Raw genomic sequence first — 40,683 nt, forward strand, 5'->3', positions numbered from 1 at the left:
ATATGCCGTTGTAGCTCAACTGGTAGAGCAACTGACTTGTAATCAGTAGGTTGGGGGTTCAAGTCCTCTCGACGGCACCACAAAACCCAAAAAAGTGAAGCTAAGCTTTGTAAGCAGCGCCGATTACTTTTTCGGGGCCCAGCAACACTCGTTATCATGGAGGCTTAGTGAAGTGGCTAAACACGGCAGACTGTAAATCTGCTCTCTCCGAGTTCGGTGGTTCGAATCCATCAGCCTCCATTTCCTTGCTTTAGGGGCATAGTTTAAAGGTAGAACAAAGGTCTCCAAAACCTTTGGTGTGGGTTCGATTCCTGCTGCCCCTGCCAACAAAGTAACAAATTAATATTGTGGCGGTCGTGGCGAAGGGGTTAACGCACCGGTTTGTGGATCCGGCATTCGCGGGTTCAAGTCCCGTCGTCCGCCCATTACGACCAAATCATAATAATGGGGATTAGCCAAGCGGTAAGGCAACGGACTTTGACTCCGTCATGCCAAGGTTCAAATCCTTGATCCCCAGTTTCTTATATGAGTCATTAGCTCAGTTGGTAGAGCACCTGACTTTTAATCAGGGTGTCGTAGGTTCGAATCCTACATGACTCACCACATATGCGGAAGTGGCTCAGGGGTAGAGCATCGCCTTGCCAAGGCGAGGGTCGCGGGTTCGAATCCCGTCTTCCGCTTCATAATCTTCCTACAAAAAAGCCTTGCGAACCAAGGTTTTTTTGTCATTTGTACGATCTAGAGATCTCCCGCATTTTCATATGCCGATTCCAACATGTTATAATGAACCGGATTAAATCAGGAGATGATGGCCCAATGGAATTCGTGAAAATGTATTTGACGTATTTGAAAAAAAACTTGTTCATGAGACTGCTGCTCCTGTTCTCTCTGATTACGGTTATCACGATTATTTCTTTTTCTTATTTCATGTATCGTTCGATGTCGCAAGCTGCGATTAATCGAGAGTTGGATATACAGAAGAAAGCAATGACGAACGTAAACAATTATTTGGGGGAGAAATACGAGTCGACGCAGTCCATTTTATTCGGATTGTATCGGGATAGCTCGCTGGCTGCGGGTGTCTCATTCATGCTGCAGCACCCCTTCCAGGAATATGTACAGCATAGTCTTGAACAGTACAAGTACAGTCTTGGGGGAACCAGCACATGGAATGACGGCTTGCAGTATTTCAAAAATCATCTGGACGACGACGAGGATATCCAGAATCTGATGCTGTACAGCGTGGATCAACAGGTGCTGTATGTGCTGGGCCGCAATCGCCAATTGCGAATGGTCTCGGCGAATGCAACGCATTCTTATATTCCGGAGGCGATGGCGCTTGATAGCAAAAGCGTTTCCCTGCCCAATGTATGGCTTCGCGAAGCCGCGGAGCAATGGGATAACCATTTATACGCCGTTCGATCGCCAATCAATGATAAGCAGACGCTGAAAAATATCGGCCAACAGATCGTATTCTTCAGTTCGGATGGGATCTGGAAAGTTTTATCGAGTGAGAAGGAAGAGCTGAAGGGAACCCTTCTCGTTGTAACGCCGGATGGCGGCGTCGTGTTCGACTCCTCGGACAAGTTTTACGGCCAGCCCTATCCCTACATGGATCAGGTAGGCTCGCTTTATGAGAACAGCGATGTGAATCAAACGGCCTATGTGACGAAGCTGACGCAAAGCAAAGGAGATTTCATCGTTGTCGGCTTGATGCCTAAGGATGAGCTGGCGGCGTCGTCGCGGCGAATTGGGACTACGATTTTTACGATTAGCGCAATCTGCATATTTTTTACGATTCTGCTTCCGTCCCTGGTTGTATGGAATGTGGCCAAGCGAACGAAGCAGATTATTCGATTCACGCGTAAAGTCAGACAGGGCGATCTCAGCGCAAGGATTCCGGATAACCGGGAGGACGAGCTGGGCCAAATTTCCCGCAGTTTTAACGAGATGATCGAGGAATTGAATCAATATATCGATCGTGTGTACAAGGCGGATATTAAGCAAAAGCATACGGAACTATCGGCTTTACAGGCTCGCGTCAATCCTCACTTTCTATACAATACGCTGGAAGTGATTCGCATGCGGGCGATTACTCAAGGCGCACATGACGTCAGCGAGATGATCTACAGCTTGTCGATGCTTTTCCGAAGTTTTGTTCAGCAGAAGAAAACGTACACGCTGAAGGATGAACTGGAAGCATGCCGGCTATATTTGGAGCTGTTCCAGATTCGCTATAAGGATAAATTTACGTACGCGATCGAATGTGATCGGAAGCTGGCGTCCAACCCTGTTATGAAAATGTCGCTGCAGCCTGTTATTGAGAATTACATTGTCCACGGCTTGCGCAGTGAAAGCAGCGACAACAAGCTTCAAATCCGAGTGACTCAGGTCGAGGAGTTCATTCATGTGCAAGTAGTGGACAACGGCAACGGCATTACGCCCGAGCGATTGAGCGAGCTGGAGACTTTCTTGGAAACGGAAGAAAAGGAAGGGGAGTCTTTCGGCCTGCGCAGCATCCATCAGAGGCTCAAGCTTCTCTACGGCGGCGAATACGGCTTAGGGCTGCGAAGCGAGGCAGGGAAAGGCACGACGGTAGACATATGGCTGCCTATGGACGTGGGGAAGGAGGGTTACCATGTTTAGGGTGTTTATTGTGGACGACGAGCCGTTCATCATCGAAGGCTTGTACGACATTATCGATTGGGCCGAGGCCGGGCTTGAAATTGTAGGGCATGCGAGCAACGGGCAGAAGGCTTTGGAAGCTCTACAGGAAACATCGGTCGATATTCTGTTAACGGACATCTCCATGCCCGTGATGAACGGTTTGGAGTTGATTCGTGAGGCTAGAACGGTTCACCCGGGTTTGCTGTTTATTGTGCTCAGCGGTTTCGATGATTTCTCTTATTTAAAAGAAGGCATGATGCTCGGCATCGAGAATTATTTGCTGAAGCCGATCAACATCAAAGAATTGAAGGCGACGCTGAACAATGCGGTGGAGAAGCTGAACACCTTCAAGGAGACTCGTTTGGTGCAGGCATACAGCAAGCAAGTTTTAAAAGATAACACGCTGCATCGCTGGTTAACGCATCAGATCGCCCCGCTGGAATTTTATGAACGGGCAGAACTTCTAGGCATCAATCTCGATCGCGCCTATATGGCAGCCTCTGTGCTTAGAACGGAATCGGAGGCTTCGGAAACGTTCGAATCCATCTCTTCGCGGGTGGAATCGTGCGACTGGCTGACCTCGTTCTTCGATTTGGATGGAGATATCGTGCTGCTTGCGGCTATGGATGACGCCGATCGAGGCCGGCAAGAGCTCATCCAACTGCTTAAGCAGCTTCAAGCCGGGATGCCCCATCGTCCGCTCCGTATCACAATAGGCAGCGTAGAGCATCTGCCTGAGCAAGCGGGGCAAAGCTACGCGGCGGCTAAAAAGGCGCAGGAGTATTTCTGGATCTATCCTGAGCTTCAACTGATCGATGATCATGACCTTGCGGTTCGTGAAGGGAATCCGAAAGCAAATTTCTCCCTGATTGATTGGCCGGCTTATGCCAAGCTGATCGTCGCCAAGGATGGAGCGAGTCTTTGCCAGCTCATCCAGAGCGATTTGAAGCGGATTCAGTCGCTGCCGGGAATCACGCCCCAAGATTTTCAGGATATTGCGTTCGAGATGGTCATTCATTTCAAAATGGAGCTGAAAGCGATCCGGCATGCCGAGGAACCGGAGGTCTACAATCAAGCTTTTCACCAAATCAGGAACGCTGTCACCCTGGAAGATCTGGAAAAGGCGATTTTGGATATTGCTGAAACGACCGTCGGTCTCCTGATTTCAGACGTTCGCAGCCCGATTGTGCAGCAAGTGTTGAAATATATTCAACAATCGTATGCGGAAGAGCTGTCGCTCAAAATGCTGGGGGCGCTCTACAATATTCATCCGGTCTACTTAGGCCAGCTTTTTCACAAAGAGATCAACGAGTCGTTCACGGAATATATTAACCGGTACCGGATTGAGAAAGCGAAAGAACTGTTGAAAACGACGAATGCCAAAGTTCTGGTCATCGCCAAAGATGTGGGCTATTGGGAAGTGGGCTATTTTTATAAACAGTTTAAAAAGTATGTCGGGATATCGCCGACGGATTATCGAGGACTGCTCTAGGGAAAACTGGAGGTCAGTCCTCTTTGTTATTTTCTTTGATTTTTACATGGATCATTTAATTTATCGTCTATTTGTAAATGCTTTCATGGGTTACTGTAAATATAGCCCCTCGGGCTTATACATTAGAGCACTTCACAGGGAGGATATACAATGAGCAAGATGAAGAAACGCCTAGCTACTACACTTGGACTAACCCTTGCAGTTTCTATGACACTTAGTGCGTGTGGAAGCAAAGATGCCACCGACTCGAAATCGACGGGAACTCCAAATAAACCGGTTGAGTTAATTTGGTACACCATTGGTACGCCGCAAAAAGACGTTAATCGCGTAATGACGGAAGTTAGCAAATACACAGCCGAGAAAATTGGCGTAACCGTTAAAATGAACATGCTCGACTGGGGCGATTATGCCCAAAAAATGCAAGTGATGACTGCTTCCGGAACGCCGATGGATATTATGTTCACGTCTTCGTGGGCCTTCGATTATGTACAAAACGCGCGTAAAGGCGCATTCGCACCGATTGACGAGCTTCTCCAGAAAAGTGGCCAAGGTATCGTCAAAGCTTTGGACCCGGCATTTCTAAGCGGTTCCAAAGTGGACGGGCATAACTATGGCGTGCCGGCCAATAAAGAGCTTCCGGCGCAGGACGTATGGCGCTTCAACAAAAATCTGGTCGACAAATACAATTTGAGCCTGGATAAAGTCAACACGCTCGAAAGCGTAGAGCCGCTACTCAAAGCGATCAAAGAAAAAGAACCGAATGTCTACCCGTTTGCAGTGGACAAAACGTTCATGCCGTATGTCCCTTATGACTATGTGATTGAGAAAATGCCGATGGCTGTGAAGCTCGAGAACACGGACTATAAGGTAGTTAACATTCTGGATACTCCGGAAATGAAGCAAGCTCTTAAAACGATGAACAGCTACTACAAAGCAGGCTACATTCCTACGGAAGCTGCCACGCTTAGCTCGCTGAATGATGTGCAAGTTACAGGAAAATGGTTCATGGATAAAGCAACGAACCAACCTTTTGCGGACAACCTATGGTCTGCGAGCTATGGCTACCCGGTTGTTTCGAAGCAAGCTAGCCCTGCAATGATTTACAACTGGTCTGTTATGGGTTCCATGCAGGCAATCTCGGCGAATTCCAAATATCCTGAAAAAGCGATGGAGTTCCTGAACCTGCTGAACACGGATCCGGTGCTTCGCAACATGGTCGATTCCGGTATCGAAGGCGTTCACTACAAAAAAATCGGCGAAGACAAGATGGAGAACTTGCCGGAATCCAAAAACTATGACATGCCGACGTTCTCCCTAGGCAACGTTCTGCTTACGTATAAAGATCCAAAAGACCCTGATAACAAATGGGACGAGTTCAAGAAGTTCAACGATACGGGCATCCCTTCACCGCTTCTTGGATTCAACTTCGATCCAACGAAAGTAACGGCGGAAATCGCCGCGGTGCAAAACGTGAAAGAAGAGTTCTGGGCAACATTGATGACAGGCACAGTTGATCCTGACAAATTCATCCCGCTGGCTAACGAGAAATTCAAAGCGGCCGGATTGGATAAAATCATGGCAGAAGCGCAAAGTCAAATCGATGCTTGGAAAACAGCGAACAAGAAATAAGTGGTTTGGAGATGAGGCGAATGGTGAACATTCGCCTGATCTTTTTCCAATCTGATCATGAGGGGTGATTGTATGACAAGAATAGGAGCATTCTTTAAAGATGTTAAACAAAGCAAAGTGCTGCTGCTCATGGCATTGCCAGCGACGATCTGGTTCCTGTTCTTCTCTTATTTACCCATGGCCGGCATGGTGATTGCTTTTAAGCAGTACCGCTATAGCCGAGACGGCTTTTGGGCAAGTATTGTGGAAAGCAAATGGGTAGGACTGCAAAACTTCAAGTTTCTTTTCAGCACGCATGACGCGTATATCATTACACGTAATACACTGCTGTACAATATCGTATTTATTGTTGTAGGACTGGTACTTTCCGTAGGGTTAGCTATTGTCTTATCGGAAATTGCCAACAAGAAGCTGGCGAAGCTGTACCAAACGGGGATGTTCCTGCCCTACTTTTTATCCTGGGTTATTGTAGGCTACTTCGTGTTCAGTTTCCTGAACTTTGACAAAGGGATGCTGAATCATATTCTCTCCTCTTTCGGAGTGGATCCGATCCAATGGTATAACGACAAGACATACTGGCCTCTTATTATCATCTTGGTTTACTTATGGAAGTCCGTAGGCTATAGCAGCGTTGTTTATTTGGCAGCAATTATGGGCATTGACAAGTCGCTTTATGAGGCTGCGATGATTGACGGGGCAAGCAAGTGGCAGCAAATTAAGCACATCACTTTCCCGATGTTGAAACCGCTGATGACGATTCTGACTTTGCTCGCGATCGGCCGTATTTTCTATGCCGATTTCGGTTTATTTTTACAGGTGCCAAGAGATTCAGGAACGCTGTATTCGGTAACGAACGTTATCGACACTTATGTATACCGCGGCCTCAAATCAACCGGGGAAATCGGGATGAGTACAGCGGCAGGTCTGTATCAATCAGTCATTGGCTTCATTCTTGTCATGACATCGAACTATGTGGTTAGAAAATTCGATAAAGATAACGCACTGTTCTAATAAGCTTTCGGAAAGGAGGACGTTCAAGTGATTGCCAAACCGGTGAAGAGTCGCGATTTTCATAAATTGCCGCCTGTTTTGAATATATTGTTTAACCTCGTCGCGGGGATTTTTGCATTTGCCTGTGTGTTTCCCTTTATTTTTGTAACGATTATCTCGTTTACGGATGAGAAGACGCTAAGCAGCAACGGGTATCGGATTTTTCCTGAGAAGTGGAGTTTGGAAGCGTACCGGTATTTGTTTAAAGCCGGGGATCAGCTGCTTCTTTCTTATGGTGTAACGATTCTAGTAACGGTAGTTGGAACGATAGTAAGCTTGCTGTTGACGGCGACGTTTGCCTATGCGATTTCACGCAAAAGTTTTAAATTCCGCAATTTTTTCGGATTTTTTGCTTTTTTCACAATGCTGTTTAACGGTGGACTCGTACCGACTTATATTGTTGTCACGCAATTAATGGGGCTTAAAGATTCCTTATGGGCTTTGATTTTACCGCTGGCGGGCAATGCGTTCTACATTATGATCATGCGGACTTTCTTCAGCACGTCCGTGCCTGATGCGATTATTGAATCCGGGAAAATCGACGGGGCCGGCGAATTCGGCATTTTCGTCAGATTGGTGCTGCCGCTTTCGCTTCCGGGACTGGCCACGATCGGCTTGTTCAGTACGCTGGGGTACTGGAACGATTGGTTTAATGCGCTGCTTTACATCGATACGCCTAATCTTGTACCGCTGCAATCGATGCTGATGCGCATCGAGAACAGCATGCAGTTCTTGCTGCAGAATACGAGCAATCCTTCGATTGGCGTAGGCTTGCTGCAATCGCTGCCGCAGGATACGTCGCGGATGGCAATGGTTGTTCTTGCAACGGGACCGATTATTTTTGCGTATCCGTTTTTCCAACGTTACTTTATTCAAGGCTTGACGGTCGGCGCCGTGAAAGAGTAATTCATTCGAATTCCTATGAACGATTCATAATCAAATTAATGTGGAGGACTGACCATGGAACAATTCAGACTGCCGAAAATTGCGATGCCGAAGCTGGAACTGCCAAAGTCGATTCAAGACGTATTGGCCGAAGCCGAAGAGAAGCTGGCGCATCGTCCGAAGCTTTTGCAATTATTTAAAAACTGCTTCCCTAACACGCTCGAGACAACGACGAAGCTGATGGACGACGGAACGACATTCGTTATTACGGGGGATATCCCGGCATCCTGGCTGCGCGATTCGGTCGAACAGGTGATGCACTATGTGCCGTTCGCGAAGAATGATCCGGAGCTGGCGCGCATCCTAAGCGGATTGATTAAACGCCATATTCAATATATTCACATCGACCCTTACGCGAACGCTTTTAACGAGTCGGCGAACGACTGGCACTGGAACAAAGCGGACCAAACCGAGATGTCGCCATGGGTATGGGAGCGGAAATTCGAGCTCGATTCCTTGTGCTTCTCGATGCGTCTGGCTTACACGTATTGGAAGGAAACGGAGCTAACGGATATTTTCGATGCCGGATTCAAAGCGGCGATGGTCAAAATCTACGAGCTCTTCAAGACGGAACAGCACCACTTCGAGCAGTCTCCTTATCGTTTTACCCGCAATAATGGAATTCCTACCGACTCGCTGCGCAATAACGGGCTGGGGATGCCGGTAAACTATACAGGCATGGTTTGGTCGGGTTTCCGTTCAAGCGACGATGCTTGCGATTTTCATTACAACATCCCTGCGAATATGTTTGCGGTTGTAGCCCTTCGCCATATGCAAGAATTCGCGGAGTGGGTATTCCGGGATGCCGACTTCTTGGATGATCTGAAAGCGCTGGAAGCGGACATTGATCACGGCATCCAACTGTACGGCATCTATCGCCATCCGGTGTTCGGACCGATCTATGCCTATGAGACAGACGGCTTCGGCAACTACTGCCTGATGGATGACGCGGGTACGCCTGGACTTATGTCCATTCCGTATCTGGGTTATGTTTCCGCTGACGATCCGATCTATCAGAACACAAGACGGTTCGCGCTCAGCAAAGAAAATCCGTTCTATTTCGAAGGCAAAATAGCGAAAGGAATCGGCAGCCCGCACACGCCGGACAATTATATTTGGCATATGGCTTTATCCATGCAGGGAATAACGGCTTCGACGGCGGAAGAGAAGCTGGCGATGATCGACATGCTCGAAGCGACGGACGCTGGCACCGGATTCATGCATGAAGGCTTTCATGCCGACGATCCATCCATTTTTACGCGAAAATGGTTCGCCTGGTCGAACAGCTTGTTCTCCCAGCTCGTGTACAAAGCGATGAAGGAAGGGTTGCTATGAGTCGTCCTGTTATCATTTTTGCCGATGCTGCTTTTCCGGGCGTTTCATCGCTTGAAGTTCGGGCCGAAGAGCTGGCGGCGCAGGGCGCGCTTGTTGTCGGTGCAGACGGGCTCGGCGAAGCGCTTCGCCAAGCGGACGGGGGATGCTTCGTCAATCTGCATGCCCCTTATTTCCCCAAGTCTGCCTGGCCGGACATTCTCGCGTTCTTAAAGCGCGGCGGAGGTCTTCTCAGCGTAGGCGGAGCAGCCTTCAAGCGGCCGGTTCGCCGGCAGGGGGGCTCTTGGCATGTGGAAGAGGAGCAAACGGCTTATCATCAGCAGTTGTTCATCCATGAAATGCTTCGTGTCGATGACGCTCCGATTAGCAGCTATAAGGCTTTAGAAGCCGTGCCGCTGCTGAAAGGGCAGGAATCGCTGTTCGCGGTGGCGGGTACGTGGAACATGGTGCCGCATACGACGCGGAACAGTGATTTGCCTCATCAAATGGGGGCTGCGGGTACGATGAGTACGCAGATTTATCCCCTTTTGAAAGGCATTAGCAAGGAAGGCCGCGAAGTCGCTGCGCCTGTCGTGTTATGGGAAAACTCGCGCGGCGAGTTCGTCGGCTCGCGCTGGATATTCGTCAACGTTCCACTCAGCGCTTCGTTCTTCCGCGATGGCGGAGCCAAGACTCTGCTGGCTTGGGCGGCATATTGCGCCAAAGGCGTGACCGAGCTGTGGATCAAACCGAATTATGCGAGCTATGAGCAAGGGGAGCGTGCGGTGCTGACGCTTCAAACCCAGTTCATGGGGAGGCATAGCGCTTCGGCCAAAGTATGGACATTCGACATTCAGGTAGAACGTGAAGACGGCGCACAAGCCGGTTGGACCTATCAAATGACGGCTGACGTGAACAAGGAATTTAATCTTGTGCGTATCCCTGTGCCTTTGACGATTGAGCCTGGCTTGTACCGGGTGACATGCAAAGCGGTGGCAGAGGACGGCGAGATGCGCGTGCTGCGCCAGGGGTTCTGGGGCTATGATGCCAACCTCCTTCAGGAAGGTACGCCGATCGTCTGCGACAGAGACTATTTCATCAAAGACGGACGTCCGCTGCCGGTCGTCGGCATGACGTACATGACTTCCGATGTCGCACGCAAATTCCTGTTCCTGCCGAACGCCGATGTGTGGGACCGGGATATGGCCCAGATGGCCAAAGCGGGCATTAACTGGATTCGCACAGGCATATGGACAGCGTACCGCAATATTATGCAGGTGGACGGCCATGCTTCCGAAGAAGTGCTGCGATCGATCGACGCTTTCTTCTTGACGGCGAAGAAACATAACTTGCAGGTGACGTTCACCTTCTTCTCCTTCACACCGGAGACGTGGGAAGGCGTCAACCCGTACTTGGACCCGCAAAGCGTGGAAGCGCAGAAGCGGTTTATCCGCTCAATCGTGTCACGTCACACGGCTTCGACGTATGTGGATTGGGACCTGATCAACGAGCCTTCGATGTTTGATCCGGCGCAAATTTTCTCCGACGGCCCCCGCACGAGCCGCGACGCATTCGAGCAGGCAGCATTTATAGATTGGCTTAAAGCTAGGCACGGCAGCATTGAGCTGCTTCAAGAGCGATGGAATATGTCGCCCGAACAGCTCCCGAATTTCGAAGCCGCCGCGATTCCAGAGGCGGACAGCATTAACTTCGACGTGCAGGATATGCACCGGGCGAAGAAGGGAACGCGCTGGCTGGACTACTGCTTGTTCTCCATGGATATGCATAATCGCTGGGCGAAGGAGCTTTACGATACGATCAAGGAACTCTGTCCGAACCATCTCGTCGTGGTCGGTCAGGATGAAGCGCTGGGCGCGCAGCGGCCTTCTCCGTTGTTTTATGAGGAAGCTGTGGATTATACAACCGTGCATTCGTGGTGGCTGAACGATCAGCTTGTGTGGGATGGTATTTTTGCAAAAACGCACAATAAACCGAATGTCATCCAAGAAACAGGCATCATGTACGTGGAGACGCCGGATGGCCGCGCCAAACGTTCGGAGAACGAGCTGCGCAGCATATTGGAGCGCAAATACGCCTATGCCTTTGCAACAGGGGGCGCCGGAGCCATTCATTGGATATGGAATACCAATTTCTATATGGATAATGCCAACGAGTCGCATATCGGAGCGCTGCGCGCCGACGGTACGGAGAAACCGGAGGCCGACGTTTCTTACGATTTCGGGCGGTTCATGGCGGAGATCCGGGATTTATTCGAGGAGCGGGCGCTGGAAGACATTGTGGCGATCTTCCCGTATTCGAATGACTTTTCCAACCGGAAAATGGCATTCGATGCCACGACGCAGATGACGCGCGTGTTTTCCTATCAGCTGAACATGCCGCTGCGCGCGGCTTCGGAATATCATTTGGACATGTTAGCGGAGCAGCCTGCGAAACTGATTGTGCTGCCGAGCGCGCATAATATCGACGAACAAGCGTGGAACAAGCTGATGGATATCGTCAAAAGTACGGGCGCAACGCTCCTTGCAACGGGTCCGATCAGCCTTGATGCTTATTGGAAGCCAGCGCTTCGCCTCACCGATGTGTTAGGCGAAGGGGAGCTGCACAATGTGCGCCGGGAAGAAATGCTTCGACTGCAAGGCGCAGAGCTGCCGGTATCCTTCGGGCGGCGCCGCATCGCCGAAGCGGTGAAAGAAGTGCGTGCTGCAAGTACCGGCCGCATGGGGGATGAGGTGGTTGATATCCCGCTGGGCAAAGGCCGGCTCATCTGGAGTCCGCTGCCGGTGGAATTGAACGAACGGACGGACACGCTGGTTGCCTTGTACCAATACGCCATCGAGGCGGCAGGCTGCGAAAGCGGCTTGCAATGGAAGCAAGGCGGCGATATCGCAGGTGTATACGGAAGGAAGCTGCGTTACAAGAACGGCTTCTTGTACGTATTCGTATCCGAGTTTGCCTGGGATGCCAAAGTTGAAGTTCGAGATACGGACAGCGGAGCGGCCTATGCATTTACGTTGGAGAAAGAGCGTTCGGTGCTCTTTGCAGCGGATTCCGCAGGCAACATCCTCTCCGTCTACCGGCCGGACGAAGTCCATATTGAAAGGAGTTAGGCTATGAGTACGAAACGAACAGCCCATATCATTTCCCACACGCATTGGGACCGGGAATGGTATTTGCCCTATGAGAAGCATCATGTCCGCTTGGTTAAGCTAGTGGACACTTTATTGGATAAACTGGATAACGATCCGCATTACCGCAGCTTTTATTTGGACGGTCAAACGATTATTTTGGAAGATTACTTGCAGGTCAGACCCGATCAGAAAGGGAAGCTGGAAAAATATATCCAAGATGGCCGGATTATTATCGGTCCTTGGTATATTTTGCAGGACGCTTTCCTTACAAGCGGGGAAGCGAATGTCCGCAATATGCAAATCGGGCATCAGGATGCAAGGAAATATGGCGCCGTCGCGAAGGTCGGCTATTTTCCCGATACGTTCGGTCTCGTAGGCCAAACGCCGCAGCTGATGCGGCAATCCGGCATTACGAACGCGGTATTCGGCCGCGGCGTGAAGCCGACAGGCTTTAACAATACCGTCTCGGACGGCGATTATGAATCCTCGTTCTCCGAGCTGATGTGGGAAGGGCCGGACGGTTCCAAAGTGCTCGGCATTCTGTTTGCCAATTGGTACTCGAACGGCAATGAAATTCCTTTGGATCGCGACGAAGCGAAGGCATACTGGGAGCGGAAGCTGACGGATGCGGAAAAATATGCCTCGACAGGCGAGCTGCTCTTCATGAACGGCTGCGATCATCAACCGGTGCAGCTTGATTTGCCGGAAGCGATTCAAACGGCGCGGGAATTGTACCCGGATACCGTTTTCATTCATTCGAATTTTATCGATTATTTGCAGTCCGTGGAGCGTTCCATGAAGCATGAGCTTTCTACGGTAAAAGGCGAGCTTCGCAGCCAGCGCACAGACGGCTGGTCAACGCTGGTGAACACCGCTTCCGCACGCGTCTATTTGAAGCAGATGAATCAGGTGGGGCAAGCGATGCTGGAAAAAGTCGCCGAGCCGCTCGCTGCCATCGCGCACACACTCGAAGCAGGTGAAAAGTATCCGCACCACCTGTTCACGTACGCGTGGAAAACACTGATGCAGAACCATCCGCATGACAGCATTTGCGGCTGCAGCGTGGATGAGGTGCACCGGGAAATGGTCACCCGCTTTGAAAAAAGCCGTCATGTGGCAGAAGCCATTACGGCTGACAGTTCCCGTGCGATTGCTGAAGCAGTCGACACGTCAAGCTTTGAAGGAACAGGCAAGGATGCGCTGCCTGTGGTCGTTTTTAATACGTCCGGCTGGGCGCGCACAGGCGTTGTCCACATCGAAATAGATGCGCTGCGCCTCTATTTCCGTGACGGATACACGCTGGAAGAAGCAAGCCGCCTTGCGAAAGCGGCGGATGTTTCGGGGCGTGTGCTGGTGGACGAGCAGGGCCATGCGATTCCGTGCTCGGTGGAAGATCTCGGCTTGCAATTCGGCTACGATTTGCCCGACGACAAATTCCGTCAGCCGTATATGTGCCGCAAAGTGAAGCTGACTTTCGAGGCGGAGAAGGTTCCTGCCTTGGGGCTGAAAACTTACGCTTGGGTGAAAAGAGAGTCGGCGGTCGCGCAGTCCTCGCTCCTCACCGGGGATCGCGTGCTGGAAAATGCAGCGCTGAAAATTACAATAGCGGAGGACGGCTCCTTCACGCTCACGGATAAGAAGAGCGGCCGTACGTACCGCGATTTGGGCATTTACGAGAATACCGGAGATATCGGCAACGAGTATATGTACAAACAGCCGGATGGCGAAACGGCATTAACGACCCGCGGTGCAGCCGCGCAAATTCGTGTGCTGCAAGACACGCCCTATCAGGCTGCGTTTGAAATCGTTCACGATTGGGAAATTCCTGCTTCGGCGGATGAGAAGCTGGAGGAAGAGCAGCGCGATTTGGTCTACTTCCCGCATCGCAAAGCGCAGCGTTCCACGCGCATGGTGCCGATGACCATCCGCACGGTTGTCACCTTGAGCCGCAGCGGCAAATGGGTCGAGATTGCGTCGACTTTCAACAATCAGGCGAAAGACCATCGTCTTCGGATGCTGTTCCCGACGGATTTGAATACGAGCGTTCATCGCGTGGATTCGATGTTTGAAATCCCGCAGCGGGATAACGTACCGGCAGCGGAATGGGAGAATCCAAGCAACACGCAGCACCAACAAGCATTTGTTGATGTGAGTGAAGCGGGAGCAGGTCTTGTTGTGGCCAATCTCGGTTTGAACGAATACGAAATTGTGCAGGACGGACGCAATACAATTGCGGTGACCTTGCTCCGTGCGGTTGGCGAGCTTGGCGACTGGGGCTTGTTCCCTACGCCGGAAGCGCAGTGTTTAGGCGCGCACACGGTTCGGATGGCCATCATCCCATACAGCGATGACGACATGCAGGCCGGCGCTTATGCGGAGGCTTATCAATTCCAAATCCCGTGGACGCTATGCCAAACGGGTGTTCACGCCGGAAGGATCGCGCCAACGTACGCGCCATTCCAGTGGGAAGGCGGCGACTTGGCTTTCTCTTCGCTGAAGTTGAATGAAGGAACAGGCGATCTGCTCTTGCGTTGGTACAACATGAGACCGCAATCAGCCGAGCTGCAGCTCAGTTCCAACATTCCGTATTACTATTTCTACAAGAGCACGATCATGGAAGAGCACGGCGAGCGCGTCGATACGGACGCTGCGGGCCGGTTGTCTCTGCCGGTAGGGGCTTGTGAAATCGTGACGATCGGGATAAAGTAAGGTTGGAAAAAGGCTGTCCCCAATAAGAACCAAGGAGCTATGCGATCTGTCTTCGCTTAGCTCCTTGGTTTTTTGACGTGCCTGAGTTAGTGTAGATTTCTAATAGAATCGGCAGAATTTTTATATTTCATAAACTTGGAAAAAGGCTTACTATAAATTTAATATAGGGTATAAGGTGGGTGAATTTATGGGATTAAAACACTTCGTTCTGCCATACCGGTAAAAAGCAAGCTTCTGCTGTTCTTTATTTTTATTGCCTTAATACCGATCAGCATTTTGAGTATACACCAGTATGTATCTGCCAAAAGTTTCGTCCTACAAAATGTCGGTGACAACAATTACAAAGTTATCTCAAACATTCTAGACAGTATCGACAAGCAAATCGAGCAGGCAAATAACTTGGCTGAATCGCTGTATATTGATGTGAATGTGGTCAATCAGCTGCGGCGGGAACCTTCAACAGTGAATGATTTTGATATTCAAAAAAGGCAGGCTATCCAAAGCATTGGCAGAAAGTTCGAAGCTATGCCCGTCACAAATTATATACTCTCATTATTCGTTCTCGGAGAAAACGGTTTGGATCTTCGGAACGGAGCGGAAGGAGCGATGATTAATCCCGAAGATTTTCGTGCGGCGGATTGGTTTAAAAAGGGAATGGAAGCCAATGGGAAAATGTATTGGGGAGGGATATCGCGAAATTTTACGAAGATTACGAAACAGGATTATGTCATTCCCCAACACACAGTTATTAAGGATCTGGCAAGCGGGAACAAGCTGGGAACTTTATTAGTTCTCTATAGTCCGAGCATGTTCAGTGACAGCTTCAAGGAAATGATGCTAAACCAGGAAGAAAGAATGTATTTAGTGGATGATCAGGGGAATATCCTGGCCACGAACCAACCGGAGGGATTGGGAGACAGCATCGGCAGCAAACAATATTTTAAACAATTGTTAAATGGGGCAGCTCCCTTTTATTTTGAAACGAAGATTGAAGACAGCAGCAGCTTGGTGGTTTACAAAAAATCGTTAAAAACCGGCTGGACTTTGCTCTTACGTGTTCCTGTGACTCAGGTTGAGGAGCAGAAGGCAGCTGCTATCAAACCAATGATTAGTATCGTCATTATCGTGGTTTTGCTGTGTATATTGTTCTCTTACTATTTCTTTAGAAATCTGCTGGAGGAAAGCGTTCAAAAGGAGAAGGAGAAGCGGATTGCAGAAATACGAATGCTGCAAAGCCAAATCAATCCGCATTTTTTATATAATACGTTAAATTCTATAAAGGTAATGGCTTCCATGCAAGGGTCAAAGGGCATCGAGCATATGGTCAGTGCCTTGGGACGCTTGCTTAAAGATACGTTAAGCGGTGTTAACGATAAGATTACGCTGCGGGAAGAGCTGAGCATCCTTGAAGATTATATGTACATCCAGAAAATCCGCTATAAAGGAAAGGTGCAATTTACAAAGCATGTGTCGGATGAACATCTTTTGCAGTGCAAAATTCTTAAATTTATGTTTCAACCGATCATAGAAAACGCAATATTTCACGGGATTGAGCCTAAAGACGAGGCAGGGGAGATTGTGCTGACCGCCTATCGGCAGGGTGACAGACTGGTCATTGAAGTGTGGGATAACGGAATCGGCATGACGCAAGAAAAAATGGCGAGTATTCGTAAACATGTGGGGAGTCCGGGTGCTGTAGAACAGGAAAATGGTATCGGGTTCCATAACATCAATCAGCGGATCAAGCTGGTATATGGCGAGGAATATGGATTGCATTTCGAAAGTTTAGCGGGAGAGTTTACAAAAGTAACCGTTCAGTTGCCTCTAGAAATGACTTGATACCAATCGAATGGGGGTAATTTAAGATGAAGGTTTTGATTGTGGATGATGATTCCTTGGTCAGAATCGGCCTAAAGTCCGTCATTGACTGGAAGGGGAACGGGTTTGAACTCATTGGTGAAGCCAGTGATGGAAGCAACGCGCTGGCATTCATCTCTGCTCATCAGCCCGATATCATCATTACGGATATTAAAATGCCTGTTATGAACGGCTTAGAGATGATGAAGCAGCTGGTTGAAATGAATAACAGCGCAAAGATACTCATACTAAGCAGCCATGACGAGTTTCATTTTGTAAAAGAAGCCATGAAGCTGGGGGCAGAGGATTATTTGCTTAAGCTCGAAATAGAACCGGAATCCTTGATAAGCATCCTGAAGAAGACTGCTCGCAAAATCGAAGAACGCCGGATGTGTGAGAGTAAAAAAGCAGGCGTTGAGCGTCAGATGATAAAAAATATAAATGTCATGCGAAAAAATTTCTTAAAGGATCTTATCCATCAATTTTATACGAATGAAAATGAGATGAAAGAATGCATGAATAGTTTAAACATTCGGCTTCATGCGGAGTATATTTATTGTTTTATGATAAAAGCAGGTGAGTTTTTTCTCTTTGAAGAGGCTTCTGATCAAAAGCTGCATATTTTAAGCTATTCTCTAATGAACATCGCAGAAGAGATCGTAGGCGACCTGTTCAATGGGTACTGTTTTGAAGGGAAATCAGGTGAATTCTATCTTCTGGCTTCCAGTAAAAAGGAGCTCAACGGGGTAGTCAGGGATCATAAGCTGTTGGATTTGGGCAAAAGACTGCGGGATATGCTGGAACAATACCTGAATATTACGGCGACCGTCGGGATTGGTGTTGGGAAAGGCGATCTAAAGGGAATTCAGGAGGCCTGCGCACAGGCTGTAAATGCAGTAAAAAGCCGCTTTTTTGATGGGAATGAAGGCGTAATTCTATGGAAGGAAGGGAACTTGAATACTTTCTTGATGGATAGCTTTTCAATCCTCCATATCAAGGAGAGGCTGCATCATGCCTTGTCTTTTCAGCAAAAAGAGGAATTGGAAGCTGTATTTAAGGTTATCCAGGAGGAAATATTGGGATTGCCTCTGAGTAAGAGAGCTGTTTGCAATGCTACGCTGGAGTTATTTTATATGATCAGCGAATATTGTGAGTTCTACCAGATCAAGATGGAGAAAATGCTGCTGCGCAGCAACCGGTCTTATCAACAGCTGATCCATATGGAAAGTCTTGTGTTAACGAAAAAATGGATACAAGAAGTGTTGGAAGATCTGATGAATTTTATTGATCAAGAGGAGAAAACGAGTTATTCGAGATGTATTTCGCGCGCCAAGAAGTATTTGGAAGATCACTTTTATGAAGATATTTCCCTTCAAGAATTAGCGGATGAAGTTAACCTGAATCCGTCTTATTTCAGTACATTACTGAAGAGATATACGGGTTTAAGCTTTTCGGAGTGTTTGATGCAGGTTCGAGTCGAGAAGGCAAAAGAACTTTTGGCAAAATCGGAGTATAAGGTGTATGAGGTTGGAGAAAAGGTTGGCTATCAGAACAAGTATTATTTTAACCGGATTTTTAAAAAAATAGTAGGAATCAGCCCGGGGGAGTACAAAAGAAAGATGGCCCGTCCTGTGAAAGTTTCCATATATGTATGAATTAAGTTATATGGGAGGGGAGAGTGCCTTGCGAACATTCATTGTCATCATGGTTTCTGTCATTTTATCTTTGACAACGCTTACATTCAGCGGGGTGACAAGCCGATTTCTGAATAACTCAGTTTCCAATAAAACAGAGCCTGCTCCTGCGGTGAAGAAAATAAAGGTGGCTTTGTGGGACTATGATGTAACGGAATATGATCAAAAAATGATCGATGCTTATCAGAAGCGAAACCCTCATACGCAAATTGAAGTGGTCAGCATTCCAAGCATGAATTACAGCAGTAAATTATCGATTATGCTGGCTGTTGGAGAGAACATTGACGTATTCTATACGATGAATATTAATGAATGCAGGAGATTTGCAAGCAGAAACAACATAGCGCCCATCGATGATTGGATGGAACGGGACCATATCGACTTAAAACCTTATGGCGACGCTACAGGCGAGTCTTTGAAAGCAGGGAATAACATTTGCGGCCTTCCTTATCGAAGAGATTTTTATACGTTGTTTTATAATAAAAATATATTTGATCGAAATCATATCCCTTACCCTACTAACGATATGACGTGGAGTGAGTTTAGAGAAATCGGCAAAAAATTAACGAACGGCGAGGGTGATCGCAAGACGTACGGCATATTTATGGATCCGTTCATATTGAATTATTCTGTACCGATCATGCAAAAACTAACGAATGCCGATTTGATGAAATATGACTTTTACGAGCTTAAACCAGCCATTGAGTTATTTATGAATGTAGAATTGCTAGATAAGTCTGCCGTTGACTATATCACGAATAAATCTTTACAAGCCAATCAGCGCACTTTCGAAAAAGGCAATTCGGCCATGTATGTGAATGGCACTTGGTTTATGAATTACTTGGCAAGCGATCGGAAAGCGGGAAAGATCGACTTTGATTGGGGCATGGTCAGATTGCCTCACTGGGAGGGGATGGAGACTCCTTCGAGCTTTGGACACACGTTCGTGTCTATTAACAGCACAACAAGCAAACCTGAAGAAGCATGGGATTTTGTCAAATTTATTACGGGCAAGGCTGGCGCCCAAATACTTGCAAATGAGCTGATGCTGCCTGCGTATATCGATGAGGACATCTTAACCCAGTTTGATCGGAATTCGCAATTTCCGAACGGTGTGGTGGAAGTCATAAAAGCCGAAATGGCGAATACCCCCATCGAACCGGGGAGGGGGATGGACTGGTTACAAGGCATCGTGATCTTTGAGTTGGAAATGATTTTGACTAGAAGCAAGACCGTCGATCAAGGCATTGCCGATATGATAAAAAGAAGAAATGAAATCATCGGATACAACAATTCTAAGAAGAATTGATTTTCCATATGGATCATTTGCGTCTTATTGCACCTTCAAAGCTGGGGGTGCTTTTTTATGTAAACAAACGGAGTAACAAAACAGCAATAGATCTAGGGATCGTACAAATAAATGTTCAGATTGGAGATTAGGAAAAAAATACCGGATAGCTCCTTCAGTTATTGCTATAAAGAGTGCAATGAAACTAGATATCCTGCATTTTAGTACTTTGTAGTCAAAGTTATAATCTTACTGTGATTGATTGATACACTATGTATCTATTTTGTGGTTGAGGGGGTGATAGGAGAAGTTAGCAGCGCTGCAAGAGAGGAAAGGGGTGATATCACTGGCATACGCCCATATGACTGATAGTTTGAATTCATTTTTGGAATAGCATGTAGCGTTTAGAAAATTGTAGGAGGATCAAAAATGAAAATAGTGATAAGAAAAATAGTCTTATGCCTAGCCATTTTTACTTTGTTGATTGGTTCGGGAATGGGGAATTTAGCGGGAATAGCGAAAGCGAATGAAACACCTGCACCGGCCGTCACTTTGTCGGGTGAGGAGAACGTTGCCCCGGGGCAATCATTCGACTTAACTTACGGTTTAAGTAATGTTGCAAACGTTTACGCACAGGATCTAACGATATCCTATGATCCGGGTCAACTCGAATTTGTCTCAGCGGAATCGACGAAAAATGGCTTGCTGCTTGTAGACAAAATAGAAAAGCCAGGACAAGTCCGAATTCTCGCGGCGGATGTAAAGGATGCGAATGCGAACGGAAACTTGATGGCGCTGCATTGGAAAGCTAAGCAATTAACCCAGTCGGCAACGACGAACGTAACGGTATTGGGCGTCACCATCGCAGATGCAGCCGGGAAAGAAACGCAGGTAAACGGCACTTCCCACAGCGTGCGTATCAACTTGATTGTTCCTAATCCGGGCGATCTTAACGGTGATGGCAAGTACACGGTCGGCGACTTGGCCATAGTGGCAGCCTACTACGGCAAAACATCGGCCGATCCGGATTGGGCACTATACAAGAAGGCGGATATCAACAATGACGGTATCATTGACATTGCTGACCTTGCGGCAGTCGCAAGAAAAATTCTCGGGATAGAGACACCGGAGACGCCGCAAGCGGCGTTAAGCAGCCTGGAGCTGCAAGCGACGATTGGCGGAGGCGGTCAGCTTACGCCGGCATTCTCTCCTTCGGTGAAAAGCTACACAGCCAAAGTGCAAAGCGATATTTCCAATATTTTAATCAAACCTGGCGCTGCTGCGGGCAGCACAATGACAGTGAATGGCAGCAAACCGCAAGCGAGCGGTTATAATGCAGCATTACAGGTGGGCAGCAACAGCTTTGAAATCAAAGTCAAAAATGCCGAAGGCAACGAGCAGGCGTATACCGTTAGCATCGTGAGAGACAACATTCAACCGGTTGCGGATAAATTCCTCGATCTCACCTATAACGACACGATTACGGGTGTGACGATGAAGTACCGCTTGTTCGTTCCGGACAATTACAACCCGGCCCAGTCGTATCCGCTTGTCTTCTTCTTGCACGGCGATGGAGAACGCGGCAGCGATAACATGAAGCATCTGACGGCAAACGAAGGAGCAACGGTTTGGGCGAAGCCGGAAGAGCAAGCGAAGCATGCGGCCTTCGTATTGGCGCCGCAATGTCCGATTCAGGATGCGGACGGAGACGGTGTGAACGACGAGGGCGTGTGGACCGATCCCGTCCACGGGCGTCCGTATACACCGACGAAAAACCTTGAAACAGCTAACCGGATTCTTCAGAAAGTGTTGGCCGAATACAAAATCGATGCAAACAGAATCTATTCCACAGGTATTTCCATGGGCGGATTCGGAACATGGGCGAACAATATCTATAATCCGGACCTGTTCGCGGCAATGGTGCCTGTAGCGGGATACGGTGATCCGGTTGGAGCGGCAAATAAGCTGGCTGCGAAGCCGATTTGGCAATTTACGGCAGAAGCCGATCCCCTTGTTTCTGTAAACAGTGTTCGTGCTACAATCAACGCGGTAAAAGCGGCTGGCGGAAACCCGAAATATACCGAATATCCGAAAAGTGCTTATTTCTACCCGATCGCTCACTTCTCTTGGGTTCCGGCTTATGCCGATGAAGCTATGCGCGACTGGTTGTTCGCACAGAAAAAATCCAAGTAAAAAAGATTAAATCAAAGGACTGTCCCCACAGTGGAATCATCTGCTTTGGGGACAGCTTTGCGATTTCATTGAAAACGTTTGCAATACGAGGGGCCATTCGATATAATTGGAGTGAACTCAAGGTGTTTACAGTGTGTAAACAGGGTGTCTATTTGAGGCAGCTTCTGTATGGAGGAGTGGTTGATTGAAAAGCAAATGGGAACAGGAATTAGAGGAGCAGCGCAGCAATCGGCGGCAGCAAATTATTGTAGCCGCTCAAGAGCTCTTCTTGGACAAAGATTTGCACGGAGTCACGATGAAAGACATCGGACATCAATTGGGAATTAGCCGTGTAACGCTTTATAAATATTATCGCTCGATTGATGAATTGGCTTTTGAGGTGCAAATGAAGGTTATGGACGATTTATTTAGTTTCGTAAATGCGTACATAACGGGCGAACGTGCTGAGGCAAAAATACGGAGCCTGTTTGCAGCTTGGCACCAATTCACCCAAACCAATCCCAATCATTTGCGTTTTATCGGTTTGTTTGATCACTATTACCGCAATCAGTATCCGACCGCCGAATTGGAGGAGAAGTACAAAGCATACATCAAGCATGCTTTTCCCACACTCGTTCAGCTTATGATGGAAGGCATTCTGGATGGCTCGATCCGCAAGGATCTTGATCCCGTCAAGACGTCCGGCATGATGGCGAACACGATGATGAGCTTAACGCAGCGAATGGCCTCAAGGGGAAACATCCTTCGCGTCGAACAGGAGATTGATCCCGATGCGCTGATGCTGCAGTTCATTGACATGATGATAGCTTATCTGAAGGGGGAGGCTTCTGCGATTTGATCCAGTCAGTTCCATGAGAGGGGGAAGCAGCCGTGCCCAAAAGCAGGATGCCTCTGTTCAAGTCGCTGCGCTTTAAACTCATATTTGGATTGTTCATTATGGTCGTTCCGATTGTCGTTTTCATGATATACAACAATTTGTACGCCATCAAGGTCGTTCGGAAGCAAGTGGCTCAATCGAATAAAAATCTTATCAGCTTATATATGGGACAAATCGACCGTAGTTTGGATGAAGTAGATAAGTATTTGTTCAATATCGCCGCTCAAGAGACCGGCTTGCTTGTCCTCGATGTGCAGAGGGATCTAAATGCCGACCGATACTCCTATACGAAAATTCAATTAAACAACAAGCTGTTAAAAGACCTTCCCAATTATAAATCCATGGATATGTTCTTTGTTTACTCGGAACCGAACCAAGATTTGTTGACGGTGATGAGCGAACAGGTCAGCTACGGTAAGCAGGAGGCCATTGAAAACAATATTCATCAAATATTTCAGGATCAACAGGGCGATGCCGATTCGTTTACCATAAAAGAATGGTTCATCCGCAAGCTGGGAGATCAATATTTTTTGACCCGTGTTATTAAATATGGGAATGTCTACATCGGGGCCTGGGCGGATGCGAGCAAAATCATGGTACCGCTGAACCTGGTCGATTTGGGCAACAACGGCAGGGCGCTGCTGGCAACGGACCAGTTTGAAGCCATGGCGAACCAAACCTTCATCTTGGAGAATCAAATTAACTTGAATGCCGATGGAGCGAACTACAACCTCACTGGCAAAAACGAGAAATTTCTAGTTGTTGGCGAGAAATCCGTGAAAGGCCGATTCAGCTTAATCGCTGTCATACCGGACAGCATCATTTTGGAGAATCTTCCTTTTCTTCGCCGAATCGTAACTTTCATTGTAATCGGGTCTCTCGTTGTGATTCCCTTCATTTTATATCATTTAAGGAAAATCATTTTGGTTCCCATAAACCGGATCATGATGGCAATGCGAAGAATCGAGGACGGGAATTTGGATGTCCGGATTACCTATCGTCCTTCCGTCATTGAGTTTGACAAGATGAACCAATCTTTCAATCGCATGATTTCGCAAATACAGGAATTGAAAATTAACGTCTTGGAAGAACAGTTGAATCATCAGAAGGCCGAGCTGAAGCATTTGCAGCTTCAAATTAACCCTCATTTCTTTTTAAATTCCTTAAATATTATTTATAACTTGGCGCAAGTGAAAGATTTCGCGTTGATTCAGGAAATGACGCTTTGCCTCGTACAGTATTTCCGCTTTATGTTTCGCAGCAGCATGGCATTCGTCGTTTTGAAGGAGGAAGTTCAGCATACCCTTAATTACTTTCGGATTCAGGAGATGCGCTTTCCCTCTAATTTAACCTATGACGTAACCGTTCCCGACACCCTGATGGACGTATGGGTTCCTCCGCTTGTCATTCAAACTTTTGTGGAAAATACGATTAAACACGCAGTGAGCATGGATAAACAGATTCATATCCAAATAACCATTGAAACCGCTCAAGATCAGAAAATCCGAATCCGAATTGCGGATACAGGCAAAGGATTTCCTGAAGATGTTTTGACACGGCTGCAAATGGAAGTGGACATAGGCGATGGAGAAGGCCACCATATCGGGATATGGAATGTGCAGCGCAGATTGCGCTTGCTGTACCGGGATCAAGCGCAGATCACGTTTGGCAATGGTGCCGAACAAGGTGCTGAGATTGACATACTGATCCCTATCTATGTAAAGGAAAGAGGAGAAGCCGATGCTGCAATTGCTGGTCGTGGACGATGAAATCCATGCCGTGCGCGGAATCAAGGCAGGCGTACAGTGGGACATGCTTGGATTCTCGAAGGTTCATGAAGCTTTCAATATACGGCAAGCGAAGGAGATCTTTTTAACGCATCAGATTGATATCTTGATTTGCGACATTGAAATGCCGGAAGGCGACGGGTTCCAGCTGCTGGAATGGGTCAAAGAACAATCGCTGGAAACCGAAGCGCTCTTCTTGACTTGTCATGCTGATTTCGAATTCGCCCAGAAAGCGATTCAATTGGGCAGTCTGGATTATATGCTCAAGCCTGTCCGTTTTCCGGAATTGGAGAAAGCCGTCCGCAAAGCGATCGAGCAATTGAACAAGAAACGGGAGCTGGTCCAGTTTAATGAAACCTACAGGCATTACTATCTGCTGTGGGAATCGTACCACCCCATGGTGGTTGAGCGCTTTTGGCAAGACTTGCTTCAGAGGTCTATTCCTTCCAACCGGCTGCAAATCAAAGAAATTATGACGAAGCAAAACATCCCTTACTCCGATACGGATTTATTCGTTCCCGTTTGGATCAGCGTTCAGCGTTGGCATAAGAAACTGACACTGCGGGAAGAAAAAATTATGGAATACGCCTTGCGCAACTCTTTGGAAGAGCTGTCTGTTTGGAGAGAGGGGAAGGGCCAAATTGTGCAGATCAAAAGTGGCGGGTTGCTGGCCATTCTGTCAGTGGACCAAGAGGGCAGGATGGACAAAAAGAGGCTCAACAAGGAAATGCAGGATTATATCCATGCCTGCAATCATTATTTTTTCTGTGATCTTTGTTGTTATATCGGTTCTCCCGTTCCTCCGGAGGGAATGCTGAAGATGTTCGAATCATTAGTCGCAAGGGAATCTGAAAACGTAACACAATCCAATAAAATATTTTTCTTAAGCGAGCCCTCTTGCAGGTGTGAACCGTTCCTGCTGCCCAAAATGAACCCCTGGGCCGAACTGCTGAAGAACGGATGCAAAGCGAAACTGCACCAAGAGATCGATCGCAGCTTTGAAGCAATGAAGCAGTTGGAAAGGCTCGATGCCAAATTACTGCGCGGATTTTACGATGACTTTCTGCAGATGATTCACCATGTCTTGCATTATAAAGGCTTAAGGGCGCATGAGGTGTTTTCGCAAGAGCTTCTTTCCATGCAAGCGTCGACCGTTACCCGTTCCGTTGCTGATTTAAATCACTGGGTCCATGCGGTCATTACAGAGGCAGCGGGCCATATTCACACAGTGGACGAAAGTCAAACCGTTGTTGAAAAAGCGAAACAATATATCGCCCAGGTTCTCAATGAAGATGTGTCGCGTGAGGATATCGCCTCCTATGTAAAGATGAATTCGGATTACTTGACAAGAGTTTTCAAGAAAGAAACGGGCTTGACGATTTCTGATTATGTGTTTCAGGAAAGGGTCAAGCTGGCCAAAGAGATGCTGGTGAAGACGGATCTTCCGATTGGCAGCATTGCCGCTTCGGTGGGTTATAATAATTTCTCCCATTTCTCTAAAATGTTCAAAAAAGCGACGGCCATCAATCCGCAAGATTACCGCAAACAATACGAAGTATAACACGGGGGTATCCCTGTTTTTTTAAGATCGCTCCGCTACCCGGATTCGGTCTTTTTTTGTATCAAAAGAAGTCGGAAATGCGATAAGGGGAAGTCGGCAAACTGGTAGAGGGCAAAGCGCCGTTTTTATAAGATGAACATATAACGGAAGAGGGGGAACGATATGGAGACTGCGACATCAACAAGGACAAACCCGGTGGTTGCGACAACCGCAGGGCAAACAGCATTGAAGTCGGCAACGCGCAAGAAATGGAGAAAAGTATGGAGGTACGCCCCGCTGCTGGTTATGGTGCTGCCCGAAATCATTTATTTGTTCATCAATAACTACTTGCCGATGTTTGGCTTGATCATCGCATTCAAAGACGTCAACTTCACGAAAGGAATTTGGGCAAGCGACTGGGTGGGATTCAAAAATTTTGAATACCTGTTCAAAACGTCCGATGCGATGCTGATTACCCGAAATACGATTCTTTATAATACAGCTTTTATTATTCTCAATTTGATTATCGCCGTCGGCGTAGCTATTTTGCTCAATGAAGTGAAAAAAAAGCTGTTTGCCCGGTTTTACCAAAGCGTCGTTCTCATCCCCTACTTGATTTCAATGGTTATCGTGGGCTATCTGGTGCTTGCCCTGTTAAGCGGGGAAACCGGATTCATTAATAAACAAGTTCTTCCGTTGTTTGGGATCGATCCGGTCTCATGGTACAGCGAAGCCAAATATTGGCCGTATATTTTGACTTTTGTGAACATCTGGAAGCATGTCGGATACTTATGCGTGATCTATTTAGCGGCAATTATCGGCATCGATCCCGAATATTACGAGGCGGCAAGAATTGACGGAGCGAGCAAATGGCAGCAGATCATGCACATTACGATTCCTTTAATCGCTCCGGTTATCGTCATTATGACGCTATTGCAAATCGGTCGCATCTTTTACTCGGATTTCGGCTTGTTCTACCAAGTGCCGTTGGATACAGGCGCACTCTTCCCGACAACTAACGTGATCGATACGTACGTTTACAGAGCTTTACTCCGATTGGGCGACATCGGCATGTCATCGGCAGCGGGTTTATACCAATCCGTAGTAGGATTCATTCTCGTGCTGATATCGAACTATGTGGTAAGCAAACGAAACAGCGATAACGCTTTGTTTTAATAAGGAGGAGAAGTCATTGAAAGGAAAAAGCCAACTGTACCAAGCCTGCATTCATGTGTTCTTCATCGGCATTGTGTGTCTCTGCCTGCTTCCATTTTTTCTGCTTTTGATTACCTCTTTTACCGATGAGACGACGATTCTGCAAGAAGGGTACTCTTTCTTTCCAAGCAAACTAAGCGTAGCCGCTTACGAGTTCTTGTGGAACGATTCCGCTAACATATTTCGCGCTTACGGCATAACGATTCTGGTGACTGTCGTCGGTACGTTTGTGGGTCTGTCTATTACGGCTCTATGTGCCTATCCGCTGTCACGGAAAGATATGCTGATGCGCAAGCCGCTGTCGTTTATCGTGTTTTTCACACTGCTGTTTAACGGGGGCTTGGTCCCGACTTACTTGGTGTATACCCAGTTGTTTGATATGAAGGACACGCTGCTGGCGTTGATCATTCCCGGTCTGTTATCCAACGGATTCTATGTTCTGATTATGCGAACCTTTTTTATGTCTTCCATACCTACGCCCGTTATTGAATCGGCATCGATCGATGGGGCGGGGGAATTTAAAATCTTTTTCCAAATCGTGCTGCCCTTATCTCTGCCCATTCTGGCAACGGTTGGACTCATGCAAACGATCGGCTATTGGAACGACTGGTTCAACGGGTTAATTTATGTGACTGACAGCAAGCTGTTTAGTTTGCAAAATTTGTTAAACCGGATATTGCTGAACGCGCAATTTCTATCGAGCAACGCGAGCAGCAGTACGACGGAACTTGCGGCAAGCAGCAACATTCCGATGGAATCGGTTCGAATGGCGATGGCGGTTATTGGAACGATTCCGCTGCTGTGTGCGTACCCTTTCTTTCAAAAATATTTCGTTAAAGGCCTCGTCATAGGAGCTGTTAAAGGATAGGCTATACCCGGCGCCCGCCGGTTAGCATATAGAAGGATCATAATAAGGGAGAACAATAGGGAGGTTGCACAATGAAAGGTAATCGGAAGCGCGTACAAACCGTGTTAGCGGGAATGATGACGGTTTCACTTCTTCTAACAGCTTGCTCTGGCGGAAGCGGCAACAGCAACACGGCGGATACGGCAGCAAAGGCGCCAAGCGCGTCTGGGGAAACCGGAACGGCGAAGTCGAATTTAAAGCCTTATGAACTAACCGTGGCCTATTATAAGATTGGCAACAATAAGGATCAGCAGGAAGTTCAGGATGCCGTCAACAAGCTGACCAAAGAAAAGATTAATGCCACGGTCAAATTTGTGCCGATTGATCCTGCAGCCTATCAACAGCAAATCAACCTCATGCTGGCGAGTAATGAAAATCTGGACCTGCTCGTTACTTTGACCGCTTTGGGCTATGGTACGCAAGCAGCGAAGGGGCAGCTTGTTCCGCTTGAGGACCTGCTTAAGAAATATGGTCAAGATATTGCCAAGGTCGTTACTCCGGACATTCAGAAAGCAACGACAACGAGCGGTAAACTATACGGCGTGCCGAGCGTTCGAGATTGGGCTGCCGACTACGGCGTTCTGATGCGCAAAGATATTGTTGACAAGTATAAGATTGACCTGAGCAAGATCAAGACCTTCGATGATTTGGATGCCGTATTCAAAATTGTCAAAGAGAACGAGCCCAATATGGCGGCCATTATTCCGGAAACTGCAGGGGGATCTATCATTGCATCCATTGCTCCAGGATTTATGGATCCGTTAAACGATGATAATGGTGTGCTGCCGGATCAGGATAATAACCTGAAAGTCGTCAATTGGTTTGAAACGCAAACCTATGCGGATTTATTGAAAATGGTCAGAAGATGGTACACGAACGGGTATATCCCGAAAGATATCGCTACAAATAAGCTCCGTCCGGAAGATCTTGTGAAGGCCGGGAAAGCTTTTGCCTTTGTGGCGCATATGAAGCCTGGCTATGAAACGAAGGAAGCTATTTCTACGGGCACACCGATGGTGGCAACGCGCATCATTCCGCCGATCACCTCCACCTCGTCGATTGCCAATGTCATGTTCAGTATTGCCAAAAATTCGAAAGACCCCGAGAGAGCGATGATGTTCCTCAATTTGCTGTACTCTGACAAAGATTTGATCAATTTGATCGACTACGGCATTGAAGGGAAGCATTACGTTAAGAAAGGCGACTTGATCGGCTTCCCGAACGGCGTAGATGCGCAGAATGCCACATATAGCCCGAATCATGGATGGGAGTGGGGCAATCAATTCCTTTCCTACGTATGGGATAACGACGATCCGAATGTATGGAAAAATCAAGCCGAATTCAATAAATCTTCCAAAAAATCGAAGGCGCTAGGCTTCAGCTTCACCGTCGATCCGGTAAAAACCGAAGTGGCTGCCGTTCAAAGCGTGAAGGATCAATTCAAAATCGGTTTGGAAACGGGAACGCTGGACCCGGATAAAAACTTGCCGGAATTTATAAGCAAACTGAAGGCTTCAGGCATGGACAAAATTATCGCCGAGAAGCAAAAGCAGCTGGATGAATGGGCGAAAACGAATAAGTAGCATGGCAAGGGCAATTTATCATAAAGGAGACGTTGCAATGAGCATTCAAATTGGCGTTAATTTATTTTCAGTCTTTCAAGCTTTGAATAACGATTATTTCGGCACCCTGGAAAAAGTAGCAGCGGCAGGCTATACCAATGTGGAATTAATCACAACGAATTTCATGACAGGTGTCCGGTACAGCGATTCGTATCCTCTGCAAACGATCAAAAATAAGCTGAATGAGCTGGGGCTAAAGCCCATAGCTGCTCATGAGCGCTTGGATCAGGATGCGCGGAATTGGGATCAGCTCATTCATGAAAATGCCGAGCTTGGATGCAAAGCCATTGTATTGCCGTCCGCCTGGATCAAGAATGAGGAAGATACGCGGGAAACGGCAGAACAGCTGAATGCGATCGGCAAAAAATGCAGCGAAAGCGGCTTGCAATTTTACTTCCATAATCACTTCCATGAATTTAAAAGATGGGGCGATACGACCCTATACGACATTTTGGTAGAACATACCGATCCTTCTTATGTCAAATTTGAACTGGACTTGGTCTGGGTCATGCGTGCGGGTCTTGATCCCATGGCCGTTCTTGAGAAACTGGGCAGCCGGTGCGATATCGTTCATCAGAAAGATCTTAGCCCAAATGTCCTCCATCCGAACGTATTCGATGCCCTTCAGCCAGGGGATGAAGACTTGGATATGATGCAGCTGTATCGCGGGAAGGGGTACATACAAGCAGGCGACTTTGTGGATCTTGGAGCGGGTGTATTCGATTTTAATGCGGCCTACGGCAAGATGAAGGAAATGGGTACGATCCAATATGCCTTTGTTGAAAACGAGGGGACAAGCGACGATAAATTTAAAAGCATAGAGAGCGACTTCAAGGTTTTGCAAAAGTATGTTTAGCGCCGCTGCTTAATCGCCAATCGCCCATCAAATCAATCCTAGGGAGTGTTCCTTCATGTCAAAAGGTAAATTGAAAATCGGAATTATCGGCTGCGGCGGAATTGCCAATCAAAAGCATATGCCATCCTTAGCGAAGCTTGCCCATCTCGGTGAAATGACGGCTTTCTGCGACGTCGTAGAAGAACGGGCTGTGAAGGCTGCAAAGGAATTTGGAACGGAGCATGCGCGAACGTATTGTGATTATAGAGAGCTGTTGCAGGATGAGTCTATTGACGTTGTTCATGTATTGACACCTAATCTTCAGCATTCCTTCATAACGGTAGCCGCTCTGGAGGCAGGCAAGCATGTCATGTGCGAAAAGCCGATGGCCATCAATTCCGTTGAAGCTGTAAAAATGTTGGAGGCAAGCAGGAGGACCGGGAAGAAATTGACGATTGGTTACCAAAACCGCTTCAGGGAGGATTCCCAGGTGCTGTACCAAGCATGCCGTCAAGGGGAGTTAGGCGATATCTATGTCGCCAAAGCGCATGCCCTCCGCAGACGCGGCGTTCCGACCTGGGGCGTGTTCACGGACAAAGAGCAGCAGGGGGGCGGACCGTTGATCGACATCGGTACGCATGCGCTGGACCTGTCTCTTTGGTTCATGGACAACTATAAGCCGAAATCGGTCACAGGGACCGTATTTCATAAATTAGGGGATAAGTTCGAAGGCAACCTGTTCGGGCCTTGGGACCCGCAAAGCTACGAGGTGGAAGATTCGGCCTTCGGATTCATCAAGATGGAGAACGGTGCGACGATATTCCTGGAATGTGCTTGGGCGCTTAATATCACCGATACCCGGGAAGCGATGACAACGCTATGCGGCACGGAGGGCGGGGCGGAAATGAAAGGCAGTCCTGCCATGGGCAAAGGCGAGCTCGTATTCAACAGTACGAAGTACGGGAAACTGGTGGAAACAAAGGCTGCCACAGGCGGAGGCATCGCATACTTCGACGCAAGCGTCGAAGAACCGGGCGTGAAAGAGGCCAGACAATGGCTGGAGAGTATTCTCCACGACACGGAGCCGCTGGTCAAGCCTGAGCAGGCTTTGGTTGTTACTCAGATTTTGGAGGCCATCTACGAATCGGCAAGAACCGGGAAAACGGTTGAGTTTGAGTAGGAGATCAGCATCTTTGACCTCGCTAACGGACTGAGAGGCCCTTAGTCGGTGGAAAAGATGCTCTGCGAATATGTACCGGACATCAGCGCTGTTATTTGCTCACTTGGGACTGACTTCTCCCCGAAATCGGCAAATAAGGACTCTGATGTCCGTCAGCATAGAGACACACCGCTTTTCGCGAAGATAACGGCCGCTGTGTCCGAAGCATGACGAGACAACCGCAATTACCCCAATATCCATTTTCTCCCCCTGCTCGAATGCATGGGATTAGACAAGGACCCAGCCGCTGGCTGGGTTTTTCGTATGTTCGTCCAATGAGAGCCAGTAGGAGACGAAAGTGCAACGTGTTTAGGCACTCGGAAATGTTGGATGCAGCAGAGCGTTAAGGTGAGGGGTTCAGGGTCCCACCCTTAAAGACCCGTCACGTCTCCTTCTTCCGGTACACCCGCTCAGGCCGTCCGACGACGCCGTAGGACAGATCGGCGAACACTTCGCCGGAGGAGACCAAATGCTCCAAATAGCGCCGTCCCGTCGAACGGCTGACACCGATTTCTTTGGCGATTTGATCCGCGGTCATCCCGCCCGCGGCAGTGGAAATCGCCTGAACGATTTTCACCAGCGTCAACTTGTCGATTCCCTTGGGGAGGAAGGAGATTTCCGCGCGGAAATCCTTCTTGGCGGAGCCGGACATCAGGCGGTCCACATCGCTTTGATCGATCGTGACGCTCGTATTCAAACGATTGAGCTCGCGGTGGAACTCCAGATAGCGCAGCAGCGTTTCCTTGAGCCGGTTAAAAACAAGCGGCTTCATAATATAGTCGAAGGCTCCGCTGCGGATGGCTTCCCGGATTGCCTCGACCTCTTTGGCCGCCGTAATCATAATAACATCGATGTCCCGGTAATGTTGGCGGATATAAGAAAGCAAGTCCAGACCGTTTGCGCCGGGAAAATACACGTCCAGCAGCACTAGATTCGGCCGCAAAATCTCGAGCTGTTCTTTGGCCTGAATATCGTCCGTGGCGATTCCGACAACGTGAAAAGCGTCTACTTTTTCTATAAATCTACGGTTGATTTCGGCGATTTTCACATCGTCTTCGATAATTAATACTTCAATCTTAGGCTGTCGGAGTTCCGGATTCAAGAGAAGGACTCCTTTCTGCGGGAATTGGATTTAGGAATGGCAACGGTGAAAATCGTGCCGCCTGCGGGATTTTTATGAAACGTAATATAACCGTTAAGTTTGCCTACAGCATGTTTGACTAAGGCCAGGCCGATCCCCCGGTGTTCGCCTGCCTTGGTTGAGAACCCTTTCTCAAACACCGCGCTGCCCACTTCATCCGGTATGCCGATACCGCAGTCCTCGCATTCGATAATTAAATCTTCCCCCAGATCGGTCAAAAATAATTTAACAGAGGGCTCTGTCTTTCCCCCGGCTGCCAAAACGGCTTCCATCGCATTGTCAATCAAATTGCCAATAATGGTAACGAGCACATTCCGGTCGATCTCCTCAGGGATATCCGCAAAGGAGCTTTCCCGGTCAATTTCAAAAGTTAGTTTCAGCTCTTGCGCATGATTGAATTTGCCGATCAGCAGTCCTCCGATCATGGGATCGGGGATTTCGTGCATGATGAACTGCACCCAATTCTGATGGACATCCGATTCCTTGGAGATGAGATCGACGGCTTCCTGATACGACTCCAGCTGGATGAGCCCGGATATGACATACAGCTTATTCGAAAACTCATGCGTCTGGGCGCGCAGCGCTTCCGCGAACTGTTTCACCTGCGACAATTCCTCGGCGAGACGGTACAATTCGGATTTGCTTCGGAAGCTCGAGACGGCGCCGGTGACAACTTGTTTGCGGTTAACGATCGGCACCCGGCTGACGATGACCTCATGATCGCCGATGAGCATTTCATGGTCGAACTCGGCTTGTCCTGTACGGACGACCTCATACAGGCGAGTGTTGGGGATGACATCTTCGATTTGTCTGCCTGTAATTTTAGCGCTGACCGGCAGATGAAGAAGCTGCAAGGCGTACCGGTTCGCCATCGTAATGATGCCATCCCGGTTTATGGCGATAATGCCTTCGCGAATGGATTGCAGAATCGCCTGTTTCTCGGTATAAAGTTCGCCGATTTCCTTGGGTTCCAGCCCATGGATGGAGCTGCGGACGTTGCGTGCAATAAGGATGGAGCCGATCAGGCCGATGACAAGCACAACGAAGGAAACCTGCTCGATACGCGATCTGTAAGCGTCCGTTATGGTATCGATGTCCTCCGTAAGAAAACCGACGGATACGATGCCGATGACATTGCCGCGATCATCGAATACGGGTGTTTTGCCGCGCAGCGAAGGCCCGAGGGAGCCAATGGCTTTGGATATAATCGACTTTCCTTCCAGAACAGGCCCGTTGTCGCCGCCAACCATTTCTTTGCCGATTCTCTCAGGAAGCGGATGCGAATAGCGAATGCCTTCCCGGTTGCCGACCACGATGTACTCGGCATCGATTTTTTCACGAATGCTTTCCGCGAGAGGCTGGATGATGGCCGGCGGGTCGGACGTTTGAAAAGCATGACGAATGTCGGGCATATCGGCAACGGTTTCTGCGACTTTTAAGGCGCGTGTCCCGATTTGGTCCTCAAGCACCGCGGTCATAATGTAATAGAATATACTGCCTAAACAGATGATTACCAAGAAAAGAAGCGAACAAATGATTAATATAAGCTTCGTTTGCAATCGCATCTGCCTCACAAGCCCCCTGTTTTTGCTTGTATTGTATCATATAGCGCTCACATTTTGAGCGTTATTGCGTGAGCGCTTCCATGAACAATATGAACAAAATGTCCAAAACGGCGTTAATACAACTAATTTTGTTTAACTTCCCAATGGATGCAGGCAGGTGTTATTCTGAAAGCGCTTTATAGAAAGCGTATACAAGACATGAATGTGGAGGGGTTCTTTTGATAAAACAAATTTTGACAGCTTCCTGGAAAGTAACGACGATTAGCATTCTTGCCGTTAGTTTGGCGGCTTGCGGCAGCAACGCAGCTAAGCCTGCGGCGACGTCATCCGTGCCGGCCGACAAAGCCAAGGAGACGGCAGCTCCTGCAGCGGCTAAATCCAACTACCCTGAAAAAGCGCTCAGCATCATAGCTCCGTCCGGTGCCGGCGGCGGCTGGGATATGACGGCACGTACGATCGCCAAAGTATTGGCGGAAACGAAAGCAATCGACAAACCGGTTTCCGTTGAAAACAAGCCGGGCGGGGGCGGTGCGGTATTCCTGGCGGAATATGCGACTAAAGATGTGAAAGACAACTACAAGCTGTTCGTCAGTTCGCCTCCGATTTTGATTAACCACTTGAAAAAAGAAGGAAACACGCCGTATGGCTACAATGACACGACGCCGCTGGCGCAATTGACGAAAGACTACGGGGCAGTTGCAGTAGCGGCAAATTCTAAATACAAAGATCTGAAATCCTTGCTCGACGATATGAAGGCTAATCCTACGAAGCTTACGGTAGCGGGCGGTTCGGCGCCAGGATCGATGGATCATCTGGTCTCTATCCTCCCGGCGTTCAAATATGGCATTGACCCGAAAAAGGTGAAATATGTGTCCTATGACGGGGGCGGCGAAGCCGTAACTGCACTGCTTGGCGGTAATGCAGACGTGCTGGGCACCGATGCGTCCTCCTTGGATCAATACGTAAAAGCAGGGAAAATCCGCATACTGGCTGTTGCGGCACCATCCCGTCTAGGCGGCAATTACAAGGACGTTCCAACCATGAAAGAACAAGGCGTGGATGCAGAGTTCTTGATCTGGCGCGGATTTTTCGGACCAAAAGATATGAGCGCAGATGCGAAAAGCTTCTGGGAGGCTGCCATCAAGAAAATGGTCGAGTCCGATGCATGGAAGAAAGAAATGCAAGCAAACAGCTGGGAAACGGATTATAAAAAAGCCGACGATTTCAAAGCTTATCTAGGCCAGCAAGAAGCTCAATTGAAGGACATGTTGACAGCGCTTGGCATGCAGAAATAAAAACCTAAAGAAACTAGGGAGAAGACAGCCTCTTCTCCCCTCGCCCTTAGGGTAGGAGGCAGAGAAATGAATACTTCGTTTGACCGTTATGCAGGCATCGCTTTTTTCGCTATAGGCATTGCGTTTGTTATTGGCTCCTTAGGCATTTCAACAAGCGCTTACGGAAGCAACGTAGGCGCCAATATTTTTCCGATGGTGTTGGGCTTGTTCTTATCTCTAATGAGTGTCCGCCTTATTTATGAGACGTTCCGTAAGCAGCGCGCGGAAAAACGAGCGGAAAATTTGGACTACAAAAGATTTGGCATCATTTTTATCGCGGCTGTCTTGTACGCCTATTTTCTTGAAGATATCGGGTTCGTTATCTCCACGTTCCTGTTTCTGATGATCGGCTTCCAAACGATGCAAAAGGGCAGAGTATGGGTTTCCCTGCTCATTGCTGCGGGATTCTCTTACGGCGTTTATTATGTCTATGTGAATGTGCTGGACGGATCGCTTCCCGGATTCCCAACATGGCTAGGGGGGGCGTAACATGAGTACGATTGAGTATGTTATGCATGGTTTAGGCACTGCGATGCAGTGGCACAATGTTGTTTTTGTCTTTTTGGGAGTATTGATCGGTACGGTGGTCGGCGTGCTTCCGGGGATCGGTCCGATGAGCGGCGTAGCCCTCTTGATTCCGATCACGGCTACGATGACAGCCGGGTTAGGTCCGGAGGAAGCGGCAACGAGCTCCATCATTTTGCTGGCAGGGGTGTATTACGGTGCGATGTACGGAGGTTCGACGACTTCGATCCTCTTGAATACGCCGGGGGAATCGTCTTCCGTCGTCACAACGCTGGACGGGTACCAAATGGCCAAGCAGGGCAGAGCAGGAGCTGCGCTTGCCATATCGGCCATCGGTTCCTTCGCTGCTGGGATCATTTCGCTTATCGGACTGATCTTCCTCGCGCGGCCTTTGTCCGCGGTAGCCATCAAGTTCGGCCCGGCCGAATATTTCTCCCTCATGGTGCTCGGACTGCTTGCGATCAGCGGGCTTGCCGGCAAATCGATGGTGAAGGCGCTCATGATGACCGCTTTCGGTCTATTGCTGGCGACGATCGGTATCGATAACGTATCGGGGGTAGAGCGATTCACGTTCGGCGTTCCCGAGCTGTATCAGGGTCTGGAGTTCTTGACGGTTGCCGTAGGTACCTTCGCAGTCGGGGAAGTGTTCAAGACGATCCTCCAGCGGGAAGGGAACGACGGCGAACTCGCCAAAATCAATCGCATTTTGCCGACAAAGAAGGATTTGAAAGATAGTGCGGCGCCTATTGCGCGCGGTTCCGTGCTCGGCTTTTTCATCGGTTTGCTGCCAGGCGCAGGCGCGATTCTCGCTTCTTTCTTCGCCTATATCGTAGAGAAAAAGATCAGCAAAAATCCCGAGAAGTTCGGCAAGGGGGCTATCGAGGGCGTAGCCTCGCCGGAATCCGCCAATAACGCCGCTTCCGGCGGCGCGATGATTCCGCTGTTGACGCTGGGCATTCCTTCTTCCGGCACAACCGCCATTCTCATGGGCGCTTTCATTATGTACAATGTGCAGCCGGGTCCTTTGTTATTTCAGGATCACCCGCAGCTCGCTTGGGGCGTTATTGCCAGTATGTTTGTCGGCAATCTGATGCTGCTCATTCTCAATATGCCGCTGGTTAAAGTTTTTGCCAAAGTGATTGAAACGCCTACGAAATATTTGATTCCGCTCATTATCGTCTTCTCTGTGTTCGGTGTGTATGCGGTTCAATATTCGACATTTGATTTGCTGCTCATTATGGGCTGCGGACTAGTGGGGTATTTCCTGGCTAAGAACGATTATCCGTTAGCGCCGCTGGTGCTCGGACTCATTCTCGGACCGATGATGGAAAACAATATGCGCAGAGCGCTCACGATTTCGAATGGCGATTTCATGATTTTCCTGCAAAAGCCGGTCTCGCTGGCATTTCTCATTATCGGTCTCTTGTGGATCAGCATTCCGCTGATTTTGAAGCTAAGAGGCAGGAATGTACTTGTAAACGAGGAAGGATAAAAGCTAGCGATAACCCCTGTTAGATGTCGAGCTCTGATGCAATCAGCCGCTTTCCGACCTAATCAGGGGTTTCGCTAATTTAAGGAGAATCGCTATGGATGTTCTGTTTTTGATCGTTCTTAATGTCATCATTCCTGTATTTCTGCTTATTGGCGCAGGAGTATGGATGCACCGCGTTTTTCAGTTTGACATGAACACGCTGTCCAAACTTAATGCATGTTTCCTGCTGCCTGCCGTCAGTTTTACGAACATTTACGAAAGTAAATTCGACGCTGCCCTGCTGCTTAAAATTGTTGGATTTCTGCTGCTGCAAAGCTTTGCGCTCATCCTGTTCAGCAAGGCGGCGGCTAGCTTGGCCAAGTTTGACAAATCATTGTCTTCGACCTTTTCGAACAGTGTTGTCCTGAGCAATTCGGGCAATTTCGGACTCCCTGTTTCCCAGCTCGTTTTTCAGAACAATCCTCTTGGACTCTCCGTGCAAGTCGTCGTTTCGATCTATCAGAATCTGCTTACGAATACGTACGGATTGCTGAATGCGGTGTCGGCGCAAACCCAAGGGCAGAAGCTCATCAAAGAGCTTTTGAGGAATCCGATGATTTACGCGTTTGTTTTGGGGCTGCTGATGCATTCGCTTGCCGTTCCCATTCCCGCTTTTATATGGAATCCGCTGCAAAATGTCGCCAATGCTTTTCTGGCGATTGCCCTTGTTACGCTGGGCGCACAATCCGCTTTCTTGCCCTTCAAACGATTAAGACCGGCTCTCATCCTCAGTCTGCTGGGCAGATTGATCGTCTCGCCGGCCATTGCCTTCGCCTTCCTGTGGCTGTTCAAGCTGGAAGGGACGACTGCGCAAGCGCTGCTTATCGCCAGCAGCTTTCCGACGTCTAGAAACAGCGCCGCCTTCGCCTTAGAGTATGGGAATCACCCGGAATACGCCGCTCAGGCCGTACTGCTTTCCACGCTATTCAGCAGTGTGACGGTAACCGTGATTGTCTATGCGGCGCAAATCCTCTTTTAACAGCAAAGCGCAGACCTTAGCGTGAAGGAAGGAAAAATCCCCTCTGGTCAACAATTTTACTGTTGTCAGCCAGGAGGGGATACGATCATTTAGAAATCGTGAGGCAGTTCTTACAGACCGGTGACTTGGGCCGGCGTATAATGGTCCGTCCTTGTACCGTCTCCAAGTTGGCGCCAATAGTTTTGACCCCAAGCCCATACCGTTCCGTCTGACTTTTGTGCCACAGTGAAAGTTGCACTCGTAGACACGGCCGTTACCCCGCTTAGACCTGCTACCTGAACAGGGCTTAGATATGTCGAGCCAGTCGTTCCGTCTCCCAGTTGACCAGCATCGTTGTAACCCCATGCCCATAGCGTTCCGTCATTTTTAATCGCCAAGCTATGATGCCAATCCGCTTCTACTACTTTTACGTTGCTTAGACCTGGAATCTGAACCGGAGTCGTGTGACTCGTCGTAGTGCCGTCTCCGAATTGTCCGGTTGTATTATTGCCCCAAGCCCATACCGTTCCATCTGACTTTATGGCAAGACTGTGAGTGGAGCCGGCCGACACGTAGGATACATTGCTGAGACCGGACACCTGCACCGGAGTTGACCGATTTGTTGTTGTTCCGTCTCCCAGTTGACCATCCGTGTTATAACCCCAAGCCCATACCGTTCCATCCGATTTAATGGCGAGGCTATGATAGTTTTTAGTTGAGATGGACACGATATTGCTGAGTCCTGATACCTGTACAGGAGTTGACCGATTTGTGGTTGTGCCATCTCCGAGCTCACTGTAAACGTTGCTCCCCCAAGCCCATACGGTTCCATCGGACTTTAAAGCCAGACTATGGTAGTAACCAGCTTCGACATCGATGACATCTGTTAAATTACTCACTTGAACCGGGTTGTTGCGATTTATATATGTCGAGCCGTCTCCCAGTTGACCTACACCGTTCGTTCCCCAAGCGAATACGATGCCATCGCTGCGCAGCGCCAAACTGTGATGCTCGTCTCCTGCCGAAACATCGATAATATTTTGAACCAGTGTGTTTTGAACTGCTACAGCGCTGCTCGCACCTGAACCGTTACCTAATTGTCCGAAGTTCCCATCACCCCAAGCCCATAAAGTAGCATCTGCCTTCAAAAATAACGAATGACCCCATCCTGTTGTAAGGACCGTCTTCAATTGAGGCGGATTCGTCGGATTGCCTAGCGCTGTACCTGCAGGTACGACCAGCATGGCGATTAACATGAAAGTAAGTAGTGAAATAACTCCTTTTTTTCTCATCATCATTACAGTTCTCTCCTTCTCTCGATTAAATGGATAGGCGATTCGTTAGAATCATAGATTCCAACATTACAGTCAAACTACATCTCCTTTCTATCAATGTAAAATAGTGGAATAGATTACATAAATAATAATACAATTCTATGAACATTAATCAATAGCGAAAAATGATAACATTTGTATGAAAATGTAGAAATATGAATCAAACGCAAAAAAATCCCAACTTTTTTGTTGAGATTGCTTTCAGAAAAGGCTCAAACGAATGAATAGTAACAAAACCTCAGGATGTCGAGTAAAACGCTTTCATTTGAGTGCGCTGTACATCGCTATGTGTTTCCAATGCTTGTTTCT

Annotated in this window: 27 protein-coding genes and 7 tRNA genes; 31 read left to right on the forward strand and 3 right to left on the reverse strand. The window is 48.3% G+C overall.

Features of this window, described 5'->3' with window-relative positions; all coding sequences use genetic code 11:
• Window positions 1-4: 4 nt before the first annotated feature.
• The 27 genes from AC3WRW_RS27955 to AC3WRW_RS28085 all read left to right on the forward strand — a co-directional run bounded on the left by AC3WRW_RS27955 (window position 5) and on the right by AC3WRW_RS28085 (window position 31,947).
• Window positions 5-80, forward strand: a tRNA-Thr gene (locus AC3WRW_RS27955).
• A gap of 78 nt (window positions 81-158) precedes the next feature.
• A tRNA-Tyr gene (locus AC3WRW_RS27960) sits at window positions 159-240 on the forward strand.
• A gap of 12 nt (window positions 241-252) precedes the next feature.
• A tRNA-Trp gene (locus AC3WRW_RS27965) sits at window positions 253-326 on the forward strand.
• A gap of 24 nt (window positions 327-350) precedes the next feature.
• Window positions 351-423, forward strand: a tRNA-His gene (locus tag AC3WRW_RS27970).
• 22 nt (window positions 424-445) lie between these two features.
• Window positions 446-517 (forward strand) — tRNA-Gln (locus tag AC3WRW_RS27975).
• A gap of 10 nt (window positions 518-527) precedes the next feature.
• Window positions 528-603 (forward strand) — tRNA-Lys (locus AC3WRW_RS27980).
• 5 nt (window positions 604-608) lie between these two features.
• Window positions 609-680, forward strand: a tRNA-Gly gene (locus AC3WRW_RS27985).
• A 136-nt stretch (window positions 681-816) separates the two neighbouring features.
• Entirely contained in the window at window positions 817-2,646 is a 1,830-nt protein-coding gene (locus AC3WRW_RS27990) for a sensor histidine kinase (RefSeq protein ID WP_492549504.1), read from the forward strand.
• Window positions 2,639-4,159 (forward strand): response regulator, encoded by a 1,521-nt coding sequence (locus AC3WRW_RS27995; RefSeq protein ID WP_492549505.1) that lies wholly within the window; start codon window positions 2,639-2,641, stop codon window positions 4,157-4,159. Before AC3WRW_RS27990 ends, AC3WRW_RS27995 begins: the two co-directional genes overlap by 8 nt.
• A 150-nt stretch (window positions 4,160-4,309) precedes the next feature.
• Window positions 4,310-5,788, forward strand: a complete 1,479-nt coding sequence (locus tag AC3WRW_RS28000) for an ABC transporter substrate-binding protein (protein WP_492549506.1) — start codon at window positions 4,310-4,312, stop codon at window positions 5,786-5,788.
• 72 nt (window positions 5,789-5,860) lie between these two features.
• On the forward strand, window positions 5,861-6,799 hold the full coding sequence (locus AC3WRW_RS28005; RefSeq protein ID WP_492549507.1) for an ABC transporter permease: 939 nt from the start codon (window positions 5,861-5,863) through the stop codon (window positions 6,797-6,799).
• Between the two features lie 27 nt (window positions 6,800-6,826).
• Window positions 6,827-7,744: a carbohydrate ABC transporter permease gene (locus tag AC3WRW_RS28010; RefSeq protein ID WP_492549508.1), complete on the forward strand. Its 918-nt coding sequence runs from the start codon at window positions 6,827-6,829 to the stop codon at window positions 7,742-7,744.
• A 54-nt stretch (window positions 7,745-7,798) separates the two neighbouring features.
• Complete coding sequence (locus AC3WRW_RS28015; RefSeq protein WP_492549509.1) at window positions 7,799-9,118, forward strand: glycoside hydrolase family 125 protein; 1,320 nt, start codon at window positions 7,799-7,801, stop codon at window positions 9,116-9,118.
• Window positions 9,115-12,222 (forward strand): beta-galactosidase, encoded by a 3,108-nt coding sequence (locus AC3WRW_RS28020; RefSeq protein ID WP_492549510.1) that lies wholly within the window; start codon window positions 9,115-9,117, stop codon window positions 12,220-12,222. Before AC3WRW_RS28015 ends, AC3WRW_RS28020 begins: the two co-directional genes overlap by 4 nt.
• 3 nt (window positions 12,223-12,225) lie before the next feature.
• Entirely contained in the window at window positions 12,226-14,952 is a 2,727-nt protein-coding gene (locus tag AC3WRW_RS28025) for an alpha-mannosidase (protein ID WP_492549511.1), read from the forward strand.
• Between the two features lie 276 nt (window positions 14,953-15,228).
• Window positions 15,229-16,791 (forward strand): cache domain-containing sensor histidine kinase, encoded by a 1,563-nt coding sequence (locus tag AC3WRW_RS28030; protein WP_492549512.1) that lies wholly within the window; start codon window positions 15,229-15,231, stop codon window positions 16,789-16,791.
• Between the two features lie 26 nt (window positions 16,792-16,817).
• The gene (locus AC3WRW_RS28035) at window positions 16,818-18,464 is read left to right on the forward strand and encodes a response regulator transcription factor (RefSeq protein ID WP_492549513.1); all 1,647 of its coding nucleotides are present in this window, start codon (window positions 16,818-16,820) and stop codon (window positions 18,462-18,464) included.
• Between the two features lie 28 nt (window positions 18,465-18,492).
• Window positions 18,493-19,812: an ABC transporter substrate-binding protein gene (locus AC3WRW_RS28040; protein WP_492549514.1), complete on the forward strand. Its 1,320-nt coding sequence runs from the start codon at window positions 18,493-18,495 to the stop codon at window positions 19,810-19,812.
• A gap of 408 nt (window positions 19,813-20,220) precedes the next feature.
• A complete protein-coding gene (locus AC3WRW_RS28045; RefSeq protein WP_492549515.1) occupies window positions 20,221-21,984 on the forward strand; it encodes a cohesin domain-containing protein in 1,764 nt (587 codons plus the stop codon).
• Between the two features lie 184 nt (window positions 21,985-22,168).
• Window positions 22,169-22,822 carry a TetR/AcrR family transcriptional regulator gene (locus AC3WRW_RS28050; protein ID WP_492549516.1) on the forward strand — a complete coding sequence of 218 codons (654 nt, stop codon included), beginning with the start codon at window positions 22,169-22,171 and terminating at the stop codon, window positions 22,820-22,822.
• A 32-nt stretch (window positions 22,823-22,854) separates the two neighbouring features.
• Window positions 22,855-24,630, forward strand: a complete 1,776-nt coding sequence (locus AC3WRW_RS28055; RefSeq protein WP_492549517.1) for a sensor histidine kinase — start codon at window positions 22,855-22,857, stop codon at window positions 24,628-24,630.
• Complete coding sequence (locus AC3WRW_RS28060; RefSeq protein WP_492549518.1) at window positions 24,602-26,209, forward strand: response regulator transcription factor; 1,608 nt, start codon at window positions 24,602-24,604, stop codon at window positions 26,207-26,209. The genes AC3WRW_RS28055 and AC3WRW_RS28060 overlap by 29 nt, the downstream gene beginning before the upstream one ends.
• 285 nt (window positions 26,210-26,494) lie before the next feature.
• Window positions 26,495-27,364, forward strand: a complete 870-nt coding sequence (locus AC3WRW_RS28065; protein WP_492549530.1) for an ABC transporter permease — start codon at window positions 26,495-26,497, stop codon at window positions 27,362-27,364.
• A gap of 16 nt (window positions 27,365-27,380) precedes the next feature.
• The gene (locus AC3WRW_RS28070) at window positions 27,381-28,271 is read left to right on the forward strand and encodes a carbohydrate ABC transporter permease (RefSeq protein WP_492549519.1); all 891 of its coding nucleotides are present in this window, start codon (window positions 27,381-27,383) and stop codon (window positions 28,269-28,271) included.
• 71 nt (window positions 28,272-28,342) lie between these two features.
• Window positions 28,343-29,893, forward strand: a complete 1,551-nt coding sequence (locus AC3WRW_RS28075; protein ID WP_492549520.1) for an ABC transporter substrate-binding protein — start codon at window positions 28,343-28,345, stop codon at window positions 29,891-29,893.
• A 37-nt stretch (window positions 29,894-29,930) separates the two neighbouring features.
• Window positions 29,931-30,788 (forward strand): sugar phosphate isomerase/epimerase family protein, encoded by an 858-nt coding sequence (locus AC3WRW_RS28080; protein ID WP_492549521.1) that lies wholly within the window; start codon window positions 29,931-29,933, stop codon window positions 30,786-30,788.
• Between the two features lie 55 nt (window positions 30,789-30,843).
• Window positions 30,844-31,947, forward strand: a complete 1,104-nt coding sequence (locus AC3WRW_RS28085) for a Gfo/Idh/MocA family protein (RefSeq protein WP_492549522.1) — start codon at window positions 30,844-30,846, stop codon at window positions 31,945-31,947.
• Window positions 31,948-32,368: 421 nt separating this feature from the next.
• Here the strand turns inward: AC3WRW_RS28085 and AC3WRW_RS28090 are convergent, their stop codons facing one another.
• Both AC3WRW_RS28090 and AC3WRW_RS28095 read right to left on the reverse strand, forming a co-directional pair.
• The gene (locus AC3WRW_RS28090) at window positions 32,369-33,088 is read right to left on the reverse strand and encodes a response regulator (RefSeq protein ID WP_492549523.1); all 720 of its coding nucleotides are present in this window, start codon (window positions 33,086-33,088) and stop codon (window positions 32,369-32,371) included.
• Window positions 33,085-34,692 (reverse strand): ATP-binding protein, encoded by a 1,608-nt coding sequence (locus tag AC3WRW_RS28095; protein ID WP_492549524.1) that lies wholly within the window; start codon window positions 34,690-34,692, stop codon window positions 33,085-33,087. Before AC3WRW_RS28095 ends, AC3WRW_RS28090 begins: the two co-directional genes overlap by 4 nt.
• A gap of 218 nt (window positions 34,693-34,910) precedes the next feature.
• Between AC3WRW_RS28095 and AC3WRW_RS28100 the strand changes: the two genes are divergently transcribed.
• The 4 genes from AC3WRW_RS28100 (at window position 34,911) to AC3WRW_RS28115 (ending at window position 39,061) form a co-directional block, all read left to right on the forward strand.
• Window positions 34,911-35,987, forward strand: coding sequence for a tripartite tricarboxylate transporter substrate binding protein (locus AC3WRW_RS28100; RefSeq protein ID WP_492549525.1), 1,077 nt, complete (start codon window positions 34,911-34,913; stop codon window positions 35,985-35,987).
• Window positions 35,988-36,053: 66 nt separating this feature from the next.
• Complete coding sequence (locus AC3WRW_RS28105; protein WP_492549526.1) at window positions 36,054-36,515, forward strand: tripartite tricarboxylate transporter TctB family protein; 462 nt, start codon at window positions 36,054-36,056, stop codon at window positions 36,513-36,515.
• A 1-nt stretch (window position 36,516) separates the two neighbouring features.
• Window positions 36,517-38,043 (forward strand): tripartite tricarboxylate transporter permease, encoded by a 1,527-nt coding sequence (locus AC3WRW_RS28110; protein WP_492549527.1) that lies wholly within the window; start codon window positions 36,517-36,519, stop codon window positions 38,041-38,043.
• Window positions 38,044-38,137: 94 nt separating this feature from the next.
• Window positions 38,138-39,061: an AEC family transporter gene (locus AC3WRW_RS28115; RefSeq protein WP_492549528.1), complete on the forward strand. Its 924-nt coding sequence runs from the start codon at window positions 38,138-38,140 to the stop codon at window positions 39,059-39,061.
• 110 nt (window positions 39,062-39,171) lie between these two features.
• Here the strand turns inward: AC3WRW_RS28115 and AC3WRW_RS28120 are convergent, their stop codons facing one another.
• Window positions 39,172-40,338 carry an RCC1 domain-containing protein gene (locus AC3WRW_RS28120; RefSeq protein ID WP_492549529.1) on the reverse strand — a complete coding sequence of 389 codons (1,167 nt, stop codon included), beginning with the start codon at window positions 40,336-40,338 and terminating at the stop codon, window positions 39,172-39,174.
• Window positions 40,339-40,683 lie beyond the last annotated feature (345 nt).

The sequence above is a fragment of the Paenibacillus sp. FW126-R14 genome (assembly GCF_058789495.1).

Excerpts from the sequence above, each read along its gene's own strand:
- AC3WRW_RS27990 (WP_492549504.1), top strand. The coding sequence starts at position 817 with ATGGAATTCGTGAAAATGTATTTGACGTATTTGAAAAAAAACTTGTTC.
- AC3WRW_RS27995 (WP_492549505.1), top strand. The coding sequence starts at position 2,639 with ATGTTTAGGGTGTTTATTGTGGACGACGAGCCGTTCATCATCGAAGGC.
- AC3WRW_RS28000 (WP_492549506.1), top strand. The coding sequence starts at position 4,310 with ATGAGCAAGATGAAGAAACGCCTAGCTACTACACTTGGACTAACCCTT.
- AC3WRW_RS28005 (WP_492549507.1), top strand. The coding sequence starts at position 5,861 with ATGACAAGAATAGGAGCATTCTTTAAAGATGTTAAACAAAGCAAAGTG.
- AC3WRW_RS28015 (WP_492549509.1), top strand. The coding sequence starts at position 7,799 with ATGGAACAATTCAGACTGCCGAAAATTGCGATGCCGAAGCTGGAACTG.
- AC3WRW_RS28020 (WP_492549510.1), top strand. The coding sequence starts at position 9,115 with ATGAGTCGTCCTGTTATCATTTTTGCCGATGCTGCTTTTCCGGGCGTT.
- AC3WRW_RS28025 (WP_492549511.1), top strand. The coding sequence starts at position 12,226 with ATGAGTACGAAACGAACAGCCCATATCATTTCCCACACGCATTGGGAC.
- AC3WRW_RS28035 (WP_492549513.1), top strand. The coding sequence starts at position 16,818 with ATGAAGGTTTTGATTGTGGATGATGATTCCTTGGTCAGAATCGGCCTA.
- AC3WRW_RS28045 (WP_492549515.1), top strand. The coding sequence starts at position 20,221 with ATGAAAATAGTGATAAGAAAAATAGTCTTATGCCTAGCCATTTTTACT.
- AC3WRW_RS28060 (WP_492549518.1), top strand. The coding sequence starts at position 24,602 with ATGCTGCAATTGCTGGTCGTGGACGATGAAATCCATGCCGTGCGCGGA.
- AC3WRW_RS28065 (WP_492549530.1), top strand. The coding sequence starts at position 26,495 with ATGGTGCTGCCCGAAATCATTTATTTGTTCATCAATAACTACTTGCCG.
- AC3WRW_RS28075 (WP_492549520.1), top strand. The coding sequence starts at position 28,343 with ATGAAAGGTAATCGGAAGCGCGTACAAACCGTGTTAGCGGGAATGATG.
- AC3WRW_RS28080 (WP_492549521.1), top strand. The coding sequence starts at position 29,931 with ATGAGCATTCAAATTGGCGTTAATTTATTTTCAGTCTTTCAAGCTTTG.
- AC3WRW_RS28085 (WP_492549522.1), top strand. The coding sequence starts at position 30,844 with ATGTCAAAAGGTAAATTGAAAATCGGAATTATCGGCTGCGGCGGAATT.
- AC3WRW_RS28095 (WP_492549524.1), bottom strand. The coding sequence starts at position 34,692 with ATGCGATTGCAAACGAAGCTTATATTAATCATTTGTTCGCTTCTTTTC.
- AC3WRW_RS28105 (WP_492549526.1), top strand. The coding sequence starts at position 36,054 with ATGAATACTTCGTTTGACCGTTATGCAGGCATCGCTTTTTTCGCTATA.
- AC3WRW_RS28110 (WP_492549527.1), top strand. The coding sequence starts at position 36,517 with ATGAGTACGATTGAGTATGTTATGCATGGTTTAGGCACTGCGATGCAG.
- AC3WRW_RS28115 (WP_492549528.1), top strand. The coding sequence starts at position 38,138 with ATGGATGTTCTGTTTTTGATCGTTCTTAATGTCATCATTCCTGTATTT.
- AC3WRW_RS28120 (WP_492549529.1), bottom strand. The coding sequence starts at position 40,338 with ATGATGATGAGAAAAAAAGGAGTTATTTCACTACTTACTTTCATGTTA.